Genomic DNA, 57,671 nt, shown 5'->3' on the forward strand with positions numbered 1-57,671 from the left:
AGTGCCACGGGAGCGGACCGGCGGCGTACGGAAGAGGATCTGTTCTTTCCGGGCAAAGCTGCCAGTTTCCGAAGCCGGCCCTCGCGGGGGAAGGCAGCTCCGGGGAAACAGGCGCGCCGATCGGTGCTGCGGGGCGTCGGGCCTCGAGCGCGAAAGGTGCCTAGACTCCGCCTGGTGATCGTGCGGAGGGCCGGCGTCGCGGATGCGGCGGCGCTCGCGGAGCTGCGGGGCATCGGGCCGGAACAACTCGCGGCGTATGCCGGCTGGGTGGCCGGCCATGCCGAGACGCACCTGCCGTTCGTCGCGGAGGCCGACGGGTACGTCGTCGGGTCGGCCTGGCTGCTCGTTGCCGAACGCGTGCCCGGCAACGGGTCGCTGGACCGGCGATACGGCGACGTCCAGTCGGTCATGGTCCGCGAGGAGTGGCGCAACCAGGGCATCGGTGCTGCCCTGATGGCCGCGATCCTGGCCGAGGCCCGCGCCCGGGGTCTGCTGCACGTAACCGTCCACTCCGGCCGCCGGGCGATCGACTTCTACCTGCGCAACGGCTTCAGCCACCACCGCCAGCTCCTGCTCTGGGAGCCGGCCGAGCCCTGATACGCCGCGGCCGGGATCAGGCGCGAGCGAGCCAGGAGTTTGGGTCCTGGCGGACCCGGTCTATCGCGCTCAGGGCGGCGCCGATCACCGCCGCGTCCGGGCCCAGCGGGGCCGGGCGGACCGACACCGGGGCCCAGCTCGCGGTCAGAACGCGCCGGTTCAGCTCGCGTTCGACGCCCTCGATCAGCCAGGAGGCCAGCAGCGAATAGCTGCCGCCCAGCAGGACGGTGTCCACGTCGATGATGTTGACCAGGGCCGAGAGGGCCACGCCCAGCGCCGTGCCGGCTCGCTCCAGGGCGGCGAGGGTCGCGGTGTCGCCCGAGGAGACCAGGGTGTCGATGGCCACGGCCGGTGCCAGCACCGGAACCGAGGCGGTTGCCGGGCCGCCCGCAGGCGCCGCAGAGGCGGGGGACGCGCCGAGGATCTGCTGTAGGCCGGCGTAGTGCTGCAGGCAGCCGGTGGCGCCGCAGGCGCACTCCGGGCCGTCGGCGGTCACCGCCACGTGCCCGAGTGAACCGCTCCAGCCGCGAGCGCCCCGCAGCAGTGAGCCTTCTAGAACTATCCCGGCGCCGATGTCGAACTCTCCGCTGACACATACAAAATTGCGCAGCGCGGGAGCACTCGCATACAGCTCGCCGAGCGCGGCCAGGCCGGCGTCGTGGTCCACCGTTACCTCGCCCAGCGCCGGCCGCAGCGCCGCGCCGGCGTCGACATCCCGCCAGCCCAGCACCGGTGCGAAGCGCACGACGCTGGCGTTCTCGACCGGGCCGGGGGCGGCTAACGTCGTACCCACGACGGTCAGATCTTCGGCGGCGGCCGCCGCCATCGCGGCCCGGCCCATCTCGGCCAGCCGGGCCAGCGCGTCGGCCGCGGCCGGCGGGCGTGCGGCGAAGGCCAGGTGCCGCACGGTTCCGGTCAGGTCGACCACGCAGGCCGACAGGGCGTCGACCCGAATGTCCAGGCCGAGCCCGGCCGGGCCGGTCGGGGCGAGGCTGAGGCCGACCCGGGGGCGGCCGCTGTTGCCGGAGCGGGACGGCGCGGCCTCGACGATCAGGCCGCCGGCCAGCAACTCGTCGACGATCCGGGTGATGGTCGGCCGGGTCAGGCCGGTCGCGACGGCCAGCTCGATCCGGGAGATCGGCGCCGGGGCGCCGACGATCTGCCGGAAGGTCAGGGAGAGGTTGTGGGCGCGCAGGCTTTCCTGCCGTACGGGGGTGTCGGTGGCCGGCGCCACCCGATGCACCGGCCTCGTCATGAAACCAACTGCCCGGCGTACGCGGCGGCGCGCGCCTCGGACAGCGAACCGTCCGCGACCACGGTGACCACCCGCCGGGTCAGCGACGCGCCGGCGCTCAGCACCAGCGGCGCGTCCCAGGCCAGCGCCGAGCCGACGCCCAGGTAGTCGCGGGTGCGCACGAACCAGCGGTCGTTCCGGGTGGCGGCGTCCCCGGCCACGAAGACCAGCGTCCACCCGGCCGACTCGACCGACATCCAAGGCGCGGAGCGGCCGTGCACGTCGCCGGAGACCCGGGACGGCCCGGCCGAGGGGGCCCGCCAGAAGAACCCGCCGTAGCCGGCGCCGGCCCTCCCGTGGGTGGCCGGGCTGCGGATCGGCAGGTCCCGTTCGGCGACGTTGGCCAGGGTGAAGGTGAAGTCGAGGGCCCAGGCGGTGTCGTCGAGCGGCCGGGCCGCGATGGTGCGCCGCTCGGCCAGCAGCGACGCCCCGTCGAAGGTGTCCCAGCGCAGCGCCTCGCGCAGATCGGCGTCGTCGCGCCGCAGCCAGCGCACGTGCCGCTGGGTCCCCTGGTTGTCGAGCCAGGCCGGTCCGTGTTCGGGGGTGAAGGTGCGGCCGCCCCAGAAGTTCCCGCCGTCGACCTCGGCGATCGCCACGCTGACGCCGAGGTGGTGGCGGTGCGACGGCGGCATCAGCTCGGTGACGACCTGCCCGCCGAGCGTGCGCACGGGATGCAGGTAGGGCCGCGGCGAGAGCCCGACGGGCAGGTCGGGCTGCCAGGCGTATTCGGCGACGGTCCGGTCGGCGACACGCAGGACTGCTGGGGCGTCACCGGTCACGCGTGCCTCCGGGCCAGGGAATCCGTACGCCAGCAGGATAGCCACCTACCGCAGGTAGGCCGCGGCGGTGAACGAACTTGCCTGCGCGGCGGTCAGTTGCGGCCGGTCGGGGCCGGTTCCGGCGCCGGGCCCGCGATTGCGGTACTCGGCGAACCGCCCCGGGCCGGCCCAGGGCGCGGCGGCGATCTGCGCGCCGAGCACCGAGTCGCGCACGACGATCTGGCCGGACTCGCCGAGGCGCACGGTTCCGGCCGGCGCGGCCCCGCCGAAGACGCACCGGGTGAACAGGAATCCGTACTTCTGCCGGTCCGGGGTGGCGGCCGAGGCGATCGTGCCGGGCGAGTCGGTCAGCACCGTGCACCGGTCGAAGACCGCTATGGCGGGACCGGCGGCCCGCCCGGCGAGGGTGCATTCGCGCAGGTGGGTGCGGCCGCCGTCGGCTTGGAAGCCGCCGTCGACGCGAACCCGGTCGAGCACGGCCCGGTCCCCGGCGACCCGCACCGCCACGCTGCCGGCGACGGTCAAGCCGCGGATCTTCACGAAGCCGCCGAGCAACCCGAGTGTCGCAGCGCCGTCGACTCCCCAGGTGCCGCCGTAGAACTTCACCCCGTCCGGCGCGAGGTCGTAGGTGAGCACCGTCTCCCCGGTGCCGGTCACGGTCACCGGCACTCGGGTCGGCCACGCTCGCACGATCTCCCGGAAGACGCCCGGCCCGACCGCGATGGTCACCGGACCGTCGGCGTCGCGCACGGCGCCGAGGGCCGCGAGCAGGCTGCCGTAGTCACCGGACCCGTCGAGGGCCACGGTGATCGTCCGGGGAGTGACCGCGGCCCGCCGATGCGGTCCGGCGAACTGCCGCGTGTTCCGCGCCGCGACCTCAGCCGGCTCCGACGCGTACGGGTAGAAGCTCGCCGGATCGAACGCGGCTCCCCGAGTGTCGATGCGACCGGAGGTCGCGCTGAAGCGATTGTGCCGCTCCACCAGTTCCGCCGTCGGCGACAGCACCACCAGCGGGTCGTTGACGTGCTCGAACGTGCTGTCCTCCACCACCACCCGGGCGTAGTTGCGGGCCATCGTCCCGTACTGAGCTACATCGCTCAGGTAATTGTTGTAGAGGTGTGCGGCCAGGGTGTTGTCGAGACTCCAGTTGCGCTGCACGGTGTTGCGGATCCAGTTGTGGTGCGCGGTGAGCCGGGTGACCACGTTGGCGGTCCAGCCGACGCCGAGCGCCTTGTTGATGTCGCTGATGATGTTCCAGGACAGCGTGATGTGGTCGGAGTCCTTGCGGATGTCGATGCCGCCGTCGCCGACCCGCTCGATCAGGTTGTGGTCGATCCAGACGTGGTCAGCGGTGTCGAGGCGAATGCCGTCGTTGTCGTTGTCCGCGTTCTTGCCGTCGAAGTCCCCAGGAATGTAGGAGTCCCGGATCGTCAGGTTCCGGATGATCACGTTATGCGACCCGGGCAGGAACAGCCCGCCGCCGACGAGTTCCGCGCCCGTCCCGTACCCGGCGATGGTCTTGTCCGACCCCACCCGGATCATGTCCCCGAACGGGTCCACCCGGATGCTCCCGGCGACCTGGATGGTCAGCGGTTCGGCGGCCGCCGCATAGTTCCGCAGCTCGGCCAGAGTGGTCGCCCGCACCACCGCTCCCCCGCTCCCGCCGGTGGTTCCGGCGGCGAAGCCAACGGGCTGGCCGGCCCAGACGTCAGAAGCCCGGACGTCAGAAGCCCGGACGCCGGCCGCCGGATGGTGGGCCGGCGCCACAAGACCGGACACGGCGAGGAGAACGGCTAGAAGTTTCATGAGCCCTCCCTGGAACTCAGCGGCAGGAGTTCTACATCGCTGATCCCACTGATGCAGAACGGTGAGAACTCGGCCTGCCCGCCACCGACCCCGGGCCGGGCGGTGGCGAACAGGCCGAGGGTGGCGCCGATCCATCCGCCCACGACGGCGGAGAAGGACGCCTGAACGGACGCGCCCAGCCCAGCGCGCCCGACACGTTCAGCCGGCCCGGCGCGATCAGCCGGCTCGGCAGGCTCAGCTGCGAAATGGGCGACCGCGTCGTCGGTGACGGTCACGGTGAGGCGGACCTCGGCGTCACCGGAGACGGCGACCGGCGGCACCAGGTCGCGTTCGGGCCCGTCGGGGGCGTCGGCAGTCCGGCAGACGAGGAAGGTTCCGCCGGTTTGGTGGTCGAGGCCGATCCAGGCGTAGGCCTTGCCGCGCACCACCACCCCGGCGCGTGAGCCGGCCGGCGCGTCCAGGCGCAGCGTGGTCTCGGCCCGGAAGCGCGGCCCCGGCAGCCGCTGCCCGAGCACGTTGGGCACGTCCCGCAGATCCCCCGACGGCCACGGCACGCAAGCCATCCGAAGCCCGCCGCCCCGCGGCAGCAGCCAGCCCGGCTGGGGGTTGGCCGGCCAGGTCCACTGCGGGCCGGGCACCCCGCCGGTAAACCGGTCGCCGCTCGGTGGGGCGCACACCGGGCCGCCCTGCAGCGGTTTGCGGTGGTGCAAAACTGGGGCACCCCGGTCCCCGATCACCGGCCAGCCGTCGTCGTCCGTGGTCACCGGTTGCAGGTGGACCACCCGGCCGTAGGCGCCTCGGTCCTGGAAGTGCACGAACCAGTCGTCCACCCACGCGCCCTGGTGCGGCCCGTTGATCTCGGTGGCGCCCTGGGCCAGCACGACCCGCGGCTCGTAGCGGCCGAGGACGCTGCGCGAGCGCATCGCGTACTGCCAGCCGTTCGCGACCCCGCCGGCCGGCGCGAAGATCCAGTACCAGCCGTCGCGCCGGTACCACTTCGGCCCTTCGAGGGTGTAGCAGCCGGGGATGGCTTCGCCATCCACCAGGACCATGCCGGTGTCCAGCGGGCGGGTCAGGTCCGGCGTCATCCGGTACGCGGTGAGCCGGTTGTTGAAACCACATCGGCTCTTCGCCCACGCGTGCACAAGGTAGGCGTTCCCGTCGTCGTCCCACAGCGGGCACGGGTCGATCAGTCCCCGCCCGGCCAGGACCAGCCGCGGCGGCGTCCACGGCCCGCGCGGATCGACCGCCGTGGTGACGTAGATGCCGTGATCCGGGTCGGGGTAGACGATCCAGAACCGCCCGGCGTGGTGCCGCAGCGCCGGCGCCCACACCCCGCACCCGTGCCGGGGCGTGGCATAAACGGCCTCCGGCACGAGCCGTTGCAGCGCGTGCCCGACGAGCCGCCAGTTCACCAGGTCGGTGGAGTGCAGAACCGGCAGCCCCGGCACCCGATTGAAGCTGGACGCGATCAGGTAGAAGTCCCGCCCGACCCGCACCACATCGGGGTCCGACCAGTCCCCGAACAACACCGGGTTGCGATAGCCGCCGTCCCCGGTGTCGGCGGTCCACACGCTGGTCACTGGGCGTCCGCCTCGGTGAGGATGCGGTCGGTGGGTGGGCCGTCGGCGACCAGGACGGACAGTCGCCGGGTGAGGACACCCCCTGCCGCGACCGTGACCGGGCGGTCCCAGGCGATCGCCGAGCACACCCCGGCGTAGTCGGAGGCCCGCACGAACCACGGGTCGGCGTGCGCGCCGGTCCGGAAGACCAGGGTCCACGCGGCGGATTCGGATTCCGGGCCGCTGCCGGTAAGTACCACCCACGGTTCGCGGCTGCCGTGCGGGTCGCCGGCCGCACCGTACGCCCGGACCTGCGTGAGGCCCGCCGGAGCGCGCCAGAAGAACCCGCCGTACCCCGCGCCGGCCCGGCCCCGGGCACCGGGGCTGTCGATCACCAGAGCCCGGCCGTCGATCCCGCTGAGTGCGTAGCCCACCCGCAGCAACCACGACGTGTCGCCGACCGCCCGCACCGACAGTGATCGCACCTCGCGGGCCAGTGGCGCACCGTCGCGGCCGACCCAGCAGATCTCCTGGACCAGGCGGTCCCCGGAGCGGTGCAGCCACTGCGCGTGCTGCTGGCGGCCGTGGTTGTCCAGGCGCATCGACCCCTGACCGGCCACATAGGTGCGCCCGCCCCAGAAGTTGGCCTGGTTGAGCACCGGGATCGCCACGCTCGCGCCGAGGTGGTGCTGGTGGTCGGCCGGCATGAAGCCGGTGACGGTGGTGCCGGCCAGGGTCGTCACCGGGTGCAGGTAGGGCCGCGGCGAGACGGCGGGCGGCAGGTCCGGATCCCACACGTAGCGGGCGACCACCCGCCCGGCGCAGGTCAGGTTCACGGACGACATGGTCGGTCAAGCTACCCGCGCCGAGAGAGTTACGTCAATGTCTGTAACAAATTAGCGTTACCTGAATACATCGAGGTGGGAGACCTGTTGACATGGACGGTACTCGATAGATAAAACACTGAAACAAATTGACGAAGGGATCCATCGTGAACACTGTGAACCGGCGCGGGGCGCTGAAGATCGCGGGCCTGGCCGGGCTGGCCGCCACCCTGCCCGCCTGCGGACGCGGGTTCGGCGGCGGCAGCGACAAGAAAGGCGACACGGTCGAGCTGAACATGGTCTGGTGGGGCGACTCGGCCCGGGCCGCGAAGACCCAGGCGGCCCTCGACCTGTTCCAGAGCGCCCACCCGGAGATCCACGTACGCACCGAGTACCAGGACTCGGCGCCGTACAAGGACAAGCTGGTCACCCGCTTCGCGGCCGGCGATCCGCCGGACCTGATGGCGATGCGCGTCGACAGCCTCCGCGAGTACGCGGGCCGCGGCGCACTTCTAGATCTCGCCCAGCAGGGCGGCAAGCTCGACCTGTCCGGCCTCACCGACGCGGCGCGAGCCCTCGGCGTGGTCGGGCAGCAGAACTTCGGGGTGCCCTCCGGGCTGAACACCGTCGGCTACGTCGTCGACAAGGCCCTCACCGACAAGTACGGCGTAAAGATCCCGGACGGTAACACCTGGTCGTGGCCCGACCTGGCCGCGTTCGCCACCCAGGTCACCACGGCCAGCGCCGGCAAGGTGTACGGGACGAACTTCGAGACGTGGACGATCGCCAACCTGATCGTCTTCACCCGCCAGCACGGCGAGGACTTCTACACCGCCGACGGCAAACTGGGCGTCACCGCGGCCACCGTCACCGAGTGGTTCGCGATGGTGCAGAAGATGCGGGCCGACAAGGGCTTCCCGCCGGCCGGGTTCATCGACCCGAACGGTGGCGCCTCCCCCGCCCAGTCCTACCTGGCCAAGAAGTCGATCGCGTCGCAGATCATCCCGACCAACAACTTCCTCAACTACAACAAGGTCTGCGGTGGTCAGCTGCAGCTGCTGCGGATGCCCGGCGAGACCCAGGGCACTCGGCGCGGCCAGTCGATCGACACCCCGGCGCTGTGGTCGGTGGCGGCCAAGTCGAAGCACCCGCAGGAGGCGCTGACCCTGCTGAACTTCCTGGTCAACGACGAGGCCGGGGCGAAGGCGGCGGGCACCACCCGGGGCGTGCCGGCGAGCCAGAAGGTGGCCGCCGCGATCGCGCCAGTTCTAGAACCCGACGACCAGCGAGCTACCACTTACCTGACCGAGTTGCAGAACGAGAAGCTGCCGGCGTCGTACTCGTATCCGATCGGGGCCAGCAAGCTCACCAACATTCTCAAGACGATAAGCACCGAGGTGGAGTTCGGCCGCAAGACCCCGGCCGCCGCCGCCACCCAGTTCGTCGGCGAGGCCACGAAGGCGCTCACGGCGTGACCGTCCTCCTGACCAAGCCACCAGCGCTGCGCACCGCCGTACCGAAAAAGCGGAAGAGGCGGCCGGACCGGGCCGCCTACCTTTTCCTGCTCCCCTGGCTGATCGGCATTGTCTTCACCGTCGGGCCGTTCGCGGTCTCGCTCTACCTCGCCTTCACCGATTACAACCTGCTCACCGCCCCGCGCTGGTCCGGCTGGGACAACATCCGGGAGATGATCGGCGACGCCACGCTGCATCAGTCGCTGCGGGTCACCGCGATCTACACGCTGGTCTCGGTGCCACTGTCGCTCGCTGCGGCCCTCGCGGTCGCGATGGTCCTGCAGCGGGGCGTACGGGGATTGTCCATCTACCGCAGCGTCTACTACCTGCCGTCGCTGCTGGGCAGCAGCGTCGCGATCGTCATGCTGTGGCGTTACCTGTTCGGCTATCAGGGTGTGGTCAACCGGTTCCTCGGCTGGTTCGGCATCCAGGGGCCGGGCTGGACGTCCGATCCGCACTTCGCGCTGAGCACCCTGATCCTGCTGCACGTGTGGACGTTCGGCGCCCCGATGGTGATCTTCCTGGCCGGGCTGAAGCAGATCCCGGTGATGTATTACGAGGCCGCCGCGATGGACGGCGCCTCGGCCTGGCGGCAGTTCCGCTCGGTCACGTTGCCGCTGCTCAGCCCGATCATCTTCTTCAACCTGGTGCAGTCGATGATCGCGTCGTTCCAGACGTTCACCCAGGGCTACGTGATGAGTGGCGGCACCGGCGGGCCGGCCGAATCGACGTTGTTCTCCAACCTCTACCTCTATCAAAAGGGGTTCGGAGAGCTGGACATGGGCTACGCGTCGTCGATGGCGTGGCTGCTGCTGGTGATCATCGGCGGATTCACCGCGGTCAACTTCCTGGCCGCCCGTTATTGGGTCTTCTATGAGAACTAGCCCCCGCTTCCTGCGGCACATCGGGCTGACCGCGATCGGCGCCCTGATGATGTACCCGCTGCTCTGGCTGGTCTCCAGCTCGCTGAAGCCGAGCGACACGGTCTTCACCGACGAGGGACTGTGGCCGCACGCCTGGGCCCTGGACAACTACGCCCGAGGCTGGGTCGCGCTGCCCGAGTCGTTCGAGATCTACCTGATGAACTCGGCGATCATCGTGACGCTGAGCATCCTCGGCAACCTGGTGTCCTGCTCGCTCGCGGCGTACGCCTTCGCCCGTCTTCGGTTTACCGGTCGCAAGCTGTTCTTCGCACTGATGCTCGGCACCATGATGCTGCCCGGCCACGTGCTGGTGATCCCCCGGTACGTGCTGTTCGACAAGCTGGGCTGGCTCAATACGTACTATCCGCTGCTGGTTCCGCACTTTCTGGCCACCAACGGGTTCTACATCTTTCTGATGGTGCAGTTCATGCGGTCGCTGCCGACCGAACTGGACGACGCGGCCCGGATCGACGGCTGCGGACCGTTCCGTACGTTCTGGAAAGTCATCATGCCGTTGTGTCTTCCGGCATTCGCCACCACGGCCATCTTCACTTTCATCGCGGTGTGGAACGAGTTCTTCGAACCGCTGCTCTACCTCACCGATCCGCAGCTCTACACGGTGCCGCTGGCCCTGCGGCAGTTCATGGATTCCGAGGGTCAGAGCCAATGGGGCGAGATGTTCGCGATGTCGTTCGTCTCCCTCGCCCCGGTGATCGGCTTCTTCATCGCCGGCCAGAAATACCTGGTGAAGGGCATCGCCACGACCGGACTCCGGTAACTCATGCGTCGGCCGCCTGCCACCGGGCGGCTCGAACGAAAGGACCCACTCATGGGAAGGAAAGGTCTGCTTCTGGCGATCCTGGCGCTGCTGATACCCAGCGCCGTGATCGCGCTGTCCTCCCCGGCAGCCGCCGCCCCAGCAACGGGTGTCGCCTATCAACTGAAGGTCACCAAGAGCGGTCTCTGCATCGACGTCCCCGGTGCCTCGACCGCCAACGGTGCTCTGCTGCAGCAATGGGGCTGCACCGACAACTCGAAATGGCAGCAGTTCACGCTGACCGCGAGCGGCTCGAACTACCTGCTGGTCAACGTCAACAGCGGTAAATGCGTCGACGTCCCCGACTGGTCCACAACTTCCGGTGCCCAACTGCAGCAGTACACCTGCGTCGCGTCGCAGGCCAACCAGAACTGGTCGCTGGTCGCCAGCGGCTCTGGCACGTACCAGATCGTCAACGTCAACAGCGGGTTGTGCATCTCCGACAAGGACGCTTCGACGTCCTCCGGAACAGCAATCATTCAGGAGACGTGTACGGCGAACTCGAACAAGCAGTGGGCGTTCGTCACCGGGCCGAGCGCGGCCGCGGTCGTCGCGTCCGACGGCACCGGGCAGTACACGACGGTTCAGGCCGCGATCGACGCCGTGCCCACCGGCAACACCACCCGGCGGGTCATCACGATCAAGGCCGGCACCTACCGGGAGATCGTGACGATCCCGTCCACCAAGCCGTACGTCACGCTGCAGGGCCTCGGCTCCTCGGCGTCGCAGACGGTGATCGTGAACAACCACAGCTCGGCCGGCGGTTACGGCACGTCCGGCAGCGCGACGGTCTTCGTCAACGGCCACGACTTCGCCGCCACCAACATCACCCTGTCCAACGACTACGGCGAAGGCAGCCAGGCGGTCGCGGTCAACGTCAACGCCGACAAGTCGGTGTTCAACAACGTCCGCTTCCTCGGCGCCCAGGACACCCTGCTGGTCAACGCCTACCGGTCCTACTACGTCAGCTCCTACGTCGAGGGCACCGTCGACTTCATCTTCGGCGGCGGCACCGCGGTCTTCAACGCTTCCTCGATCTACGAGAAGCGCTCGACCGGCGGCCCGATCACCGCGGCCAAGACGGACGCGGCGGTCACCTACGGCTTCCTGTTCTACAAGTGCACGATCACCGGCGCGACCAGCAACACCACCCAGTTGGGCCGGCCGTGGGGTGCCGACGCACAGGTGCTCTACCGGGAGTCGTCGCTGAGCGCGACGCTCGCGACCGCCCAGCCGTGGATCGACATGTCCAGCAACTCGTGGAAGAACGCCCGCTTCTTCGAATACAAGAACACCGGCTCGGGCGCGACCACCAACAGCAACCGGCCGCAGATGTCCGACTCGACCGCGGCCAGCTACACCCCGCAGAAATACCTCGCCGGCACGGATGGATGGAACCCGCTATGAGGAGACTTCTAGTACTCGTGCTGCTGGCAACCGCCACCCTGGTCGGGAGTTCTACAACTGCGTACGCCGCACCCGCCACCGGCGCGGCCTATCAACTGAAGGTCACCAAGAGCGGGATGTGCGTCGACGTCCCGAGCGCGTCGACCGCCAACGGCGCACTTCTACAACAGTGGGGCTGCACCGACGGTGCGAAGTGGCAGCAGTTCACGCTGACCGCGAGCGGCTCGAACTACCTGCTGGTCAACGTCAACAGTGGTAAATGCGTCGACGTGCCGGACTGGTCCACCACTTCCGGCACACAGTTGCAGCAGTACACCTGCGTCGCCTCGCAGGCCAACCAGAACTGGTCGCTGGTCGCCAGCGGTTCCGGCACCTACCAGATCGTCAACGTCAACAGCGGGCTGTGCATCTCCGACAAGGACGCTTCCACCGCCTCCGGCGCGGCGATCATTCAGGAGACCTGCACCGCCAACACCAACAAGCAGTGGGCATTCACCGCTATCGGCGGACGCACGTGGTCCAACACGGCCGACGGCTTCGCCGCCGGAACCACCGGTGGTGCGGGCGGCACGACGGTCACCGTCACCACTTATGCCGACCTGCTGAAATACGCAACAGCCAGTGCGGCGTACGTCGTGAAAGTCAGCGGAACCATCACCGTCCCGACCTACGGGTACGAAATCCCGGTCACGTCCAACAAAACCATCATCGGGGTCGGCACCACCGGCCGGATCAAGGCCGGCGGCTTCTTCCTGGGCGTGGGCGTCAAGAACGTCATCATCCGGAACCTGACCATCGGCGACACCGCGGTGGCCTCGGACGACCCCGACGACAAGGACTTCGACTACGACGGCATCCAGATGGACACCGCCGACCACGTGTGGATCGACCACAACACGTTCACCAACATCAACGACGGCTATATCGACAGCCGCAAGGACACCAATTACGTGACCGTGTCGTGGAACCAGATGGGCAACCACAACAAGACGTTCGGCATCGGCTGGACCGACAACGTGCTCGCCCGGATGACCATCCACCACAACTGGATCTACAACAGCAACCAGCGAAACCCAAGTGCTGACAATCTGTTGTACGCACATCTGTATAACAACTACTTGCAAAATGTCACGTCATACGGCAACTACTCACGTGGTGCCACCAAGATGGTGATCGAGAACAGCTACTTCGAGAACGTGGTGAACCCCTACTACCCCGACTCGACGGCCCAGCTCAAGCAGTCCGGCAGTGTGCTGGTGGGCTGCAGTGGCAAACAGGAGACGCTCGGTTCCGCGTTCACGCCGAGCAGCTTCTACGCGTACACGCTGGACGCTGCTTCCGCCGTACCGTCATTGGTCCGCACCTATGCCGGACCACAATCGAACATCTCCTGACACACGGACGCCGGCCGGAGCGAAGGCTCCGGCCGGCGTTCTAGAACTCAGCTCGCGCAGCTCTTGTCCAGGTCCTTGCTGAGGGTCTGGAAGTCCTTGGCCAGGAAGGTGTCCGGCTTGGTGGACTTGGCGCCCTCGGCCAGCTCGGCGGCGGTCTTCTCGACGGCCGCCTTCAGCTCCGGGTCGGCCACCTCGGACGCCTGCGCCTGCACCTTCTTGGCCATGTCGCCGAAGCTCGCGCGCAGGTGCTCGTTGACCTGTTTGGTGGTCCACCGCTCATCGATGGACTTCACCGCGTTGTCGGCGATCTGCACACTGCCGTCGATCACGATCTTCGTGACGTTGGTGCAGACCTCGTTCTTGGTCGGCCCGGCCGGCGTGGGCGACGCGGCCGGCGACGCTGCGTCGGCGGTGGCGGCACTGGTGGCCGGGGCGGCGGCCTCCGGCGTGCTCGACGGCTTGTCATTGCAGCCGGCGGCCAGCACGGTGACGGTCATCAAAGCAAGCGGCAGGATGCCGCGAAAACGACGAGACAACTAAACTCCCCCATGAATGGATCTTTCGGCGGGCAGCATAGCCGCACCCATCGATGTCTCGCCGCCCCACGGCCTTGACAGCAGGGCCTCGACGCGGTGACTATGCGTTCACTTGTGAGGAGGATCTCCATGGTCGCGGATCCGTCTACCGTCGTTGCCGGGCTTCACTTCGCCGAGGCCCCACGCTGGCACGAAGATCGTCTCTGGTTCTCCGATTTCTACGCCGGCCTGGTCCGGTCGATCCGCGCGGACGGCTCCGACCTGCGGGTCGAAGCCACCGTCCCGGAACAGCCGTCCGGCCTGGGCTGGCTGCCCGACGGCCGCCTGCTGGTGGTCTCGATGCGCGACCGGAAAATCCTCCGCCGGGAGCCCGACGGCTCCCTCGCGGTCCATGCCGACCTGGGCAACCATGCCACCGGCCACCTGAACGACATGGTGGTCGACGCGTCCGGCCGGGCGTTCGTCGGCAACTTCGGCTTCGACCTGATGGGCGGCGCGCCGCTGGCCGCGGCGTCCCTGCACCGGGTGGACCCGGACGGCACCGTCACCGAGGTAGCCACCGACCTGTGGTTCCCCAACGGCGTGGTCCGCACCGACGACAACGTCCTCCTGGTCAACGAGACCTTCGGCAACCGGGTGACCGCCTTCGACCTGACCCCGGCCGGCGAGCTGACCAACCGCCGGGTGTGGGCCGAGTTCGGCCCGGTGCCGACCGAGCGCGAGTTCGAAAAGGTCATGCCGCAACTGGTAGTGGCCCCCGACGGTTCCGCCCTGGACGCCGACGGCGGCCTGTGGATAGCCGACGCGATCGGCGCCCGCCTACTGCGCCTGGTCGACGGCAAAATCACCGACGAACTAAGCCCCGGAACGCCGGTCTACGCCTGCGCCGTAGGCGGCCCGGGTGGCAACACAGTCTTCGCCTGCGCCGCCCCCGACTTCTTCGAACACGCCCGCCGAGCCGCCACCGAGGGCAGCATCCTCGCCATCCCGGTCTAGGCACATTTCAGGATCAGGGTCCCGAGAAACAAACCCTTTGCCGGTACGGGCGACACCGTCGACAACCGCAATTACCCCCGATCGCCGCCACCGCGCAAGCAGCGTGCAACACCGGCACGTGCCGCGTCTCTCGCGCAACCGGGCACCCACCCCGCGGGGGCTTTGCTTTGCTCACCAATACGCGCTGCTCTGCGCACCTCCGGTAAGCGCGCGAGTTCAGGCCCGTTCCAGACCGGGCGGACCCCACGGGAACCGGGCGGCGGCGACGCCAACGCCGCCGCCGAAACCGGCGACTCCCGCATGACGGCCACCGCGTCAGATCCCCGGGCCGGCGTCCCGTATCGCGGGGGTCCGGTCCCGCCTTGTGGGCAGCGCCGCGAGAGCACGAGACGCGCCCCGCCGGAAAGCCGGACATGCCGGATATATCTACGGCTGCGAGCGAGAGTCGGCGCGATCTTGCAGGGCTCCTGTTGGGTCCCAGCGGTAAGTCTTCAAGGTCTGCGAGCCGGAGTGGGGCCGGGAGACCCGGATGCGGAACCGGCCCGCACGGAAGGGGCAAAACCCGCGAAACGCCCCTGCCGCCTGGAGTGGTCCGTCTGGCGCTTACCCGAGGTACGCAGAGCAGTGCGTATGGGTAAGCAGTGCAAACTGTCGAACAGGCTGGTTTTGTCCTGGCCGGCGGGGTGAGCCGGCGCCCGCCGGCGGAGCGGGTGGGGGTTGAGGTCTTGGGCCGGAACCGCCCGTAGCGGGCGCGCGGAGGGTGAGCTGCACCCGCCGGGACTGAGTGCCACGGGAGCGGTCCGGCGCGTACCGAAAAGGGATCTTTCTTTCCGGCCAGAACCACCGGTTCCGGCGCGAGCCGATCGGTGCGGCGAGTGCGGAACCAAACAAGCGCTGGGGTTCGGGCCCGGCCGCGCGACCGGGCCCGAACCGGTCAGCGGGACGTGCAGGTGATGGTGGGGGTGGTGGCGGTTCCGTTGGCCAGGAAGCCGAACTGGGCGGTGCCACCCGCGGCCAGGGCGCCGTTCCAAGAGACGTTGCGGACCGTTACCGCCGAGCCGGAGGTGGACAGTTCGCCGTTCCACGCCTGGGTGATGGTCTGGCCGCTGGCCAGCGTCCAGGTGGCGGTCCAGCCGGCGATCGCGCTGCTGCCGGCCTTGATCGTGACCTGGCCCTGGAAGCCGCCCGACCACGAACTGGTGGTCTGGTAGGTCGCGGCGCAACCGGCGCCGACCGGCGGGGTGGTCGGAGCGGTGGTCGGCGCCGTCGTCGGCGCGGTGGTGGGAGCGGTGGTCGGCGCCGTCGTCGGGGCCGTCGTCGGGGCCGTGGTGGGGGCCGTCGTGGGCGGGGTGGTGGTCGGCGGGTTCGGGGCTGAGCCGGCCAGGCTGTAGGCCAGGTTGGGCTGGAACGAACCGGCCGCGTAGGCGCAGCCGTCGGCCTCGCCCGGAGGCTTCACCCACAGGTACGCGTCGATGTTGGCGTCGTTGGTCGCGGTCGTCGGATAGGCGCCGATCCGGCGGTCGGTGTTGTCGTCGCCGCACCAGTCGCCGGCCGCGCCGCCGTTGCGGCTCGTGTCGATGACCTGGCGTTTGCCGGAGACGCCCTGGCCGGACAGGGACGACAGGATCGAGCGGCCGTAGTTGGCCTCGCTCGCGGTCGGCTGGAAGTTCGAGACGTTGGTGTAGAAGCCGTCCGCTACGGCCACGCCGGCCGCTACCAGCCGGCCGGCCTGGTCGGCGGCGGTGTTCCAGGCCGAGTGGCCGGCGTCCAGGTAGACCTTCGCGTTCGGGTTGGCGGCCTTGAGCGTCTGGGTGGCGGTGCGCAGTGCCGCGTCGCGGGCGGACTTCTCACTGCTGCTCAGACAGGTCTGCAACGCGATGGAGTCGGGTTCCAGAAGGATCAGCACGGTGGAACCGCCCAGGCCGCGGGCGATGTTGCCGATCCAGGTCTGGTAGGTGGCCAGGTCGGGAGCGCCGCCCGCGCTGGCGCCGCCGCAGTCCCGGTTGGGGATGCCGTAGAGGGTGAGCTGCGGGAGCTGGCCGACCGCGTTGGCCGCGCCGACGTAGCCCGCGACCTCCGCCTGGACGGTGCCGAGGTTGAAGTTCGACAGCCACCGCGAGGCCGGCTGGCTGGCGACCTTGTCGCGGATCACGGCCGTACGGGAGTCGTTGGGGTTGGCCGTCACCCAGCGGGCTACGGCGGTGTCGGGATCGCGGTAGAGGGCACCGCTGATGGTGCCGGCCGAGGCGGTGCCGCCGGCCAGGGCCCAGGCGCCGGCGGCTGCGGTGGCGCAGGCGGCGGCGAGTACGGCGGTGGTCAGCCGCCGTCGGGGGGATGTGGGGGACACGGAATTTCCTTCCGGGGAGAGGGAGAGAGACATCCGTCAATGGGAGCGCTCCCAGAAAGTAACCCGCCGAGAACCGGAGAGCAACACAGGTCCCGTAGGCGAGGGCCGATCGGCCCTAACCCGGCAACCCGCCCAGCGGAAGGCTGGACGTCGAGGAGGCCGAGAATGAAAGCGCTCGTCGTCTACGAATCCATGTTCGGCAACACCGAGAAGCTCGCCCGCGCGATCGCCGACGGGCTGGCCGAGACCGCCGAGGTCACCCTGGCCGAGGTCGCCACCAATCCCCCGGTGACGGGCTACGACCTGCTGATCGTGGGTTCGCCCACGCACGCTTTCGGGCTGAGCCGGCCTACCACCCGGCAGGAGGCCGAACGGCAGGGCGCCAAGCACGCCGACGCCGGTCTGCGCGAATATCTCGACCACTCGCCGCCGCTGCCCGGTCTCGCCGCGGCCGCGTTCTGCAGCCGGATGGACAAGACGATGTCCGGCTCGGCGGCGCGCAAGGCCGACAAGCGGCTGCGCCGGCTGGGCTGCCGCGTCGTCTCGACGCCGGCCGAGTTCCGGGTGGGCGGCATGACCGGCCCGCTGCTCGACGGCGAGCTCGACCGGGCCCGCACCTGGGCAACGTCCCTGCTGGCCACCTCGGCGAAGGACCGGTCATGAGCGTCATCGCCGCTACCGACGGGACCGAATCGGCCAACGTCGCGGTCGCCTGGGCCGCGCAGGAAGCCCGCCGCCGCCGGGCCAGCCTGCGGATCGTCTACGCCTACGACAGCGACTGGCTGGAGTCCCGCTTCGACATCGGCGCCGAATACCTCGACGTCGCCGAGTCCCTGGCCAAGGCCGTGGTCGCGGACGCCCGCGACCGGGCGATGGCTGCGGTGCCGGGCCTGCACATCGAGACCGACATCCTGCCGGGCCACGCCATCCCGCGCCTGCTCGAGGTGGCCGAGGGCGCCGACCTGCTGGTGCTCGGCAGCCGGGGCCGGGGTGGCTTCTCCGGTCTGGTGCTCGGGTCGGTCAGTCAGCGTCTGGCCACGCACGCGCCGTGCCCGGTGGCGGTGGTGCGCGACGAGGCGTCCGGCGACGGCCCGGTGGTGGCCGGGGTCGACGACACACCCTCGGCGGAGTTCGTGCTGCCGACCGCGTTCGCCGCGGCCGCGGAACGCGACACCACGCTGATCGTGATCCGGTCCTACCTGCCGGCGATCCCCCGCTGGCTGGCGACCGTGCCGATGCCGGCCGATCTGAGCAACCCGGCCGATGACCCGGGCGAGCGCGAGCGCCTCGAGGAGCAGCTCGCCCCGTGGCGGGACCGCTATCCGCAGGTGCGGGTGGAAACCGTGCTGACCCACGACGGCGCGGCCGCCGCCCTGGTCGGCGCCACCAAGCGGGCCGCGCTGACCGTCGTGGGCAGCCATGGCCACGGCACGCTGGCCGCGGCCCTACTCGGGTCGACCGTTCTGCAGTTGCTGCACCACGCCGACTGCCCGGTGATGGTCGTCCGTTGAGAGGTGGTGCAAGGCGTTCCGGGCGTTGATCTGCTGCGTCGTGGCGATCCGCTCGGAACGCCCTCGCCCTAGGAAGCTGACCGTCCAGTGCATCAGGGTGGTCACCTTGTTCTTGAACCCGATCAGATAAAAGAGGTGCACGCCGAGCCAGCCGAACCACCCGAGCAACCCGGACAGATGCAGCTTGCCCACGTTGGCGACCGCCGAGAAGCGCGAGATGGTCGCCATGTTGCCCTTGTCGAAGTACTTGAACGGCTTGGTCACCGGCTTGCCGGCCAGCCGCCCCTTGATCACCTGGGCGGCGTACCGGCCGCCCTGCATGGCGACCTGCGCGACGCCGGGCAGGTTCTGCGCGGCCATGTCGCCGACCACGAAGATCTCCGGGTGGCCGGGCACGGTGCAGTCGGGTTCGACGACGATCCGGCCGGCCCGGTCGGTGGGCGCGCCGGTCGCCTCGGCGAGACGCTGCGCCAGACCGGGAGCCATTACCCCGGCGGCCCAGATCTTGGTGTACGCCTCGACGCGCTCGCCACCCGCAACGGTGACTCCCTTGGCGTCGACATCCACGACACGCGTTCCCAGCCGTACGTCGACGTGCAGTTTCTTCAGGGTTTTCAAGGCACTCACCGACAGCGCCTCGTCGAACGCGGGCAGCACCCGGTCGACCGCGTCCATCAGCACGATGCGGGTCTGGGTCAGGTCGGCGTGGTGGTACTGGCCCTTGAGCGAGCGCTGCGCCAGCTCGGCGATCTGCCCGGCCAGTTCCACCCCGGTCGGCCCGGCACCGACGATCGCGAAGGTCAGCCACCGGCGCTGCTCGTCCGGGTCCTCGGCGAGTTCGGCCATCTCGAAGGCGTGGAAGATCCGGCTGCGGACCTCGAGCGCGTCGTCGATGTTCTTCAGCGAGGGCGCGTGCTCGGCGAACGCCTCGTTGCCGAAGTACGAGTTCTGCGCGCCGGCCGCCACGATCAGCGAGTCGTACGGCACCCGCCGCACCCGCCCGTCGGCACCGTCGACGACCACCTCGTGCGCCTCGACATCGACGTCGGAGACCCAGCCGAGCTGGATGTCGAGGTTACGGCGGCCCTTGAAGATCTCCCGGATCGGCGGCGCGACCTCGCCCTCGGAGAGGATGCCGGTGGCGACCTGGTAGAGCAGCGGCTCGAACAGGTGGTACGTGGTTCCGTTGATGAGGGTCACTTTGGCGGGCACGTGGCGCAGCGTCTTGGTGGCGAAGAGCCCACCGAAACCGGCGCCGACGACCACGACACGATGCTCAGTCATGCAATGAGGACAGGCCAGCCGGGCGGTTCGTGACAACTACGTCCCGACTTGTGACACAGCACTCAAGGTATTGCTTGTGGCCGCGCACCGACGCTGGTAGACATCCGATGTATGAGGCTCCCCCAGGCACTCGCGAAACAAAAAGCCGCGAAGAACAACAGAGACATCCGATCATGACCGGCTGGTCCCGCATCACGGCGGTCGACACCTACGACATCCGGTTCCCCACCTCGCAGCAGCTGGACGGGTCGGACGCGATGAACCCCGACCCGGACTACTCGGCCGCCTACCTGGTGATCCGCACCGACGACCCGGACGGTCACGAGGGGCACGGCTTCGCGTTCACCATCGGGCGCGGCAACGACGTGCAGACCGCCGCGATCGGAGCGCTTCGCCCGTACCTGATCGGCCGGCCGGTCTCGGCGACCCTCGCCGACCTGGGCGGCATGTGGCGCGAGCTGGTGCACGACTCGCAGCTGCGCTGGCTCGGGCCGGAAAAAGGCGTCATGCACATGGCGATCGGCGCGGTGATCAACGCGCTGTGGGACCTGGCGGCGAAACGGGCCGGCCTGCCGCTGTGGCGACTGCTGTCCCGGATGACCCCGGAGGAGCTGGTCGACCTGGTCGACTTCCGATACCTGACCGACGCGCTGACCCGCGACGAGGCCCTGGAGATCCTGCGGCGCGGCGCCGACGGGCGGGCGGAACGCGAGGCGGAGATCCTCCGCGGCGGCTACCCGGCCTACACCACCTCGCCGGGCTGGCTCGGTTACGACGACGACAAGCTGCGGCGGCTCTGCCGGGAGGCGGTCGACGACGGCTTCGACCTGATCAAACTGAAGGTCGGGGCCGACCTCGACGACGACCGGCGGCGGCTGCGGATCGCCCGCGAGGAGTGCGGCCCGGACATCCGCATCGCGATCGACGCCAACCAGCGGTGGGACGTGCCCGACGCGATCGAGTGGATCGGGGCGCTCAGCCCGTACCAGATCTGGTGGGTGGAGGAACCGACCAGCCCGGACGATGTCCTCGGGCATGCGGCGATCGCGAAAGCGATCGCGCCGATTCCGGTCGCCACCGGCGAACACGTGCAGAATCGCATCGTCTTCAAGCAACTTCTACAACTCGGTGGGCTCTCGTTCCTGCAGATCGACGCGGCGCGGGTGGCCGGGGTCAACGAGAACATCGCCATCCTGCTGCTGGCGGCGAAGTTCGGGGTGCCGGTCTGCCCGCACGCCGGCGGGGTCGGGCTGTGCGAGCTCGTCCAGCATCTGTCCATGTTCGACTTCGTCGCCATTTCCCAAACACAGCAGGACCGCACCATCGAGTACGTCGATCACCTGCACGAACATTTCGCCGATCCGGTGGTCGTCCGGGGCGGGCGGTACCAGGCGCCGACCGCTCCCGGGTTCAGCTCCACCATGCTGCCGGCGTCGCTGGCCGCCTACTCCCACATCGATCTGCCATGACGCTCGACTTCGGCCGGCTCGGACTCGGCTGCGCGCAGCTCGGCAACCTCTACCAGGCCATCGATGACGATGGGGCCGCCGCGACGGTCGAGGCCGCCTGGGCGGCCGGGGTCCGATACTTCGACACCGCGCCGCACTACGGCCTCGGGCTCTCCGAGCGGCGGCTGGGCGCAGCCCTTCACAAACATCACCGCGACGAGTACGTCGTAAGCACCAAGGTGGGCCGCCTGCTGGTGCCGAACCCCTCCCCCACCGGGCACGACGAGGAGCTCTTCGACGTGCCGGACACCTACCGGCGGGTGTGGGACTTCAGCGCCGACGGGGTGCGCCGGTCACTCGCCGACAGCCTGGAGCGGCTCGGCCTGGACCGGGTCGACCTGGTGCTGATCCACGATCCGGAGGGGCGCGCGGACGAGGCGCTGGACACCGGCTATCCGGCGCTGGAACAGCTGCGGGCCGAGGGGGTGGTGCGGGCGATCGGGGTCGGCTCGATGGATGCCGACGTGCTGACCCGGTTCGCCACCGGCACCGACGTCGACGTGATCATGACGGCGGGCCGGTACACCCTTCTGGAACAGCCGGCCCTCGATAGCCTGCTACCACTGTGTTCGCGGCGCGGCATCACCGTGCTGAACGCGGCGGTGTTCAACGGCGGACTGCTCGCCGAGGACCGCCCGCATAGAAGTCTTCTCTACAACTATCGGAACTCTCCGGACGCAGTTCTAGAACTCGCGTCGGCGATAGCTGCCCTCTGCGAGCGGCACGGCACCACTCTGCCGGCCGCCGCTCTACATTTCGCCGGCGGTCATCCGGTCATCAGCGCGGTCGTAGCCGGCGCCCAGGGTGCCGAGCAGTCGAGCCGGAACGCCGCCCTGGCCTTCGGCCCGCCACCGCCGGCCGCCCTCTGGGCCGACCTGAAGGACAACGGCCTGCTGCGCCCGGACGCCCCGACCCCGGGCGACGCCGCGTGAGCGGGCCGGTCATCGACGCCCATCAGCACCTGTGGCGGGTGGAGGACGGGTACACCTGGCTCGACGATCCGGCCCTAAAACCGATCCGGCGCACCTTCACGCCGGCCGACCTGCGCGCGCAGCTGGCGGCCAACGGCGTCGACCGGTCGATCCTGGTCGAGGGCGGCCGCTGCGACCCGGACGAGGCGGCCGTGCTGCTGGGTTACGCCGCCGCGACACCGGAGATCGCCGGGGTGGTGGCCTGGGCCGATCCCGAGGATCCCGGGCTGGCCGAGACCATCGCGGGTTATCGGCGGCTGCCGGGCGGGCACCGGCTGGTCGGGATCCGCTCCCAGGTCCAGGCCGAGCCGGATCCGTTCTATCTGGACCGGGCGTCGGTGCGGGAGGGCCTGCGGGTCATCGGGTCGCTCGGGCTGGCCTTCGACCTGGTCATCCGGGCCGATCAGTTGCCGGCCGCGGCCCGCTGCGCGCGGGCGCTGCCGTCGGTCCGGTTCGCGCTCGATCACCTGGGCAAGCCGCCGATCCGGGCCGGCGAGATCGAGCAGTGGGCGGCCGACCTGGCCGGGCTGGCGGCCTGCGACAACGTGACCGCCAAGCTGTCCGGGCTGGTCACCGAGGCCGACTGGGAGTCGTGGACGGCCGGCGTGCTCACGCCGTACATCAGCACGGCCGTTGATCTTTTTGGGGTTGATCGGTTGATGTTCGGGTCGGACTGGCCGGTCTGCGAGCTGGCCGGCGGCTACCGGCGGTGGGTGACCGCGCTGCGCGAGGTGCTGCCGGAGCGGGCGGTGTTCGGGCCGGTGGCGGCTCGCACCTACGATCTGGGCCGGGAGTAGGGAGACCGCGTGGCCGTCACCGACGAGGCGATCGAGAAGATCAAGGCGATGATCGTCGCGGGTGAGCTGCGGCCCGGCGACCGCCTTCCGCGCGAGGCCGACCTGGCCGAACGCCTCGGACTCTCCCGTAACTCACTGCGCGAGGCGGTGAAGGCGCTGTCGCTGATCAGAGTTCTAGATGTCCGGCAGGGCGATGGCACCTTCGTGACCAGCCTCGCGCCACAACTGTTGCTGGACGCGCTGAACTTCATCGTCGACTTCCACCGCGACGACACCGTGCTGGAGTTCTTCGAGGTCCGCCGCATTCTGGAACCGGCCGCGACCGCGCTGGCCGCCGAGCGCATGCCCGACGACCAGATCGAGGAACTGCGCAAGGTCCTGACCAGCCTGCCCGCCGACGCCACCATCGACGAGCTGGTCGCCAACGACCTGGAGTTCCACCACCGCATCGCCGACGGCGCCGGCAACGGCCTGCTGTGCTCCCTGATCGACAGTCTCTCCGGCCCGACCACCCGGGCCCGCATCTGGCGCGGCCTGACCCAGTCCGGCGCGGTCGAGAAAACCCGCGAACAGCACGCCGCCATCCTCGACGCGATCGCCACCCGCCGCCCGGACCTGGCCCGCTCCTGGGCAACCGTGCACATCGCCGGCGTCGAGGACTGGCTGCGCCTGGCACTGCACGAGCTCTGAATCGCCGGGGTGGGATGATGCGGGCCACCTGATGGAGGAGGGGAACGAGGGTGCCGCCGTCGCTGTATGTGGCCCACGACGACAAGCTGGTCATCGTGTCCCGGCTTCCGCTCAAGGTGATCGGCGGGCGGGGGCTCTCGTTCCGCTGGGGCAGCGTCCTCGAGGTCACCCCGGCGGAACGGCCCGCCGGTCCATCGCCGCTGGCCGGTGTGCTCTACGGCCTCGGGTTCATGTTCGGCCTGGTCGGTGTGCTGGGGGTGTCGGGCGGTGCGCCCTGGGGCGGCCTGCTCGTCCTGGCCGGGGTGGCCACCGCGGGTTGGCCGGCGCTGCACCGCTGGCGACAGCGGCCGGGCGTGGTCTCGGCGCCGCGCCTGTCCAGCGACCGCGAGCAGCACCACGTGCTCGTCAAGAAGCGCGACCGGAAGGCCTTCTCCGACGCCATCGACGTGTGCCAGCGAGCGTCGGAGACGTGGCCGTCACTCGGAGCCCTCATCGACGTCCCGCGCGCCGAGCGACAGCTGGCGCAGGCCCTGTTCGACCTGGCCGGAGCCCTGGAGCGGCGGCAGGAGCTACGGGAGCTGCACGCCGAGCTGACCGAGCACGACGGCGCGTTCGAACTGGCGGCGCAGACGACGCGGGCCACCGTGGCGCTGTCCGAGCTGGACGACGAGGTGACCACCCGCCTGGCGGCGCTGGAGGCGGTGGCGGTGGCCGGCGAGGAACTGATCCGCAATCAGCAGATCACCGAGCTGGCCCGGGAAGCCGACGAGACCCTGGCCCGGCTGACCTCGACCGGCCCGGCGATCGAGACCGACGCCGGGTCCGAGCTCGCCGAGCGCACCGAGGCCGTGCTGCGGGCCTACCGCGAGCTGACCTGATCGGCGCCTAGGCTCGGCGGATGGCGCTGCGACTGGTTCAGGTGAATTTCAAGGCTCGGGACGACGAGGCGCTCGGCCGGTTCTGGGCGAAGGCGCTCGGCTGGGATATTTCGAGCGAAGGGCCCGGGGTGACCAACGTCGAGCCCGCGGGTCCCGCTGACATCGGCATCGACGTGGTCATCGTTCCGGACCCGGAAACGGTGAAGTACCGGGTGCACCTCGACCTCGCCACCACCTCGCTTGCCCACCAGGCGGAGCTGGTCGCACGCCTGCGCGAACTCGGGGCGACCCCGGCCGACGTGGGCCAGGGTGACGGCGTCCCATGGACGGTCCTGGCCGACCCGGAGGGCAACGTGTTCTGCGTGCTGGAGCCGAGGGAGGTCTACCGGGACACCGGGCCGATCGCCGGAGTGGTGGTCGACTGCGCGGATCCGCGGGCGCTGGCCCGGTTCTGGTCCGAGGCGACGGACTGGAAACTGCTGGAAGTGACCGACGACTACGCGCGGCTGCGGTCGGCCGGACCTTTTCTGGAGTTCCTCCGCGCCCCCGACGAGCGGCGCTGGTGGAGCCGGGTCCACCTCGACGTGGCGCCGTACCCCGACGACGATCAGGACGCCGAGGTGAGCCGGCTGCTGGCGCTGGGCGCGACCACCGCCGATGTCGGCCAGGGCGACGCTGCTTGGAAGGTCCTGGCCGACCCGGAGGGCAACGAGTTCTGCGTCCTCACCCGACGCTGACCGGATCTCCAGATCCTCGAGACGAGCGGCCCATGGTAGGGCAGAAGACACCGTCGGTAGCGTGAGGCAGTTTCGTGCCCGCACTTCGAGGAGCAGACGGTGGAAAACGAGATCCAGCTGATCAGTGACGGCGATGGTCTGGCGGTCATCGGGCATCCGGCGGCTGTCGATCGTTTCCTCACCTCCGAGCGACTCCCGTCGAAAGACCTCGGACTGAAGCGGCTCAGCTCAAACCTCCGCACCGGCTCTACGATCGCCAAGGCCGGCTCCGAGATCGCCGAACACTCCGGTCGCTGGGTCCAGTTGACCGCAGAGTCCGCCCAGGCGATGAAGAAGTACAACCTGATGAAAGGCTCGGAGAGCGGTGTCAGCCGGGCGGTGCTGACCGATCACGGCAAGATCACCGGCCTGCTGGAAGTGGTGCGGACGCCCAGCGCGCTGCTGACCAACCCGGCGATCCTGACCGGCGCCGCCGGTCTCATGGCGCAGCTCGCGATGCAACAGACGATGGACGAGATCACCGACTACCTCGCCGTGATCGACGCGAAGGTCGACGCTGTGCTCCGCGCCCAGACCGACGCCGTGGTAGCCGACATGATCGGGGTAGAGCTCGTCATCGAGGAGGCCCTGACGATCCGGGCGCAGGTGGGCCGGGTCTCCGAGGTCACCTGGTCGAAGGTGCAGGGAACGCCGGTGTCACTGGCCCGCACCCAGGCGTATGCGCTACGACAGCTCGACGCCATCGCCGAGCGGCTGGAGACCCAGACCAAGGTCGCTGACCTGGCCAAGACTTCCAAGGAAGCCGAGGTCAAGGTTCAGGAGTGGCTCGCCGTCCTGGCCCGCTGCTTCCAACTCCAGGACGCGGTCGCCGTACTCGAACTCGACCGGGTGCTGGACGCGTCTCCGGACGAGCTGGAGGAACACCGCGTCGCCATCCGGATCTCCCGGCAGAACCGGCTCGAACTCATCTCCCGCAGCACCGAGCACCTGTTGGCCCGCATGGACGCGGCCGCCGGCACAGCCAACGCGAAGGTGCTGCTGAACCCGACCACCTCTCGCGCCGTGGTGCACTCGACCAACCACGTGGCGATCACCGTCGTTGATTTCCACGGCCGGCTTGGCATCGAGCGCGCTGGCCAGTCGCGGGATGCCAGACGATGGCTGGACGCGGCCGTGGAAGTGCGGGACAAGGTCCTCGACACCGGAACCGGGGTGAAGGACAAAGTTCTGGAGACCGGGGCGGAGGGCGTCGGTGCCGCCAGCCGTTTCGGCGTGGGAGCCTTCGGCCGGGCGAAGTCGATGATGGGCAAGGTCTCCGGCGAGGTCACCGAGCGGGCCCAGCGTCAGCTCGGAAGCAAAGAGGAATCCTGATCAAACGGCCTGCGTCGTCAGACGACCGGAACGGGAGCGGGGTCGAGGAGGGTGCGGTCGCCGTCGGCGCCGTGGGTCAGGGCGGCTGCCACGTCCTCGTGTGGGGTGCCCAGCTGGGGCGCGCTTACCTCGGCCAGGTGGCGGTAGTGCTGCTCGCTGAGTTCCAGGTCCAGCGACCTCAGGTATTCGGCCAGCTGGGCCGGGGTGCGGGGGCCGACGATCGGGACCAGGGCGGTGGGGGCCAGGGCGGCTCGGTGCCGCAGCCAGGCCAGGGAGACCTGGACCGCGCTGACGCCCAGCTCGCCGGCGACGGCCAGGACGGCGTCGACGACGGCGGTGCGCTGGGTGGTGCCCTCGATCGCGTCGCCTCGGGCGGTCAGGCGGCCCGGTTCGCCCTGCCGATATTTGCCGGTCAGCAGGCCCCCGGCCAGCGGCGAATACAGGACCACGCCCAGGCCGTGGGCCTGCGCCATCGGCAGTAACTCCCGCTCGGCGGATCGCTCGGCCAGGCTGTACTCGGTCTGGATGCCGGCCAGCGGGGCCAGACCGCGCAGGTCGGCCCGGACCGCCGCGCCGGCGACCCGCCAGGCCGGGAAGTTGGACAGGCCGGCGTGCAGCACCTTGCCGGCGCGGATCAGGTCGTCGAAGCCGGCCAGGATCTCCTCGATCGGCGTGATGCCGTCCGGGAAGTGCGGCATGAAGACGTCGACGTAGTCGGTGTTCAGGCGGCGCAGGCTCGCCTCCAGGGAGCGAACCATGATCTTGCGGCCGTTGCCGGTGGTGCCGGGGCGGGGCTGGGCCTGCCTGGTCCCGCTGTACTTGGTGATGACCACGAAGTCGTCCCGCTGCGACCCGAGCAGCCCGCCGAGGACGGTTTCGGCCTGGCCGTCCTGGTAGAGGTTGGACGTGTCGAACGTGGTGCCACCGGCGGCGACGAAGGCCTCGAAGATCTCCCGGGCGGCATCCGTGTTCGCGGTGTTGAAGCTGGCCGTGCCGAGCGCGTACTCCGACACCCGCAGTCCGGTCCGGCGACCGAAGGTCTGGTAGCGCATGGCAGCTCCTCAAGATCGGGGTAGGCTGCCGACAGTAACACGCAAAAGGAGAGGTCACTCTTTTATGCCGAGGGTCAGCCAAGCCCATCTCGACGCTCGCCGGCAGCAGATCGTGGACGCCGCCCGCGCCCGGTTCGCCAGCCACGGCTTCGCGCACACGTCGATGGCCGACATCATCACCGAGTCCGGGCTCTCCAACGGAGCGATCTACCGGTACTTCACCAGCAAGGAAGACATCGTCATCGCCGTCTGCGAGCAGGGCACCGAAGCCCTGCCCCGGGCGCTCACCGCCGAGGCGGTGGCGGGCTTCCTCGACCACGTGCGGGCCCGGGCCCGGGACACCAACCACGCCCAGCTGGTCGCCCAGATCTACGCCGAGGCGGCGGTGTCCCCCCGGCTGGCGGCGGTGGTGCAGCGACAACTCGCCGCCATGCGGGCCGCGATCGCCGAGCTGGTGCCCGACTCCCGGCGCCCGCAGGCCGGATCGATCGCCGAGGCGTTCGTGGCGCTCTGCGCCAGCTACAACCAGCAGCTGGCGATCCGCGGCGACCTGGACCCCGCACCCTTCACCGCCGCACTGATGGCGATCATCAAAGAGCAATCCCTCTCTTAGGTACGGCGTGACGGCACCCGGCAGTCCACGGCGGAGCGCTGGGGTAAATTAGCTCGGCCGATGCCGCCGTCCGACCGGGGAGTATTCACGGATGTCAGGTTCCGTCCGTGATCGAGCCGTCCGGTTCGACATTCAGGCGTTGCGGGCGTTCGCCGTGGTCGCGGTGGTCATCGCGCACCTGTGGCCGCACGGATGGGTGCCGGGCGGGTACGTCGGGGTCGACATCTTCTTCGCCATCTCCGGGTTCCTGATCACCTCGCACCTGATGGAGCGGGTCCGGCCGAACTTCCGCGGGGTGCTGGACTTCTGGGCCCGGCGGGTGCGCCGGCTACTGCCGGCGTCGCTGGCCGTGCTGGCGGTCACCGCGGTGGCGGGGTGGTTCTGGCTCCCGGAATCGCAGTGGGCGCAGGCCGCCCGGCAGATCCGGGCGGCGGCCACCTACTGGATCAACTGGCAGCTCGCCGGTGACTCGGTCGACTATTTCGCCACCGGCACCGCCGAGTCCCCGGTGGAGCATTACTGGTCGCTCGCCGTGGAGGAGCAGTTCTACCTGGTGTGGCCGCTGTTTCTGCTCGCGCTGACCGGGCTCGGGTGGCGGCTGCGGGACCGGCGATGGCTCTACTTCGGCGGCCTTTTCGTGGTGGCCGGCGCCTCGCTGTGGTGGTCGATCCAGTACACCAGCACCACTCCGGCGGCGGCCTACTTCGTGTCCACCACCCGGATCTGGGAGCTGGCCGCCGGCAGTCTGCTGGCCGTCGCCTATCCGGAGCTGGTGCGGGCCCGGGCACGATCGCGGACCAGGGGCAAGAGGATCAGAATCTGCACGGCGTACGCCGGCTGGGTGTTGATGCTTTTCTCGGTCTTGCTCTTCACCGTCGACACCCCGATCCCTGGTTGGCACGCGCTCCTCCCGGTCGTCGGCGCGTTGCTGGTGATCGGGACGAACGCGCACCTCGCCTGGTATCCCGCCCGGGTGCTGCAATGGCTCGGCGACCACTCGTACTCGATCTATCTCTGGCACTGGCCGTTGCTGCTGATCGAGCCGGCCGCCTTCGACACGTCGCGGGGATGGCTGGACAACGCGGGGATCATCGTGGTCACGCTGGGACTGGCGGCCCTGACCAAGCGCTACCTCGAAGATCCGGTGCGGACGCTCGCGTGGTGGCGCCCGCTGGTCCGGACGTACGCGCTGGGCGCGGCCGGGATGGTGATCGTGATCGCGCTCGCCGCCACCTGGAGCAGCGCGGAAAGCCGCCGGCAGGACGTCTACCAGCGACACCTCACCGAGGCGGTGGCCCGCGGGGACCGCTGCTTCGGGGCCGGCGCGCTCGATCCCGGGGTGGACTGCGGACGGTCCCTCAAGGGTGCGTTCTACCCGCAGACCTCCACCTGGCAGGTCGGCGCCATCTACTCCGATCAACCGGGGCTCGACAGCCAGAAGTGCAACAGCATCGGCGACCAGTGGCCGGTCACCCGCTGCGACGCCGGCGATCAGTCGTCACCGACGAAGGTCGTGCTGGCCGGCAATTCGCACGCGTTTCAATGGCTCGAAGCGCTGGCCGATCTGGCCGAGACCGAGCACTGGCACCTGATCACCTATTACGCCAGCGGCTGCCCGCTCACCGACATTCCCCGGGAGTTGTTCCAGCCGGCCACGGTCCACTGCGCAGACTGGCAGCAGAACGTGCTGAACACCATCATCCAACTGAAGCCGACCCTGATGGTCACCTCCAACCTCAGCTACGAGAACCGGTACGCCAGCTGGTTCACCACCAGCCTCGGCCGCCCGCAGCTGGCCGACGCCTACACCAGCGCTTACCAGCGGTTGCGCGACGCCGGCATCCGGACCGTCGTCATCAACGACACCCCCTCGCCGTCCGGCGGGAACAAGCTCCAACCCTCCGATTATCCGAACGCCGACCCGATCGGCTGCCTCAACGACAACCCCGACAACTACCAGGTGTGCTCGGCGCCGCGGTCCGATTGGGAGTACCACGACCCCGCCCTGGACGCGGTGAGCCGGATCGGCTCCCCGCTGATCACGTCGGTGGACCTCAATAACCACATCTGCGGCCCCGAGGTGTGCGACGCCGTGGTGGGCGGGGTCCGGGTGCGCCAGGACGAGTCACATCTGACCGCGACGTACGTGCACACCCTGATCCCGTACCTGCGCCCGGCGCTGATGGCCGCGATAGCCGGCCAGTGACCTCAGGCCGGGGCGGCGACCCGGTCTCAGGCCGGGGCGGCGACCCGGTCGAACAGCGGGCTTCTCGCCCAGCCGGACAACGCCTCGGGGTCCGGGCCGTCCGGGGCGAAGTCCGGCCAGAACTCGCCGAACCAGCGCTTCTCGGCGTCGTACAGGTTGTCCCAGTGCTCCCGGATCAGCGTGGTCACCGACTCACGCCGCCCGGGAACCGCGAGATGCCGGCCCAGATAACAGACGATCGGCAGGACCTCGGACTGCAGCGCCAAGGTCTTCCACTGCAGGCCGAACGGCGGGACGGGAACCTGCTCGGCGATCGCCGTGCGGAGAATCTCCAGCGCCTCGGCCCAGGAACCGTCGTCGCCGACGACCGCCAGGCCGAACATCGCGTACTTCCGCACCGCCGGGTCGCGGTCGGCGAGACAGCGGTGCAGGAGCCCGGACGCGGCCGGCCCGGTCCGCTTCGTGACGGCGACGATCGCGGCGCAGCGCCGGTCGGCCGGTGCGCCCCGATCGCTCGCCACCGCCTGCAGCAGCCGGACCCCGAAATCGCCGGCCGGGCTCTCGCCGAGCCCGGCCACGATTTCGTGCTTGTCGGACTCCGAGACCAGGTCGAACAGCCGGCGCAGGTCGTCCTCGCCGGCCGCGCCGTTGCCCGCCATACGCGCGAGGGCAGCCCGCAGGTCACTGTCCGATGCGGTCATCGCCACCTCGCAATGGAGTCAATAAAGCATATTGTCGAGGTCATCGTACACGTAGGCGATATTCACGCCGGTGCCCCGCAGATAGGCATCCTTCTTTGCCTGGACTTTCTTCTGACCTTCCTTGCCGGATTTCACTTCGACATAACCGAGAAGGTTGTGGTTCTTGTCGTAGACGACCATATCGAGAATGCGATCGCCATCCGGGGTCGCCAGGGTGAGCAGCTTCCGGTTCTGCGCATCGGTAACTACAATTCGGCCCTTTTGCCGCAGGAAGTCCGCGATATGGTCCCGATAGGCGTTGCCGACCACTTCATTGATGGCCCGCTGCTCGGCCTTGGTGATTTTCAAGCCCTTCGCCAGCTTCGCGAAGATCTTGCCGACCGGCAGCACCGAGGCGGCGCTCAAGGCGGCGCCGACCGGATGGCCGTTGTCCAGATCGTCCTTGACCAGGTAGGCGGTGGCCGGAACGCCGACGTACGGGAACCAGCTCAGGTCCTCGGCGAGATGTCGCTGGTCGGCTTCCGCGCAGAGGTCGACCAGAATCGGGTTCGAGCACATCTCGTAGCCGCGCCGCGCGTAGTCCTGCATGTACTCCGGTTCGTCGCCCCAGGTGGTCGGCTCCGGGGTGGGCTGCGCCTCGGGCGAGGAGCTGGTGGAGCCGCCGCGGGGCGGGGAAGGATTGGGGCTCGGGCTGACGCTCGGCTTGCTCTTCTGGTATTCGGCGTAGTAGTCGGCGGCGTTCTTCTCGATTTTCGCGGCACCGACCGGGCCGTAGTACTGGTCGTCGGTGCGCAGGCCGGTGGGATCCTTGAAGGTGACGGGATTGCCACCGGCGTACGCGTAGGCGTTCCACTGTTGTGGATCGGCCAGGTCGTGAACGGGGTCCGCCGAGATGAAGCGGCCCACGGAAGCGTCGTACTCGCGGGCGCCCAGATGGGTCAGGCCGGTGTTGTCGACGGTGCCACCGACGAAACCCTTGGTGTTCGGCCAGGTGACGCCGGTGCCGCGGGAACCGCCGAACGGGGTCTGCCGACGGACGGTCGAGGCCTGGGTGTCCCGGTCGACGGCCACCGTGGCGGTGCCCTGATAGTCGCTGGACAGCCAGGTCACGCCGGCCGCGGTGCGGGAGGCGATCATGGCGTTGTCGAAGCTGTAGAAGCGGGTGCAGGTCGTCGTGGCGGTCGCGGTGGTGTAGCGGACCTCCTGGCCCGGCAGGTAGAGGGTGGAGCCGGTCGGGTCGCGGCGGATCAGCCGGTTGCCATCGGCGTCGTACAGGTAACTGGTGGTTCCGGTGTTGTCCGCGCTGGTCGCCAGGTGACCCTCCGCGTCCCAGGTCATGGTCTGGGTGCTGCCGGAGGCGGTGGGGCGGGTCAGCATGTTGCCGGTGGTGTCGTAGGTGTACGCGCCGGTCACGGTCGTCCCGCCGGTCACGGCCGTGGTGCCGGTCAGGGCGTGCGGGCGGGCGGAACCGGCCGCCGGGTAGGCGTACGACGTGGTGGTGTTGGTGGTGGCGTGGTCGACCTGGCCCGACCGGTTGCCGGTGACGTCGTAGGTCCACGACTGCCAGTACGGCGCGGGACCGCCCAGCCCGGAGGTGGTCGGAGCGGCACCGCAGTCACCGCTGGACGGGGACCACGCCTGGCTGAGCCGGCGCTGGTAGTCGTACTGATAGCACTGGTTGTCGCCGGTGGCCGCGTCGGCGGCCTTGGTGATGTTGCCCGCGTTGTCGTAGGTGTAGGTGGTGTTGGACAGCGTGTACGGCGCGACCGAGTCGCGGTCGGTACGCACACTGCTGACCCGGCCGGTCTCCAGCTCGTAGTTGTAGGTCTGATAGACCCGCTTGCCGAGACCGTCGTAGAGACCCGGGTAGAGCAGCCGCTCACTGGTCCGGCCGAGCGCGTCGTAGGTGGTGCGGGCGACGTAGCTGATCGCCCGCCCGTTGTACGAACTGCCCGAGGTGGCGGCCAGCCCGGTCGTGGCGTCGTACTTGTAGGAGACGGACTCGAGCGGCAGGTCCCCGGCGGCCGGGTAGTCGAGCGTGTTGATACTGCCGTCGGCGTTGTAGTAGGTGCTGATGGCGTACGTGCCGGCCAGGCCGGTCTCCGTCGACGGGATGATGAACGCCTGGCTGGTGGGCCGGTAGGCGTCGTCGTACGCGGAGACCCGGTAGGTGTAGTTGGCGCTGTTGACCCCGAATCGGACGGCCTGGTAGAGGTAGCCCTTGGCGACGGTGTCGTAGGTCCATCGGGCCCGGGTGCCGGCCCCGGTCTCGAGTAAGGCGGTGCGCCGATCCAGGGCGTCGTAGGTGTACTGCAGTTTGACGCCGCGCACGTCGAGGTCCGAGGTGACCCGGCCGTCGAGGTCGTACGTGCTGGTAGTGGTGCCCTTGTCCGGGTCGGCGGCGGTGAGCTGGCGACCGCGCAGGTCGTAGGTGTAGTCCCAGTGGTTGCCGGCCGCGTCAGTGACCGTGGTCAGCTGACCCTTGCGGTCGTAGGTGTAGGCGGCCGAGTCGTAGGCGCCGGTGGGCGTCGCGGCCTGGTACTGGCGAACGGCGGTGGTCCGGCCGAGCGCGTCGGTCACCGTGGCGGACGCGGTGCCACCGGCCGGCGGCGTCACATCGACCCGATCCCCGCCGTACGCCGTGGTGGTCCGCGACCGCTCGGTGGTGTACGGCTGGAAGATCGCCGCGGTGACCCGCCCGGCACCGTCGTAGACCGTACGGGTCTGGTTGGGCACGTCCTGCCGGTCGGTGGCGGTGGTCAGGGTCGAGCTCGGCGCCCCGGCGGCGTAGTAGGAGCCGTGGTCGCGCACCTTCCGGCCGGCGGTGTCGTAGAAGGCCTCGGTGAGCAGCCGGCCACCGGACGGTGACGGCGACTGGGACTGCCGTTCGCGGCTCAACCCGTCGTACAGGGTGTACTTCGTGTCGTAGCCGCCGACGGCGTTCAGCGTGGCGGTGCCGATCGCGCTGGGCACGGTGTTGCTGACCAGGTAGCTGAAGGTGCTGCCGGCGCTCTGGCTGCTGCGGTCCCGGCCCGGCTGCCACACCCCGGTCAGCCGGCCCAGCCCGTCGTACGCGGACTCGGTCTTCTTGCCGTTCGGGTCGAGCACCGTCGTGGGCAAGCCCCACGACGGGTCGAACGTCGTGGTGGTGGCATGGCCGAGCGCGTTGGTCACCACGGTCTGGGTGATCAGCCCGCCGGCGGCCGGCGTGTACGCGGTGGTGGTCTGATGATCCAGGGCGTCCCACAGGCTCGTCGCCCGCCCGGTCGTGTCGTACGCGGCCCGGGAGACCTGGTCGTAGGTGGGACTGCCGGCGTTCCAGGCGCTGGCCTGCTCGGTCCGGGTGTTCAGGCCGCGCGTCGGAGCGGTGCCGAAGGTGGTGGCGCCGTCGAAGAAGGTCCGGGTGTCGGACACGATGTCGGCGTCGGTGAGCGCGGCCGGATTCGCCCCGGACGCGCAGGGAACCGCGAGCACCAGCGTGCGGTGCGTGGCGGTGAGCAGCCAGTTGGTGGTGTTGCGCGGCTCGTACGTGCTCTTGGTGCAGCTCTCGTCGCCGCTGACGGCGGTGTCACCGCTGTCGTCGACCGCGACCGACATGCCGTACGCGTCGAAGGTGTTACGCACCGAGCGGACCCGCTCGGCGCGACCGCCGTCGCGAACCGTCCGGTCGTGGGTGGCCGCCACCCGGGTGTAGCGGGCCGGCACCGTGTCGCCGTTGATCGTCCGGCTGGCGGTCGCCGCGGACTGCCAGGGCTCAGCGACCTGGCGGGACACGACGGCCCCGCCGGGCCCGTTGTAGACGGTGGTCTCGCGGGTCATCCCGGCGTACGCGTCCTCGTCGTTGACCGTCGGCACGCCGGTGCCGGTCACCGTGACCGTGCGGGTGCCGGAGGAGGCCTTGTCCCCGTGCATGCCGCGGAAGTATTTGGTCTCGGTGTACGTCTGCTCGCCGGTGTCGCCGACGGTGACCCCCACCCGAGCGTAGCCGCGCCACCCCGACCAGGTCTTGTCCTTGGCCTCGATCAGGCCGTCGTCATCGCTGTAATGCCAGGCCGGCCCATCGAGGTAGCTGTACTTGTAGACCACCCGCGGGCTGCCCTTCGGGGCGATGCCGCCGGTGTTGTCCGCCTCGTAGACGGTGGTGACGACGTACTTGTGGAAGTAGTCGGTGACCGGATCGGTGTATCCCTCGGGGGTCCACCGCACCGGGTAGCACCGCTTGGTGTTGTTGGCCGCGTCGGTCGGCACGTTGGTCTTGGCGACGCACTCCGGGTCGGAGTACAGGACGCTGACGGTGCCACCGGTCTCGTAGCGGATCTGCGAGATCCGCCACCAGTTCATCGCGGCAGCGAAGTCGATGGTGTCCACCCGGTTGCTCAGCTGAACGCCAGTGAACTCGACGTCGGGCACGCTGACCGTGCTGCCGGCCAGGCCGGCGTGGGACACCTTGGACAGCCACAGGCCGGCCCGGGTGCCGTCGCCCGGGTCCGGGAAGGTGTGGTTCAGCGTCCACCGGTCCACGCTGACGTACGCCGTCCCGCTCCACTTCTTGGTGGTGATCGTGGACAGCCGGGTGCTGGACCAGAACGACGGGTTGTACGTCTCGCAAGTCGTCCCGGTGCACTCCTGGTCCCAGGGGGTGTCCGGCCAGTGCGGCTCGTCGTGGGTGCCACAGCTGGACAGGCAGCGGTCGGTGACACCGAAGTCGACCCGGGCCGGGGCGCTGGCGCTGAACCGGCTGTCGGCGTCGTTGTCCCGCCGGGTGCCGTACTCGATGTGGTCCAGGTGCCCGTCCCGGACGTAGCTGACCACGTTGGAGCTGGTCACGTTGCGGGCGTACTTGTTGGTGTCGGTGGCGTACCAGTAGGAGGCCGAGTTGCCGTTCAGGTCGACGACGTAGTCGAGGTTCCACCGCCACGCCTGGGTGCAGCTGGAGTCGGCGAAGGCGGTGGCGTGGCAGGGCTCGCCGGTGTTGTTGCCGTAGACCGGCACGGTCCAGGTGGAGTTGGTGACCGAACCGCCGGTGGTCCAGCCGGGCAGGCGGTGCGCGCCGAACCAGTACTGGATGCCGTCGGTGGCGGTGACCACCCAGTACTCGCCGTTGTTGTCACCGTTGCTCGCGCCGGTCTTGCGCTCGACCCGGGAACCGTCGTCGTTGCGCAGGTGCCAGCGTCCCTCGGCCGCGTTGTAGATCAGCTCGCCGGAGTGGCCGGCCAGCGACAGGACGGCGTTGTCGGTGGCCCAGCACAGGTCGCCGGTCTTCTCCGAGTTGTTGCCGCCATCCATGTCGTCGGCACACTGCTGGTAGCGCCGCTCGACGAACCCGCCCACGGTGCCGTCGAAACCCTCGCCGACCCAGGACGGCTGATTGTTGGACGCCGCCTGCATGCCGTCGACCGACTGCGCCGAGTACGCCAGGTTCAGCGCGGGCGCCACCGCACCGCTCGCCGGCGGCACCCGCATCGGGTACGCCCAGGAGAAGTCGCCCGAGTTCCCGCCGGCCGACCAGGTCGACGACGGCTGCAGCTTGGTGGCCTCGAAGCTGCCCGCCTCGCCGGAGCTGGCCGCGGCCACCGCCACCAGCGTGCCGGCCCCAGCCGTGGCGGCATCGGCCGTTGCGGCACCGGGGACGTCCACCGTGGCGGTCACGGTCGACGCCTTCGGATCGTTGCGGGACCGCAGCGGGGTTCCCGCGCAGTCGCTGCGGTCCGGGGTGGTCAGCGCGCAGGCGGGCAGGGCGACCAGGCGCAGCCGGGAGGCCCAGTCACCGCCGAAGGCCGTGCGGAAGGAGCCGTAGTCGACGGTCAGGTCGACCGCGCCCGCGTCCCGGACCTGGTCGGTGCGACCCACCCGCAGCAGCATCCCGCGCACGCCGGCCCGGTCGGTGGTGGCCCGGTCGAGCACGCTGACCCCGACCCGGGCCGGCGCCTGCTTCCGGGTGGCCGGCCTCGCCACCCGGATCGGCAGGTCGCCGGCCTTGGCGGCCACGGTGGCCGGTACCGCGACCTCACCGGTACCGGCCTTCGGCCAGGACGGCGCGGCCTTCCTCGTGCCGTCCGGCATGGCCGGGCTCTTCGTCGCCGCGGCCGGTGCGACCGCGGTGACCGGCACCTTCTCGACGTTCGGGGTGGCCGGCGGCGTGAACGGTTTGGCCGGCTGCGCCCAGGCGGGCGCCGGCAGCAGGCTCCCGGCCACGGCCGCCGCGGCCAGCACGGCGACCATCCGGCGGGCGCGGCCAGGACGGGTACGGCGAGTCAACGTTGAGATGAGGGCGCGTTGATCCTTCACCGGATCTCCTTCGTCGGAAAGCGGCGGGCGGGAAGCAGAGGTCACTGCGGGGCGTCGAAGCGCAGGCCGATACCCGGCCGGAGAACCGGTTGGCGGTACGTGTACTGCAGCGCCCAGGTGCCGTCGGCGTTCTCGATGCCGATGGTGGCGCCGCCGCCCTTGGTCAGGAACGTGCCGTCGATGGCGGGGTAGGCGAACGAGTAGCCGCCGGCCTCGTCGAAGATGACCTGGAACGTGCTGCGGGTGGTCGGATCCTCGTAGGAGGAGACGTTGCGCCACTCGACCACGTACTGCCGGTTCGGGGCGGTGCCGCGGGTCGTGGTGCGGACGCTGGCGCTGCTGTCGACCACCCAGTCGTGCCAGAACGGGTAGACCGCGGCGTTGGGTTCCTCCGGGAAGCGCGGCGACGGGATCGGCCACGCATCCGAGTTGGGTGTACCCGGGTCCTCGAAGGTGACCAGGCCGTTGCTGTCGACGTACCCGACGTTGTAGGTCTGGCCGTAGAGGGTGACCGGGAACGGCAGGGTGACCGGTTTGTACGACTCGTCACCGGTGACCGGCAGAACCGTGGTGTCGGCCGGGGTGTAGGTGACCGGTTGCTCGGTCAGCCGGTAGCCGGCCCCGGCCGGGGTGGTGACCCCGGCGAAGTCAGCGGTCACGACCGTCCCGGTCCCGACCGTCACGTCATCCACCGTGGAACCGACACAGGTGCCGTCCCGGGTCGCGATCACCGCGTAGGTGCCGGCCGGGACGTTGTCGACCCGGTACGTCCCGTCCGCGCCGGAGACCGTGCTCTGACCGGCCACCGCCACCGTGGCCCCGGACACCGTCACGCCCTGACACGACACCGTGCCGGTGATGCTGCCCGCACCCGGCGGGGACGGCGTGAACGTCACACCCTTACCGGTCTCCAGCAGCGCCTCGTCGTACAGGTACTGGAAACCGATCGTGCCGGACGCGTTCTCGATACCGACCGTGGCACTGGACCCCCGCGCCGGCAGGCTCGCGGACGGGATCGACCCGTACGCGAAGGTGATCGTGCCGTCCTCGGCGAAAATAGTCTCGAAGGTCGCCCGGGTGGCGGTGTCCCCGGAGCGGTAGACGTTGCGCCACTCGACGACCCACTTGCGGTTCGGTGCGGTGCCGGTCGTCGTGGTGGCGATGTGTGAGCTGCTGTCGAGGGCCCAGTCGTACCAGTGCGGGTAGACCGCGGCGTCCGGCTGGCCCTCGGCCGTCGGGGTGGGCAGCTCGTTGTTGTTCGGGCTGATCCACCCGAAGTACATCGGGTCCTTGAACGCGAGCAGGCCGTTGGAGTTGATCCACGCCGACGTGTACGCCTCGCCGTACAGCTTGATCGGGAAGGGTGGGTTCTTCTGCCAGGTCGCCTCGTCGCCGGTCCAGTCCTCGGTGACCGTGCCCGGGACGAACGTCGTGGTGCCGGCGGTGCAGTTGTAGCCGAACTCGTCACCGGCCGTCATCACCGACAGGTCCACGTCCATGGTGCTGCCCGGGAAGTTGACGATCTGCTTGGCGTAGCGCCCGGGACAACTGCTGCTGCCGGTGGCGACCTGCACCGTATACTCGCCGATCGGCACGCCGGTGAACGCGTAGTTGCCACTCGAGTCGGTCACCGTGGTGCGGCCGCCCGGATTGAGGGTGACCGTCAGCCCCGCCGCTGCGGCCCCGGTGACCGCCACACTGCTGCTGCCACTGATCGTGCCGGCCGCGCGCGGGGTGAAGGTGATCGTGCCGGCCGAGTTGACCCGCGCCTCCTGGAAGGAGAACAACGTGGCCACCGTGCCGGACGCGTTCTCGATGCCGATCGTCGCGCCCGCGCCCTGCTGCAGCGTGGTGCTCAGGGTGCCGTAGTTGAAGGCGATCTGGTTGGTCGTCTCGCTGAACACCGCCTCGAACGTGATCCGGTCCGGGCCGCTCGGGCGGAACAGGGCGTTGCGCCACTCGATGATGTATTTGCGGTTGGGTGCGGCGCCGATGGTGTCGGTCCGCACGCTCGCCGAGGCGTCGATCTGCAGGTCGTCCCAGAACGGCGCGACCACCGCGTTGGGTGCGGCCGCCGTCGGCATCGCCGGGTTGACGTAGTTGTCGGTGCCCAGCGCGGTGCCGAAGGTAAGGAAGCCGTTGGTGCTGACCGTGGCCGAGGTGTACGCCTGGCCGTGGAACTGGAACGCGAACGGGAAGGTGACCCCGGCCGTGGCCTCGTCGCCGGTCAGCGCCAGCACGTTGGCGGCCGCCGTGAAGGTGCCAGTGACCTGGGCACAGGCGTACCCCATGCCGCCGTAGTCCAAGCCCCGCTGGAGATTGCGCACCGTGTCCGCGGTCAGTTCGACGATCTCCTGCGCCACCTGCGGGCACTTCTGGTTCTGCGCCGAGTAGACCGTGTACGTGTCGGCCACCAGCCCGTCGAAGCGGTAGGTGCCGTCGGACGACGTGGTGGCCGTCAACGTGCCCGGGTCCAGCGTCACCTTGGCCCCGGAGATGCCGTTGCCCGACGTGTCGAGGACCTTGCCGGACAGCGAGTGCACCTCCAGCGCACCGCTGCCCTCCGGGTAGGTGAAGACGACCGCCTGCCCGTTGGCCAGCGAAGCCGTGTTGCGTGAGTAGGTCAGGCCGACCTCGGCGGCCGGGGCGGCGATGCCGACCGCGGCCGCGGCGCCCTTCTCCGCGGTGGTGTCCAGCCCGGAGTAGTTGGTGGTCACCGTGCCGTCCGCGGTGAACACGGCCGAGAACGTCACCCGCTGCGAGGTGTCCGCCTTGCGCTGCACGTTGCGCCACTCGATCGCGAACGTCGCGGTGCTGCCGCTGCCGGCCGAGGCGGTCCGGACGCTGGCCGACGAGTCGACCACCAGGTTGTCCCAGTACGGCGCGACCATCGCGTTCGGGTTGGTGGCCGACGGCAGGGTGGTGCCGTCGTAGGCGTGCGAGCCGCCCGGATCGGTGAACGAGACGATGCCGTTGGTGTCCACCCAGGCCGACCGGTACGCCTGCCCGTAGAACGGGAACGCGAACGGCAGCGTCACCGTGGCCACCGCGTCATCGCCGGTCAGCGCCACCACACTCTGGTCGGCCGGGCTGAACGTCTGCGCCGCGGTGCCACAGGTGTAGCCGAGTCCGTCGGCGACCGGCGTCAGCACCAGGTCGAGGTAGGAGTCGCCGACGATCTCCTGGTTCCCGGCGACCGACGTCAGTCCGCACGGCCCGCCGTACGTTCCGGTGACGGTGTACGTGCCGGAAGCGAACCCGGCCACCGTGTACGCCCCGTCGGCATTCGTCGTCGTGCTCGCGCCGCCGGGGGTAAGGGTGACGACCGCCCCGGACAGCGGGGTGAAGTCGGCGTCCGTCACGTAACCGGTGAGCGTGGCCGGCTGCGTCACCGACAGCTGGACCTGGCCCTTCTCCGGCGAGACCCGGCCGGCCGAGTCGACCGCGACCGCGTACACGGTGACCGTGCCGGCCGTGGCGGTGTTCAGCGTGATGGTGACCGAGCCACCGGCCGCCGATGGGGTCGCGGTCAGGTTCAGCGCGACCGAGTTGACGCTGTACTTGTAGGACACGACGTTGGTGTCGCTACCGGAGCCGATCACCGCGGTGGCGGCCGCGCCGACCAGCACCGAGCCGCCACCCGGCAGGGTCACCAGGGGCGTCACCGGCGTCGCCAGCGCGGTGAACTCGGCGGCGGCCGGGACGAAGCTGTAGAACCGGACGTCGTCCACCGCGCCGTTGAGGAAACCGTCGTCCACGCCGTTCCAGCGCCGCTTGCCCACCGCGAAGCCGGTGGTCGCGTTGAAGCCGCCGGTCAGCGTGGCGGTGGCGGTCTGGGCCACACCGTCGACGTACAGCGTCAGCTTCTTGGTGGCGGCGTCGTAGACGCCGGCCAGCGACGTCCATTTGCCGGCCGTCGGCGCGGAGTTGGACAGCACCGCGTAGGCCGTCGGGTTGTCGGCGTCGGAGCCGGCCATCGCGAACCGCCACTTGTTGTCGGTGGCGGAGTAGCCCAGCGTGTAGGCGCTGCTGCGGGTGCCGAAGGCGGACACCGCGGTGGGCACGCCGGAACCGCCGGTCGCGGTGAGCCGAACCCGGGCCGAGACGGTGAAGCTGGTGGTGGTGTTCACCGGGGTGGCGACGCCGGTGGTCGGGTGCGGGGCGGTGAGCGCACCGCTCAGCGTGGCGGCCCCCGACGAGCCGTTGAGGGCAAGCGCCGAGCCGGTTCCGCCGCGGCCGGTGGTCCGGGTGGCGCCGGTCGAGAGAGTGAGCGTGTTGCTGTGGCCGGAGTCGTCGGCACTGGTGCTGCCGGTGTCGTCGAACGCCCACTGCGCGGCCGGGCCGGTGCCGCCCTTCACCGTGAAGGAGTACGAGGACGGGGCCGCGGAGTACCAGCCCGCCTTGTCCTTGGTCCACACCCGCATCGTGTAGACGCCGTCCCGCAGCGGGACGTACGGAACACTCACGCTCTGCCCGGGGCTCGCGGCGACCTGGGTGGCGGCCGAACCCTGCAGGCCCCCGTCCAGGGTCCAGGCGTAACCGGCCAGGTCGGCGGCGCCGCTCGACGGCGGTACGAAGGTGAACTGGCCGGACAGACCGACCCCGCCGGACGGGGTGGCCGCCGGGTAGTCGGTGGAGGTCACCGATGGGGCGGTGGGCGCGGTCACGTCGACGGTGAACTCACACGACGCGGAGAACGCGCCGGTGGCGTGTGCGTCGTTGGTGCGCGCCTGCCACCCGTACGTCTTGCCGTCGGTCAGCTTGCCAGCCGGAACGGGCTTGGACACGATGGTCTTGTTGCCGGCCGACTGGGACACCTTGTTCGATTCGCTGCGCGCACCGCCCGACTCCCACCAGTAGAACGAGGTGGTCAGGCCCTGGTCGTTGTCCGGGTCGGTCTGCTTGGCAGCCAGCGTCGGGGTCAGCGTCCGCACGTACGGCCGGGCGGAGTTGATCGCGCACCCCTTGGCGTCGGAGTTCCGCTCGCTCGGCGCCGACGGCGCGGTGTTGTAGGTGATGGCCAGCTTCGGCGACGCGTGGTTGAACCGCTTCCACTGGTTCTTCGTGCTCTCGTCGATCGCCCGCAGCCCCAGGGTGAGCGAGGACCAGTTGCTGGCCGCCGCGTGCGCCACCATCGCGGTCGCGTTGAACTCGATCGTGCCGGTACCGGCACACCCGTGGACCGCGCCGATCTTGCGGTTGGCCGCGGTCTGCGCCGTGTACCCGCTGTACCAGGTCGGCTGGTTGTTCCACGTCACGCTGGCCGAGATGCCGCTGGTCATCCAGATCTTGGCGTTGGACTTCGGGCTGCACGTCCAGGCATGCCGCTGCTCGATCCGGAACGTCGCGGAGAGAATCTGCTTGGACTTGACCTTGCTGACGTCCATCGAGAAGAACGATCGGATGATGTAGTCCGAGCAACCCGAGCAGTCCTCGGTGCGGCCCGCACCGGCCGACCCGTAGGTCGATCCGTTGTTCAGCGCCGACGCGTTCTTCCAGAACGAGCTGGTCTTGTACTTGCTCCAGACGGTCGTCCAGGCGCCGCCGGAGATCGCGCCGGTGACCGACGGGTCGATGTAGACCGGGAACTTGGTGCCCGGGTCGGCCAGCAGCTTGGCGTCCGGGCGCAGGCTCAGGGTGCCGTTGGCGACGGTCACCGGCATGACCGAGCGCTTGCCGGTCGCCGCGACCGCGTCGGTCGTCTTCGACGGCTTCGCCTTCTTCGCCGGCGCCGGGGTGGCCTTGCCGTCGTCGCCGTTGTCCTCCAGCGAGGCGTCCCACATCAGTGGTGCGGCCGAGGTGAACACCGGCTTGCCGGCCCGGTCCCGGGCGATCAGGCCGCCCTGGGCGGTGGCCTTGACGGTCACGCCCTTGGTCGCGAGGCCGAACTTCACCGTCTTGAGCCGGGGATCGGCGGCCGCGGTGCGGTCGCGCACGATGAGCAGCTCGGAGAAGCCGAGCGAGTCGGCGGTCACCTGCAGGTCCACGCCCGGGTACACGTCCTGGTAGAGCGCGATGCTGCCGCGCAGCACCGGCTTCGGCAGGGTGCCCGGCCAGGAGAAGCTGATCTCGTTGGAGCCGTCCCGCAACCGGGCCAGCGGACCGGCGCCACCGGCCGAGAGGGTCATCGGCAGCGCCGAGGCCCGCGGTTCGATCCCGGCCGCGCTCTTCGTCAGGGTGGTGTCGATCGGCACCCAGCCGGCGCCATGCTTGACCCGGACCGGCTCGATCGACTGCTCGACGGTGCGGGTGCCGTCCGGGTTGACGTAGGTCTCGGAGACCTCCGACCGTTCGGCGAGGTTCTCCACCCGCGCCCCGCAGGTCCGGGTCATCGCCGTCGCGGCGGCCTCGTTGGACTGCTCGGCGACGCAGGCGGGTTTGGCGGGCGGTGCCGCCGCGGCCGGGCCGGACGGCAGACCGACCAATGTGGACAGTAGAAGGAGCGCAGGCAGCAGCGCACGACGGTAAGCAGACATCACATTCTCCCCGTGTAACTACATGTGACGGCCAAATCACATCGAACGGAGAGGCGCTTGTCAATATCGATGCTTGCTTATGCAGGTGCCGGCGGCATTCGGACCGTACGGGCGCTCAGCGGTTGACGGTGAACGACAGCCAGGCGCCGTCGGCGGCCGTGTTCGTGCTGTCGGCGATGAACGACGCCCGGATCCGGTTCGTCCCGGCCGGGCCGGTGACCGTGGTGCCGGCCTGGCTGTTGCCGTCGAGCCGCACCGTGCGGGTCGCGACCGTGTTCCACTTTCCGCGCACCAGGGCCTGCGTGGTGAACTGCACCTTCGCGCCGGGCCGGTAGGGCTGGACGACGACCGTGAACGTGCGCCCCCGCAACGACTCCTGCAGCTGCGCGGAGGTGGTGACCGACACCCGCGTCGACGCCGGGGCGTAGGTGCCGTTGCCGGCGAACGACGCGGTGAAGATCGTGTTCTGCTCCATCGGGTCGTACGTCAGGTGGGCGACCCCGGCCCTGTTCGTCTCGGTGCAGGTGGACTGGCCGAGGTTGCCGGCCAGGCAGACCGTGCCCGAGGTGTGCTCCACCCGGATGGTCGCCCGGGCGGTGTCACCGTAGGCGTAGTTCTTTCGGTCCAGATCCAGCCGTACGGCGGTGGACTTGCGGGAGACCACCACGGTCGCGCCGGCCCGGGCCAGGCCGGAGGTGAACCGTGTAGGCGTGCGAGAGGTGCGAGACGGCGTACGCCGTGGTGCCGTCCCCGCTGACCGCGACACCCCGGAAGTCGATGGTCTCACCGGCCGGCAGCGGGTGGTTGCGCAACGCCGAGCCGTAGGCCGCGTCGACCCAGACGGTCGGCGCGTAGTTGGTGGTGGTCGCGACCGCCACGGTCGAGCCTTCGGCACTGCCCGCGATGCCGACCGGCGGCTGGTCGTTCGAGCCGAACGTGCCGGTGACGCTGAGGTCGGTCGCCGACAGCGCGAGGCCGTGGTTGGGCGCCTGGCAGGCGGCGAGGATCCGGCCGCTGTTGAAGGCCAGCGTGCTCGGCGCGGTGCACGGCGAGGCCGAGGTGAGCAGGACCGGCACCACCAGCCAGGCCGCGCCCGCGACCCCGGCGACACCCGCCAGAATGAACCTGTTTCGTACGCGCGCTGAAGGTTCCTCCCCGTTGAGGCCCCCGGTGCTCGTACGGGGTAATCGCCGCGGCCATCGGCCGGATGACCGACCCCCGGTCAGTCGGCAGGAGTCTCGGCAGTGGGCACTATGGTGACTCGGGCCAGGGTGTGGCCGGTCATCGTGAAATCGAGGAAGGCCGGGGTGCCCTCGGCCGGCACGCCGATGTCCTCGACGTCGAGGGCGTACACGGTGATGAAATAGCGGTGCCGGCCGTGGCCGGCCGGCGGGGCCGCGCCGATGTACTGCGGCAGGCGGGCGTCGTTCGGCAGCTGGATCGCTCCGGCCGGCAGCCCGGATCCGGATCCGGCCCCCGCGGGCAGCCCGGTCGCGGTGGCCGGGATGTTGGCGACGGCCCAGTGCCAGAAGCCCGACATCGTCGGCGCGTCGGCGTCGAAGACGGTCACCGCGAAGCTCTTGGTGCCCTCCGGCGCGCCGGACCAGGTCAGATCCGGGGAGACGTCCTGGCCACCCGGGATCCCGAAGGCCCCGGACATCTGGGCCAGGGGCAGCGGCTCGCCGTCGGCGGCCGCGGCACTGGTGACCTGGAAGCTGTTGTCGTTGTCAGTCATGGTGACAACCCTGCGACCTACGGCAACGGGCAGGGAGATCCTCGGCATCCTGGGGCCCGCAGTACCACCCTCAGCCGTCGACGCACCGCCCTGCGCCGGAGCAGACTGGGGTAGTGCCAGCGCCCCGAGCCACCAACCGGCCCGAGCTGTCCGCGTTCCTGCGTGCGATGCGGGCCCGCGTGCAGCCGGACGACGTCGGCCTGCCCGAGATGAGCCGGCGCCGGACCCCGGGCCTGCGGCGCCAGGAGGTCGCGCAACTCGCCGCGGTCAGCATCGACTGGTACATCCGGCTGGAGCAGGGCCGGGTCGGCGTACCGGGGGCGGCCGTTCTTGATTCGGTGGCCGAGGCCTTGAAGCTGACCGAGGCGGAGCGCCACCACCTGCACCTGATCGCCCGGGGCGAGGCCCCGCCGCGCCAGCACGTGCCGGCGCCGGCCAGCCCATCCTTGCGCACCCTGCTGCACAGCATGCCGACAACGCCGGCTTGGATCCTGGACTTCCGGTTCGACGTCCTCGCGCACAACGCGGCCGCGGTGGCCCTGTTCGGCCCCGGCTTCGCGATCGGGACAAACACCGCGGAACCGCTGTTCCTCGATCCCGGCGCCCGCGCGTTTCAGCTGGACTGGACCAGGATCGCCCGCGAGCACGTCGGCAACCTGCGCGCCAACCTGACCCGGCACCCCGACGATCCCCGCCTGAAAACCTTGATCGCCGGCCTGCGCCGGCAGAGCACCGACTTCGCCGCCTGGTGGGACGACCAAACCGTGCAGGAGCGTACGAACGGAACCAAGCGCCTCCTGCACCCGACCGCCGGAGTGCTGACCCTGCGTTACGACGTGCTGGCCGTGCAGGACGGCTCCGAACAGCGCCTCTCGGTGATCACCCCGGCCGGCGCCGACACTGAGAACGCACTGCGCTCGCTCGTCTTCCCGCCGCTCGGGCTGCGCGCGGTGAACTGAGATGCGGCATTACACGGCAGATCTGTGGTCCCCGTCGGGCGCCCGCGGCTCGGTGGCCGTCTACGGGCACTACGGGCGCCCGGTTCTGGTGTTCCCCACCGAAGGCGGTTACCCGGGCGAGTTCGCCGACCAGGGCATGGTGGCCGCCGTTGCCGACCTGATCGAGGCCGGCCAGGTCAAGCTCTACTGCGCCGACTCGTTCGACGCCGGGACCTGGTCGGCCGCCGACCTTCCCCTCGAGGAACGCGCGCTCCGGCACGGGGCGTACGAGTCGTGGATCCTCGACGCCGTGGTCCCGCACGTCCGCGAGGACAGCGGCGGCACCGCCGAGATCGCGACCGCCGGCTGCTCAATGGGCGCGTTCCACGCCCTCAACTTCGCCTTCAAACGGGCCGACATCTTCCCGCTGGCACTGTGCTTCTCCGGCAACTACGACCCCACCACCTGGCGCGGCTGGGGCGAACAGGGCAACAATCTTTACTTCAACAACCCCATGGCGTACGTCGGAAACCTGCACGGCGATCACCTGGACTGGCTGCGGTCCCGGCTGTCGTTGCTGCTCGTCTGCGGGCAGGGTCAGTGGGAGGACACCACCGGTTCCCTGGCCTCGACCCGCCGGATGGCGGACCTCCTGGCCGCCAAGGACATCCGCCACGAACTAGATCTCTGGGGCCACGACGTCCCGCACGATTGGCCGTCCTGGCAGGCCCAGTTCGCCCACCACCTGCCGCGCTTCTGCTAACGGAGGGCCGGCAGCACCTTGGCGCCGAAGGTCTCGATGAACGGCATCAGATCCTGCCCGACGTGATGCAGATAGATCCGGTCGAAACCGAGCGACGCATACCCCCGCAGCCACTCGGTGTGCGCCTCGAGGTCGGCCGAAACGTTGACCACCTTGCGCACCTGGTCGACCGTCACGTCCTCGCTGATGACGTCGAACTGCTCCACCGTCTCCAGGTCCCAGCAGACCGGCGGCCGGAAGACGTTGCTGCGCCACTGGTCGTGGGCGATCGCCGCGGCCCCGTCCTCGGTCGGCGCCCAGCTCAGATGCACCTGCAGGCAGACCGGCCCCCGGCCACCCGCGTCCCGGTAGGAAGCGATCATCGCCCGCAACTGCTCGGTCGGCGCGTTGACGGTGACCAGCCCATCGGCCCACCCCGCACACCAGGCCGCGGTCTTGGTGCTGACCGCCGCCCCGATCAGCGGCGGCGGCTCAGCCGGCCGGGTCCACAACCGGGCCCGATCCACCGTGACCAGCCCGTCCCGGGTGACCTCGTCACCGGCCAGCAGCGCCCGGATCACCTCCACCGACTCGAGCAGCCGCGCCTCCCGCACCTCCTTGCGCGGCCACGGTCCCCCGGTGATGTGCTCGTTGCTGTATTCGCCGCTGCCCAGCGCCGCCCAGAACCGCCCCGGGAACATGGCACCGAGGGTCCCGATCGCCTGCGCGACGATCGCCGGGTGGTAGCGCTGCCCCGGAGCGTTGACCACCCCGAACGAGAGGTTGGTGGCCTGCAGCGCCGCCCCCAGCCAGGACCAGGCAAACGCGGACTCCCCCTGCCGGCTGCTCCACGGCGAGAAGTGGTCCGAACACATGGCCGCCTCAAAGCCATGCCGTTCAGCCGCAACCACCGCGGCAAGAAGGTCGGCGGGCGGGATCTGCTCGTGCGAGGCATGGATTCCGTACTCCGTCATACGGAAAGCGTTACCCCGGGTTCAAGCGCCGCAACCACCGGGCCGGGCATGATGACGGCTATGCCGACGCCCGAACGCAGCGTGATCGAAGGCTTCGACGAGGCGCTTCGGGCCGGCGCCGCAGGCGACGAGGAACGCCGGTGGGAGCTGATCTCGCACCTGCACGTCCACGGCGGGCAGGAGGCTCTCGAGGTGGCCGCCCGGTGGTCCGATCACCCCGAGCCCGCACGCCGCAGACTGGCCGCCGACGTGGTCAGCCAGCTCGGGGCCGCACCGGGCCAGGTCGCGGCCGCCGGTCCGTACCGGGAGGGCTCCCTGGCCCTGCTCCTCACCATGGTGCGGGAAGAATCCCATCCGGACGTGCTCTACTCGATCACCACCGGCTTCGGACACATCGGCGATGAGCGCAGCCTCGCACCTCTGGTCAGCCTGCGTGCCCACCCCGACGCCGAGGTTCGGTACGGCGTGGCGTTCGCCCTGCTCGGCCGCCCGGAAGCAGCCGCCCTCGACACCCTCATCACGCTCTCCGCCGACCAGGACGCCCAGGTCCGCGACTGGGCCACGTTCGGCCTCGCACGCCAGACCGACGAGGACTCCCCCCGGCTGCGCGACGCGCTCGCCGACCGGCTCAACGACGACGACGTCGACACCCGCGTCGAGGCCATCCACGGGCTGGCCACCCGCGGTGACGAACGGGTGGTGCAGCCACTGCTCGACATCCTGGAGTCACCGCCGGAATCGGCCGACTCCGGGCTGATCGCCGAGGCGCTGTGCGCTCTCGCGACCGCGGATCCTCGCCTGCTCCCCCATCTGCCGGCCGCGATCAGTTCGCGAGGCGCCGAAGAGCGCTGACGTAACGGTCGGTCGCGTACTGCTGGATCATGCGGCTGACCGGTCCGCCGAGCCGCGCCAGCAGCGACGCGGGGCGGCTGAACGCCCGGATCTGGATTCGCACGTCGCCCGTGTCGCTCTTCACGACCACAAAGGCTTCCTCGCCCCGTTCCGGGTGGCCGGGCAGGGTCCCGTAGGCGAATCCGCGCCGATCCGGCTCGTCGACGGTGTAGACCACCCGGCACGGGATGGTGAGATGCACGGGACCCAAGCCGGCCCGAAGGACCACGACGATCCCCGGTGCAGCCTTCCCGCCGGACCTGACCACGGTGAGCCCGGCCTCCTGGTGCATGCGCCAGTCGAACAGCGCGGCGACCGCACGCTCGAAGACGTCCAGCCCGGTTCCCAGGCTGACGTCACGGTGCACGTGGCCGTAGCCCGCGGGCAACGACTCGGCACGGGTGGCGCCCACCTCCGCGTATGTCAGGCGGGAGGCGTTCGTGGCATCAGGCCGCATCAGATCACGGTAGCCAGGCACCCACCTGGCCGACCGGCAGAGGCTGCGGCCACGTCGCGTCGGTTAGCCTGCCGGGATGGGGAGCGCTGAGCTGGATGAGTTGATCGTCGCGGACGCCGAGGCGCTGCGCGCGTGGTTGTCGGACAACCACACCACGTCACCCGGCGTCTGGCTGGCCCTGACCAGGAAAGGCGGCACCGTCACCACGCTGACCTGGCAGCAGGCGGTCGACGAGGCTCTGTGCTGCGGCTGGATCGACGGGCAGGCCCGGAAGCGGGATCTGGAGAGCTCGTGGATCCGGTTCACCCCGCGCCGAGCCCGCAGCAGCTGGTCACAACGCAACATCGGCCACGTGGCCCGGCTGGAAACCGAGGGCCGGATGCAGCCCATGGGCCGCGCCGCAGTGGACGCCGCCAAAGCGGACGGGCGGTGGGCTGCCGCGTACGCCCCGTCGTCCGAGGCCGAGGCACCGGCCGACCTGCTCGCCGCGATCGCCGCCGTCCCGGCCGCCCAGGCCATGTTCGACGTCCTCACCAAGGCCAACCTGTTCTCGCTCATCGTCCGGGTAAACGGCGTCAAACGAGCGGAGACCCGAGAACGAAAAATCACCGAGTTCGTCGCCATGCTGGCCCGCCACGAGACGATCCACCCGCAGAAGGCCAAGCCGTAGACGTGGGTATCTCCGCACACTTGGCTCGGCTGCGGGCTTTGATCGGGCACGAGTTGATCCAACTACCGTCCGTCTCGGTGGTCGTGGTCGACGATCGCGCGCGGCTGCTGCTGGTGCGTCACGTCGGGGACCAGGATGAGTGGGCGGTGCCCGGCGGCGCGGTCGACCTCGGGGAATCCCCGGCTCAGGCGGCCGTGCGGGAGATCCGGGAGGAGACCGGCCTCCACATCGGCCGGCTGCGGCTGCTTGACGTGCTCGGCGGCGCCGACTACGAGGTGACCTACCCCAACGGCGACCGGGTCGCCTATGTCACCGCCGTCTACCAGGCCGTTGTCCTCGGCGGATCGCCGCGCCCGGACCTGACGGAGATCGGCGAACTGGGCTGGTTCACCCGGCCGGAACTGCCCACTGCCGGTCTCAACCGGTTCACCCGGGCGCTGCTGCGGGCCACCGGACAGCTCTCCTAGCGCGTGTACTGGTTCTTTGGTCCCCCGGCACCCGCAGCGTCAGGAAGCCGGTGCCACGCAGCCGGTCGACCACGTCGTGCGGCCGCTCGGCCGCGGACTCGCGCTCGGCGGAGCCGGCCTCCAGCTCGCTCAGCACATCAGTCAGGTCGGTCTGCTGAGTCACGTCACTCCCCTTCAAGCAGTCATTTGCGTGGTGCAAATGAAAGCTACCAGCATTTCCTACAAGTTCAATAGGCGGGCTAGGTTGGATTTCCGGTTGGCCTCCCGGTCGGGCACGATGGGGGCATGGGAACCTCGCCGTCGGTCGACTCCGAGCTCGCCCGCATCCAGGAGTCGATCGCCTGGCTCATCCGGCTCGGCGAGTTCCACCGCTTCCACCGCGGCGAGGCCGGCGACGGCCCGATGCTCGACCGCACGGCCTTCCTGCTCCTGTCCCGCCTGTCCGACGGCACCCCGCTGACGATGGGCGAGATAGCCGAACAGCTGGACATCACGCCGTCCACCGCCACCCGCCGGGTAGCCCCGCTGGCCGACGCCGGCCTGGTACGCCGAGACCGCCACCCCGACGAACACCGCACCGTGCACATCACCATCACCGACGCCGGCCGCACCCGGGTGGAGGCCGTCCGCCAGGCCCGGGTCGAAACCCTGCGCCAGACCTTCCGCGACTGGTCACCGCAGGACCTGAGCACCCTCGCGACCACCATCGACCGGCTCACCCGGACTCTCTCGGTGGAGCTCACCCAGGACGACGACTTCGCGGGCCGCCACCTGCGTCAGAGCTGAGGAGCCCGGCCGGTCTACTGTCGGCCGGTGACCGACAACATGGATCGCGGGAAGCAGGTCAGGCAGCTCCGGCTCGTTGTCGAGGCGGAGGACTTCGCCGAGGCGGTGGCGTTCTATCGAGATGTGCTCGGGCTCCCCGAACAGGCCGCTTTCGCGGGCGACGGCGACGCGGAAGTCGTGATCCTCGACGCCGGACGCGCGACTCTGGAGATCGCCAACCCGGCGCAGAAGCGGATGATCGACGAGGTGGAAGTCGGCCGCCAGGTGGCACCGCGGATCCGTGTCGCGTTCGAGGTCGACGACGCCGTCGCGCGTACCGCGGAGGCCACGGCAGCCGGCGCCGCGCAGCTGGCGCCCCCGACCCGCACGCCATGGGGCTCGCTCAACGCCCGGCTGGAGGCACCCGCCGGGCTTCAGATCACGTTGTTCCAGGAGCCGCCGCCGTCCGCATAGCCGCCGCCCGGCGGTGCCGGAAATACGTTTCTCCGATGGCGTGCGCTCCCTAGGATCTTCGGTGATCAAGGGGGATGACACGGTGGGCGATTTCGAGAAGTTCGTGGCGGACGTGACTACCCGTCTGTCCGCGATGTCCAAGGGCGAGTTGTTCGTCGTCGGCGACGGTCTCGACCGGGATTCACTCTGGCTCACCTTTCTCGATTCCTTTCCGGCCGGCACCAATCTCCGGTTCCGTGAGCGGTCCGAGTACGACTGCTCGACCTGCCGCGTGTTCATCAAGCACTTCGGTAACGTCGTCGAGATTCACAACGCTCAGATCCGTACGCTCTGGTCCGGGGTTTCGGCCTCTGACCCGGTCTTTTCCGTTGTCGCCGCCGCGATGGACGAATTCGTCGGCACGCTGCCGCTGTCCGGCATCTTCCGGTCCGCCGAGGCGCAGTACGGGGCGAAGACGACCCGCGCACTGCGTGACGGCCAGGTCGAGGTGTGGAACCACCTGTACGGCCGGGTGGAGAAGCAGCATCGCAGCACGGACGCCGGTGCGGCCCGGGGCACCTTCGACGCCGCGGTGCAGGTGTTCCAGCGTGGCCTGGCCGAGCTGAGCCGGCCCGCTCTGGACACCGTCGCCGACCTCATCGACGACAACGCCCTCTACCGCGGCGCAGAGCACAGCCGGGCGGTGACCGAGTTCCGGTCGCTGCAGAACCGGTGGACGCAGGCGACCGACGGACGGGCCTTCGTGTTCGCCAACGCGATGAACCCGGCGGCCCGGCTCCGTAACACGGTGATCGGCACCCTCGTCCAGGATCTCTCCGCGGGCGTCGATCTGGAGCAGGCGGTCCGGTCGTTCGAGACGAAGGTGGCACCGCAGAACTACCAGCGCCCCACCGCGCTGATCACCCCGGCCATGGTCAAGGCCGCCATGAAGACCATCGACGAGCTGGGCATCGAGGAGTCGCTGCAGCGACGGTTCGCCCGGCTGTCCGACGTGTCGGTCAACAACGTGCTGTGGGTCGACAACGACACCCAGTCGCGGATGAAGGACGGCATCGAGGGGCTGCTCATGCAGGCGGCGAGTGCGCGCCTTCCTGACCCGAAGCCGCAGGAGATCCCCGTGGTCGCCTTCTTGAAAGACATCCTGCCCGGCGCCGAGAGCATCGACCTGTGGGTCGCCAACCGCCACGAACCGCACTTCGTCAGCCTCACCACCGGCCGGCACCCGGCCGCACCGCGGCTGTTCACCTGGGACAACGATTTCGCCTGGTCGTACGGCGGCAACGTCACCGACTCGATCAAGGAGAGGGTCAAGCGGGCCGGCGGCAACGTTACCGGCAAGCTGCGGGTGAGCCTGTCCTGGTTCAACCACGACGACCTCGACCTGCACGTGTTCGAACCCAACGGCGACCACATCTGGTACCGGGACAAGCGCAACAAGCTGGACGTCGACATGAACGCGAGCGGGCCGTTCTCCCGCGAGCCGGTGGAGAACGTCACCTGGACCCGCAACATCGCCGACGGCGAGTACCGGATCGAGGTGAACCAGTACCACAAGCGGGACAGCAGCCCGGTCGGCTTCGTGATCGAGACCGAGAGCGACGGGAAGATCGAGCATTACAGCCACGAGCGGGCGGTCGGCCACAAGGAGACCGTCGAGGTGGGCCGGATGACGATCGCCGGCGAGGTGATCACCGCTTTCCGGCCCGGTAAGGACATGCAGGCGGGCAGCGCCGGCAAGGACCTGTGGGGCATCACCACCGAACAGTTCGTGCCGGTGTCCACCGTCATGTACTCGCCGAGCTACTTCGACGACAGCGAGGTCGGCAACCGCCACTACTTCTTCATGCTGAAGGGGTGCGTGAACGACCAGCCGGCCCGGGGGATCTACAACGAGTTCCTCCGCCGCGACCTGCAACCGCATCGCAAGGTGTTCGAGGTCCTCGGCGACCGCACCAAGTGCGAGCCGTCCCCGGATCAGCTGTCCGGCCTCGGCTTCAGCTCCACGGTCCGCAGCTCGGTGGTCGCCAAGGTGACCATGACCGGCGGCCGGCGCCGCCTGCTCAGCATCCAGTTCTGATGTCCCGACCCAGATCCCAGATACCCGAGAGAGGCCACCGTGACCATTTTTGAAACGGCCACGCGGGAGAAGTTCCGCTACCCGTCGACCAAGGGCCAGCTGACCACGGAACAGCTGTGGGAGCTTCCGCTGACCGCCAAGTCCGGCTTCAGCCTCGATGACGTGGCCAAGGCCGTCAACGCCGAGCTCAAGGCCATCGACACCGAGTCGTTCGTGGCCACCGAGACCAACCCGGCCAAGGCAACCTTGGAGACCAAGCTGGAGGTCGTCAAGCACGTCATCGCCATCCGCCTCGCGGAGGACCAGGCGGCGAAGGCAGTGGCGGCCAAGAAGCTGGAGAAGGAAAAGCTGATCGCGGTCCTGGGCCGTAAGCAGGACGCGGTCCTGGAAAACCTGACCGAGGCAGAGCTGCTGGCCCGGATCAACAACCTGTAGCCCGCCGTCGCACTCTCCTGCTGGCCAGGGCGGTGGCCAGCAGGAGGGCGGCGGCGATGGCCAGGCTTGCCCGCGCGCCGGGCAGGAAGGCCGGCGAACCGGCGATCAAGGAACCGAAGACGGCGATCGCGACCGCCCCACCGACCTGGCGGAACGTGTTGAAAACAGCGCTGGCCGTGCCGGCCTGATCCGGGTCGACGCCGTCGAGGACCACTCCGGTGACGGCGGGCATGGCCAGTGAACCGCCGGCCCCGATCGGGATGACGCACAGCACGACGAGCGGCACCGACCTCAGGTGGATGGTCGCGACGAGGGTGGCCAGGCCGATCACCATCATCTGCTGGCCGGCGACGATCGGCAGCCGGGGACCGAACCGGTTGGTGAGCGGGCCGCTGACGAGGTTGCCGGTGATGGCGAAGAGCGCCGACGGGATGTAGACGAGCCCGGCGTGCAGCGGGGACAGGCCGAGGTATTGCTGCAGGAAGAGGCTGGTGACGAAGACGTTGCCGTAGTTGCCGACCATGAAGGCGAACCCGACGCCGAGCGCGAGCCGGAAGCCCGCCGACCGGAACAGGCGCAGCGGCATCATCGGGTGGGCGACGCGGGCCTGGACGGCGACGAACGCGACGATCGCGGCGGCGGCGATGACCAGGGTGGCGGCGACAGCGGGCGAGGTGAAGCCGAGGTGGCCGCCCTCGATCAGGCCGTAGACGAGTCCGGCCAGGGCGACGACGGCGAGGATCTGCCCGGCCCAGTCGAAGCGGGCCGGGCGGACCGGCGAACGGGCCACGGTGAGCAGGAACAGCGTCATGCCGATGCCGACCGGCAGGTTGATGACGAACACGAGCCGCCAGTCGAGAGTGGTGAGCAGTCCACCCAGGGGTTGGCCGACCAGCGCGGCGACCGCGCCGCCGACGGCCCACACGCCGAGCGCCCGCGCGCGGCGGCCGCTGTCCGGGAAGGCTTCGCGGATCAGTGCCATCGAGGCGGGCAGCATGACCGCGGCGCCGGCCCCCTGGACGCACCGGGCCGCGACGAGCGCGCCGATGCCCGGGGCGGCCGCGCACGCGGCCGATGCCAGGGTGAACACGGCGATGCCCAGGATCAGGGCTTTTTTCGCACCGACCCGATCGGCGAGATTGCCGGCGAACAGCAGCAGCGAGGCGAACAGCAGGGTGTAGCCGTCGATGGTCCACTGCTGGCCGGAGACGCCGCCACCAAGGTCCCGGGTGATGTTGGGCAGCGCGACGTTGACGATAGAGATGTCGAGCGTGATGAGAAAAAACCCCAAAGACCCAACCGCCAGCACGGTACGGGTCGTCTTCATGAGCACCATGCAACACGGCCGCAGGTGAACGCGGCAGGGTGAGCTTTCGGGGGTACTGACTCAACCCCTCACCGAACCCGGGCACTCACGTAGCGTCGACCGTATGGACAACCGAGCCGAGATCCGCGAGTTTCTCGCCACGCGGCGCGCCAAGATCACGCCGGACCAGGTGGGCCTGCCCGCCGGCACCGGCCTGCGCCGGGTCCCGGGGTTGCGGCGCGAGGAGGTCGCCGTACTCGCCGGGGTCTCCACCGACTGGTATGTCCGCCTGGAGAAAGGCCACATCGACGGCGTCTCCGACGACGTCCTCGACGCGGTCGCCCGGGCCCTGCAGCTTGACGACGCCGAGCGGCTGCACCTGTTCAACCTCGCCCGGACCGCGAAACCCCAGCGCACGGCCCGGCGCCGCAAGACGCAGCCGGCGGTACGCGACAGCGTGCGCCGAGTCGTCGACTCGATGAGCACCCCGGCGTTCGTACGCAACGGACGCCTGGACGTTTTGGCCATCAACGCGCTCGGCCGGGCGCTCTACGCACCCGCTTTCGAGGACCCCGGCCAGCCGGTGAACATGGCCCGGTTCTGCTTCCTCGACCCGGCCTCCCAGGTGTTCTATCCCGACTGGGAACAGGTCGCCCGCGCCACCGTCGCCGTGCTGCGCAGCACCGCCGGCCGCGACCCGCACGACCGGGAGCTCACCGACCTGGTCGGCGAGCTGGCCACCCGCAACGACTTCTTCCGCACCGAGTGGGCGTCCCACAACGTCACCCTGCACCAGCACGGCAGCAAACACTTCCAGCACCCGCTGGTCGGACTCATCGACGTCACCTTCGACTCGATGGAACTACCCGCCGACCCCGGCCTGACGCTCACCGCCTACAGCACCGAACCCGGCTCACCGTCCGAGGACGCGCTCAAGCTGCTCGCCAGCTGGACCGCCGCCCCGGCCTCGGCCCCGGCCTCGGCCCCGGTCGAGAAGCACTGAAGGAGACCACCCATGCAGAAACGCGTTCTCGGCCGCAGCGGCCTCGAAGTGTCCGCCCTCGGCCTCGGCTGCATGACGATGACCGGCGGCTACAGCGGAACCCCCGACCGCAAAGACATGATCACCCTGCTGCGCCAGGCCGTCGACCTCGGCGTCACCCTCTTCGACACCGCCGAGATCTACGGGCCGCACGCCAACGAGGAACTCGTCGGCGAAGCCCTGGCGCCGTACGCCGACCGGGTCGTCATTGCCACCAAGTTCGCCCAGGACATCGACCCGCAGACCCGTACGCCGCGCGACCGCATGCTGGGCCCGCAGGACCTCCCGGCCGCCGTCGACGGATCGCTCCGGCGCCTAGGGCTCGACGTGATCGACCTGTACTACCAGCATCGGGTAAACCCGGACGTGCCGATCGAGGAGATGGCCGGCGCGGTGCGCGACCTGATCGCGGCGGGCAAGGTCAAGCACTACGGCATGTCCGAAGCATCCGAGGAGACCATCCGCCGCGCCCACGCCGTGCAGCCGGTGACCGCGATCCAGAGCGAATACAACCTGTGGTGGCGCCGCCCCGAACAGGGTGTGCTCAGCGCCTGCGCCGAACTCGGCATCGGCTTCGTGCCGTTCAGTCCGCTCGGCAAGGGCTTCCTCACCGGCACCGTCGACACCTCGACCACCTTCGCCGCCAACGACCTGCGCGCCCAGATCCCCCGTTTCGCCGGCGAAGCGCTGAAGCACAACCTGGCGCTGGTCGACGCGGTCAAGGCCATCGCCGCGGACATGGGCGTCACGCCCGGCCAGATCGCCCTGGCCTGGCTGCTCGCGCAACAGCCATGGATCGTCCCGATCCCCGGCACCACC

General features: G+C 69.7%; 48 protein-coding genes (1 of these 48 running past the window's edge). 29 read left to right on the forward strand and 19 right to left on the reverse strand.

All coding sequences use genetic code 11. The features are described 5' to 3' along the window. Positions 1-174: 174 nt before the first annotated feature. On the forward strand, positions 175-597 hold the full coding sequence (locus tag Ate02nite_RS17880; RefSeq protein ID WP_203806890.1) for a GNAT family N-acetyltransferase: 423 nt from the start codon (positions 175-177) through the stop codon (positions 595-597). A gap of 16 nt (positions 598-613) precedes the next feature. Here Ate02nite_RS17880 and Ate02nite_RS17885 read toward each other — a convergent pair whose 3' ends face one another. The 5 genes from Ate02nite_RS17885 to Ate02nite_RS17905 are packed head-to-tail and all read right to left on the reverse strand — an operon-like array spanning position 614 to position 6,883. Beyond that, on the reverse strand, positions 614-1,852 hold the full coding sequence (locus Ate02nite_RS17885; protein WP_203806892.1) for an ROK family transcriptional regulator: 1,239 nt from the start codon (positions 1,850-1,852) through the stop codon (positions 614-616). Beyond that, complete coding sequence (locus tag Ate02nite_RS17890; RefSeq protein ID WP_203806894.1) at positions 1,849-2,670, reverse strand: DUF6807 domain-containing protein; 822 nt, start codon at positions 2,668-2,670, stop codon at positions 1,849-1,851. The genes Ate02nite_RS17885 and Ate02nite_RS17890 overlap by 4 nt, the downstream gene beginning before the upstream one ends. A 45-nt stretch (positions 2,671-2,715) precedes the next feature. Then, the gene (locus Ate02nite_RS17895; RefSeq protein ID WP_203806896.1) at positions 2,716-4,476 is read right to left on the reverse strand and encodes a pectinesterase family protein; all 1,761 of its coding nucleotides are present in this window, start codon (positions 4,474-4,476) and stop codon (positions 2,716-2,718) included. After that, positions 4,473-6,059: a glycoside hydrolase family 43 protein gene (locus tag Ate02nite_RS17900; protein ID WP_203806898.1), complete on the reverse strand. Its 1,587-nt coding sequence runs from the start codon at positions 6,057-6,059 to the stop codon at positions 4,473-4,475. The genes Ate02nite_RS17895 and Ate02nite_RS17900 overlap by 4 nt, the downstream gene beginning before the upstream one ends. Continuing rightward, positions 6,056-6,883, reverse strand: a complete 828-nt coding sequence (locus Ate02nite_RS17905) for a DUF6807 domain-containing protein (RefSeq protein WP_203806900.1) — start codon at positions 6,881-6,883, stop codon at positions 6,056-6,058. Before Ate02nite_RS17905 ends, Ate02nite_RS17900 begins: the two co-directional genes overlap by 4 nt. A gap of 146 nt (positions 6,884-7,029) precedes the next feature. On the opposite strand from Ate02nite_RS17905, the gene Ate02nite_RS17910 reads away from it, so the two are divergent. The 5 genes from Ate02nite_RS17910 to Ate02nite_RS17930 are packed head-to-tail and all read left to right on the forward strand — an operon-like array spanning position 7,030 to position 12,917. Next, on the forward strand, positions 7,030-8,337 hold the full coding sequence (locus Ate02nite_RS17910) for an ABC transporter substrate-binding protein (RefSeq protein WP_203806902.1): 1,308 nt from the start codon (positions 7,030-7,032) through the stop codon (positions 8,335-8,337). Continuing rightward, on the forward strand, positions 8,334-9,260 hold the full coding sequence (locus Ate02nite_RS17915) for a carbohydrate ABC transporter permease (RefSeq protein ID WP_203806904.1): 927 nt from the start codon (positions 8,334-8,336) through the stop codon (positions 9,258-9,260). The genes Ate02nite_RS17910 and Ate02nite_RS17915 overlap by 4 nt, the downstream gene beginning before the upstream one ends. Further along, positions 9,250-10,077, forward strand: coding sequence for a carbohydrate ABC transporter permease (locus Ate02nite_RS17920; RefSeq protein WP_203806906.1), 828 nt, complete (start codon positions 9,250-9,252; stop codon positions 10,075-10,077). The genes Ate02nite_RS17915 and Ate02nite_RS17920 overlap by 11 nt, the downstream gene beginning before the upstream one ends. Before the next feature lie 51 nt (positions 10,078-10,128). After that, a complete protein-coding gene (locus Ate02nite_RS17925; RefSeq protein ID WP_239147496.1) occupies positions 10,129-11,523 on the forward strand; it encodes a pectinesterase family protein in 1,395 nt (464 codons plus the stop codon). Next, complete coding sequence (locus tag Ate02nite_RS17930) at positions 11,520-12,917, forward strand: ricin-type beta-trefoil lectin domain protein (RefSeq protein WP_203806910.1); 1,398 nt, start codon at positions 11,520-11,522, stop codon at positions 12,915-12,917. The genes Ate02nite_RS17925 and Ate02nite_RS17930 overlap by 4 nt, the downstream gene beginning before the upstream one ends. A 47-nt stretch (positions 12,918-12,964) precedes the next feature. Here the strand turns inward: Ate02nite_RS17930 and Ate02nite_RS17935 are convergent, their stop codons facing one another. Continuing rightward, on the reverse strand, positions 12,965-13,453 hold the full coding sequence (locus Ate02nite_RS17935) for a hypothetical protein (RefSeq protein ID WP_203806912.1): 489 nt from the start codon (positions 13,451-13,453) through the stop codon (positions 12,965-12,967). Positions 13,454-13,582: 129 nt separating this feature from the next. On the opposite strand from Ate02nite_RS17935, the gene Ate02nite_RS17940 reads away from it, so the two are divergent. Beyond that, positions 13,583-14,449: an SMP-30/gluconolactonase/LRE family protein gene (locus Ate02nite_RS17940; protein WP_203806914.1), complete on the forward strand. Its 867-nt coding sequence runs from the start codon at positions 13,583-13,585 to the stop codon at positions 14,447-14,449. A 934-nt stretch (positions 14,450-15,383) separates the two neighbouring features. Here the strand turns inward: Ate02nite_RS17940 and Ate02nite_RS17945 are convergent. Next, positions 15,384-16,796 (reverse strand): glycoside hydrolase family 6 protein, encoded by a 1,413-nt coding sequence (locus Ate02nite_RS17945; protein ID WP_438871219.1) that lies wholly within the window; start codon positions 16,794-16,796, stop codon positions 15,384-15,386. A 165-nt stretch (positions 16,797-16,961) separates the two neighbouring features. Between Ate02nite_RS17945 and Ate02nite_RS17950 the strand changes: the two genes are divergently transcribed. Together Ate02nite_RS17950 and Ate02nite_RS17955 are read left to right on the forward strand one after the other, a co-directional pair. Then, positions 16,962-17,459 carry a flavodoxin family protein gene (locus tag Ate02nite_RS17950; RefSeq protein ID WP_203806918.1) on the forward strand — a complete coding sequence of 166 codons (498 nt, stop codon included), beginning with the start codon at positions 16,962-16,964 and terminating at the stop codon, positions 17,457-17,459. Next, complete coding sequence (locus Ate02nite_RS17955) at positions 17,456-18,307, forward strand: universal stress protein (RefSeq protein ID WP_203806920.1); 852 nt, start codon at positions 17,456-17,458, stop codon at positions 18,305-18,307. The genes Ate02nite_RS17950 and Ate02nite_RS17955 overlap by 4 nt, the downstream gene beginning before the upstream one ends. On the opposite strand, the gene Ate02nite_RS17960 is transcribed toward Ate02nite_RS17955, so the two are convergent. Then, on the reverse strand, positions 18,242-19,591 hold the full coding sequence (locus Ate02nite_RS17960) for an NAD(P)/FAD-dependent oxidoreductase (RefSeq protein WP_203806922.1): 1,350 nt from the start codon (positions 19,589-19,591) through the stop codon (positions 18,242-18,244). The genes Ate02nite_RS17955 and Ate02nite_RS17960 overlap by 66 nt on opposite strands. A gap of 173 nt (positions 19,592-19,764) precedes the next feature. Between Ate02nite_RS17960 and Ate02nite_RS17965 the strand changes: the two genes are divergently transcribed. The 7 genes from Ate02nite_RS17965 to Ate02nite_RS17995 all read left to right on the forward strand — a co-directional run bounded on the left by Ate02nite_RS17965 (position 19,765) and on the right by Ate02nite_RS17995 (position 26,543). Next, complete coding sequence (locus tag Ate02nite_RS17965; RefSeq protein WP_203806924.1) at positions 19,765-21,060, forward strand: enolase C-terminal domain-like protein; 1,296 nt, start codon at positions 19,765-19,767, stop codon at positions 21,058-21,060. Continuing rightward, complete coding sequence (locus Ate02nite_RS17970) at positions 21,057-22,031, forward strand: aldo/keto reductase (RefSeq protein ID WP_203806926.1); 975 nt, start codon at positions 21,057-21,059, stop codon at positions 22,029-22,031. The genes Ate02nite_RS17965 and Ate02nite_RS17970 overlap by 4 nt, the downstream gene beginning before the upstream one ends. Then, positions 22,028-22,867, forward strand: a complete 840-nt coding sequence (locus Ate02nite_RS17975) for an amidohydrolase family protein (protein ID WP_203806928.1) — start codon at positions 22,028-22,030, stop codon at positions 22,865-22,867. The genes Ate02nite_RS17970 and Ate02nite_RS17975 overlap by 4 nt, the downstream gene beginning before the upstream one ends. A gap of 9 nt (positions 22,868-22,876) precedes the next feature. Continuing rightward, positions 22,877-23,557 carry a FadR/GntR family transcriptional regulator gene (locus Ate02nite_RS17980; protein ID WP_203806930.1) on the forward strand — a complete coding sequence of 227 codons (681 nt, stop codon included), beginning with the start codon at positions 22,877-22,879 and terminating at the stop codon, positions 23,555-23,557. A gap of 50 nt (positions 23,558-23,607) precedes the next feature. Further along, positions 23,608-24,435: a hypothetical protein gene (locus Ate02nite_RS17985; protein WP_203806932.1), complete on the forward strand. Its 828-nt coding sequence runs from the start codon at positions 23,608-23,610 to the stop codon at positions 24,433-24,435. A 20-nt stretch (positions 24,436-24,455) separates the two neighbouring features. Continuing rightward, entirely contained in the window at positions 24,456-25,172 is a 717-nt protein-coding gene (locus Ate02nite_RS17990; RefSeq protein ID WP_203806934.1) for a VOC family protein, read from the forward strand. A gap of 99 nt (positions 25,173-25,271) precedes the next feature. Next, positions 25,272-26,543, forward strand: a complete 1,272-nt coding sequence (locus Ate02nite_RS17995; RefSeq protein WP_203806936.1) for a hypothetical protein — start codon at positions 25,272-25,274, stop codon at positions 26,541-26,543. Positions 26,544-26,560: 17 nt separating this feature from the next. Here the strand turns inward: Ate02nite_RS17995 and Ate02nite_RS18000 are convergent, their stop codons facing one another. Further along, positions 26,561-27,595 (reverse strand): aldo/keto reductase, encoded by a 1,035-nt coding sequence (locus Ate02nite_RS18000; RefSeq protein ID WP_203806938.1) that lies wholly within the window; start codon positions 27,593-27,595, stop codon positions 26,561-26,563. A 64-nt stretch (positions 27,596-27,659) separates the two neighbouring features. Between Ate02nite_RS18000 and Ate02nite_RS18005 the strand changes: the two genes are divergently transcribed. Continuing rightward, positions 27,660-28,208: a TetR/AcrR family transcriptional regulator gene (locus Ate02nite_RS18005; protein ID WP_203806940.1), complete on the forward strand. Its 549-nt coding sequence runs from the start codon at positions 27,660-27,662 to the stop codon at positions 28,206-28,208. A 91-nt stretch (positions 28,209-28,299) separates the two neighbouring features. Continuing rightward, entirely contained in the window at positions 28,300-30,414 is a 2,115-nt protein-coding gene (locus Ate02nite_RS18010; protein WP_203806942.1) for an acyltransferase family protein, read from the forward strand. 26 nt (positions 30,415-30,440) lie between these two features. Here Ate02nite_RS18010 and Ate02nite_RS18015 read toward each other — a convergent pair whose 3' ends face one another. From Ate02nite_RS18015 to Ate02nite_RS18040, 6 genes are all read right to left on the reverse strand, one after another. Continuing rightward, positions 30,441-31,115: a hypothetical protein gene (locus Ate02nite_RS18015; protein WP_203806944.1), complete on the reverse strand. Its 675-nt coding sequence runs from the start codon at positions 31,113-31,115 to the stop codon at positions 30,441-30,443. Positions 31,116-31,133: 18 nt separating this feature from the next. After that, positions 31,134-37,403: an RHS repeat-associated core domain-containing protein gene (locus tag Ate02nite_RS18020; protein WP_203806946.1), complete on the reverse strand. Its 6,270-nt coding sequence runs from the start codon at positions 37,401-37,403 to the stop codon at positions 31,134-31,136. A gap of 41 nt (positions 37,404-37,444) precedes the next feature. Further along, positions 37,445-43,879 (reverse strand): NIDO-like domain-containing protein, encoded by a 6,435-nt coding sequence (locus tag Ate02nite_RS18025; RefSeq protein ID WP_203806948.1) that lies wholly within the window; start codon positions 43,877-43,879, stop codon positions 37,445-37,447. Between the two features lie 115 nt (positions 43,880-43,994). After that, a complete protein-coding gene (locus tag Ate02nite_RS18030) occupies positions 43,995-44,546 on the reverse strand; it encodes a hypothetical protein (protein WP_203806950.1) in 552 nt (183 codons plus the stop codon). Then, positions 44,479-44,958 (reverse strand): hypothetical protein, encoded by a 480-nt coding sequence (locus tag Ate02nite_RS18035; RefSeq protein ID WP_203806952.1) that lies wholly within the window; start codon positions 44,956-44,958, stop codon positions 44,479-44,481. Before Ate02nite_RS18035 ends, Ate02nite_RS18030 begins: the two co-directional genes overlap by 68 nt. A 143-nt stretch (positions 44,959-45,101) precedes the next feature. Then, positions 45,102-45,614 (reverse strand): YbhB/YbcL family Raf kinase inhibitor-like protein, encoded by a 513-nt coding sequence (locus Ate02nite_RS18040; RefSeq protein WP_203806954.1) that lies wholly within the window; start codon positions 45,612-45,614, stop codon positions 45,102-45,104. Positions 45,615-45,727: 113 nt separating this feature from the next. Here Ate02nite_RS18040 and Ate02nite_RS18045 point away from each other — a divergent pair, with 113 nt between their 5' ends. Together Ate02nite_RS18045 and Ate02nite_RS18050 are read left to right on the forward strand one after the other, a co-directional pair. Further along, complete coding sequence (locus Ate02nite_RS18045) at positions 45,728-46,573, forward strand: helix-turn-helix transcriptional regulator (protein ID WP_203806956.1); 846 nt, start codon at positions 45,728-45,730, stop codon at positions 46,571-46,573. Position 46,574: 1 nt separating this feature from the next. Further along, positions 46,575-47,315, forward strand: coding sequence for an esterase family protein (locus tag Ate02nite_RS18050; protein WP_203806958.1), 741 nt, complete (start codon positions 46,575-46,577; stop codon positions 47,313-47,315). Here the strand turns inward: Ate02nite_RS18050 and Ate02nite_RS18055 are convergent. Beyond that, entirely contained in the window at positions 47,312-48,268 is a 957-nt protein-coding gene (locus tag Ate02nite_RS18055; protein ID WP_203806960.1) for a TIGR03885 family FMN-dependent LLM class oxidoreductase, read from the reverse strand. The two genes, Ate02nite_RS18050 and Ate02nite_RS18055, sit on opposite strands and share 4 nt — an antisense overlap. Positions 48,269-48,328: 60 nt before the next feature. Here Ate02nite_RS18055 and Ate02nite_RS18060 point away from each other — a divergent pair, with 60 nt between their 5' ends. After that, on the forward strand, positions 48,329-49,120 hold the full coding sequence (locus Ate02nite_RS18060; RefSeq protein WP_203806962.1) for a HEAT repeat domain-containing protein: 792 nt from the start codon (positions 48,329-48,331) through the stop codon (positions 49,118-49,120). On the opposite strand, the gene Ate02nite_RS18065 is transcribed toward Ate02nite_RS18060, so the two are convergent. After that, positions 49,092-49,616 carry a DUF1990 domain-containing protein gene (locus tag Ate02nite_RS18065; RefSeq protein ID WP_203806964.1) on the reverse strand — a complete coding sequence of 175 codons (525 nt, stop codon included), beginning with the start codon at positions 49,614-49,616 and terminating at the stop codon, positions 49,092-49,094. The two genes, Ate02nite_RS18060 and Ate02nite_RS18065, sit on opposite strands and share 29 nt — an antisense overlap. Positions 49,617-49,692: 76 nt before the next feature. On the opposite strand from Ate02nite_RS18065, the gene Ate02nite_RS18070 reads away from it, so the two are divergent. Next, positions 49,693-50,286, forward strand: a complete 594-nt coding sequence (locus tag Ate02nite_RS18070) for a YdeI/OmpD-associated family protein (protein WP_203806966.1) — start codon at positions 49,693-49,695, stop codon at positions 50,284-50,286. Positions 50,287-50,288: 2 nt separating this feature from the next. Continuing rightward, positions 50,289-50,753, forward strand: a complete 465-nt coding sequence (locus tag Ate02nite_RS18075) for an NUDIX domain-containing protein (protein WP_203806968.1) — start codon at positions 50,289-50,291, stop codon at positions 50,751-50,753. Here the strand turns inward: Ate02nite_RS18075 and Ate02nite_RS18080 are convergent. Beyond that, a complete protein-coding gene (locus Ate02nite_RS18080) occupies positions 50,713-50,916 on the reverse strand; it encodes a hypothetical protein (protein WP_203806970.1) in 204 nt (67 codons plus the stop codon). The genes Ate02nite_RS18075 and Ate02nite_RS18080 overlap by 41 nt on opposite strands. A 122-nt stretch (positions 50,917-51,038) precedes the next feature. Between Ate02nite_RS18080 and Ate02nite_RS18085 the strand changes: the two genes are divergently transcribed. The 4 genes from Ate02nite_RS18085 (at position 51,039) to Ate02nite_RS18100 (ending at position 54,504) form a co-directional block, all read left to right on the forward strand. Further along, the gene (locus tag Ate02nite_RS18085; protein ID WP_203806972.1) at positions 51,039-51,539 is read left to right on the forward strand and encodes a MarR family winged helix-turn-helix transcriptional regulator; all 501 of its coding nucleotides are present in this window, start codon (positions 51,039-51,041) and stop codon (positions 51,537-51,539) included. Positions 51,540-51,566: 27 nt separating this feature from the next. Beyond that, a complete protein-coding gene (locus Ate02nite_RS18090) occupies positions 51,567-51,992 on the forward strand; it encodes a VOC family protein (protein ID WP_239147497.1) in 426 nt (141 codons plus the stop codon). A gap of 82 nt (positions 51,993-52,074) precedes the next feature. Continuing rightward, positions 52,075-54,069, forward strand: a complete 1,995-nt coding sequence (locus Ate02nite_RS18095) for a DUF8224 domain-containing phage-derived protein (protein ID WP_203807088.1) — start codon at positions 52,075-52,077, stop codon at positions 54,067-54,069. Positions 54,070-54,108: 39 nt separating this feature from the next. Beyond that, a complete protein-coding gene (locus Ate02nite_RS18100; RefSeq protein WP_203806974.1) occupies positions 54,109-54,504 on the forward strand; it encodes a hypothetical protein in 396 nt (131 codons plus the stop codon). Here Ate02nite_RS18100 and Ate02nite_RS18105 read toward each other — a convergent pair. Beyond that, positions 54,491-55,831: an MFS transporter gene (locus Ate02nite_RS18105; RefSeq protein WP_239147498.1), complete on the reverse strand. Its 1,341-nt coding sequence runs from the start codon at positions 55,829-55,831 to the stop codon at positions 54,491-54,493. The two genes, Ate02nite_RS18100 and Ate02nite_RS18105, sit on opposite strands and share 14 nt — an antisense overlap. A 103-nt stretch (positions 55,832-55,934) precedes the next feature. On the opposite strand from Ate02nite_RS18105, the gene Ate02nite_RS18110 reads away from it, so the two are divergent. Beyond that, positions 55,935-56,813 carry a helix-turn-helix transcriptional regulator gene (locus tag Ate02nite_RS18110; RefSeq protein ID WP_203806979.1) on the forward strand — a complete coding sequence of 293 codons (879 nt, stop codon included), beginning with the start codon at positions 55,935-55,937 and terminating at the stop codon, positions 56,811-56,813. A 12-nt stretch (positions 56,814-56,825) separates the two neighbouring features. Further along, positions 56,826-57,671, forward strand: the 5' portion of a protein-coding gene (locus tag Ate02nite_RS18115) for an aldo/keto reductase (RefSeq protein WP_203806981.1). Its footprint extends 147 nt past the window's final position; 846 of the gene's 993 nt are visible here — the first part of the coding sequence; its start codon is at positions 56,826-56,828; its stop codon lies beyond the right edge, outside the window.

This window comes from Paractinoplanes tereljensis (genome assembly GCF_016862435.1).
Classification (GTDB): domain Bacteria; phylum Actinomycetota; class Actinomycetes; order Mycobacteriales; family Micromonosporaceae; genus Actinoplanes; species Actinoplanes tereljensis.

Excerpts from the sequence above, each read along its gene's own strand:
- Ate02nite_RS18000 (WP_203806938.1), bottom strand. The coding sequence starts at position 27,595 with ATGCGCTACCAGACCTTCGGTCGCCGGACCGGACTGCGGGTGTCGGAG.
- Ate02nite_RS18010 (WP_203806942.1), top strand. The coding sequence starts at position 28,300 with ATGTCAGGTTCCGTCCGTGATCGAGCCGTCCGGTTCGACATTCAGGCG.
- Ate02nite_RS17970 (WP_203806926.1), top strand. The coding sequence starts at position 21,057 with ATGACGCTCGACTTCGGCCGGCTCGGACTCGGCTGCGCGCAGCTCGGC.
- Ate02nite_RS17965 (WP_203806924.1), top strand. The coding sequence starts at position 19,765 with ATGACCGGCTGGTCCCGCATCACGGCGGTCGACACCTACGACATCCGG.
- Ate02nite_RS18085 (WP_203806972.1), top strand. The coding sequence starts at position 51,039 with ATGGGAACCTCGCCGTCGGTCGACTCCGAGCTCGCCCGCATCCAGGAG.
- Ate02nite_RS17895 (WP_203806896.1), bottom strand. The coding sequence starts at position 4,476 with ATGAAACTTCTAGCCGTTCTCCTCGCCGTGTCCGGTCTTGTGGCGCCG.
- Ate02nite_RS18065 (WP_203806964.1), bottom strand. The coding sequence starts at position 49,616 with ATGCGGCCTGATGCCACGAACGCCTCCCGCCTGACATACGCGGAGGTG.
- Ate02nite_RS17955 (WP_203806920.1), top strand. The coding sequence starts at position 17,456 with ATGAGCGTCATCGCCGCTACCGACGGGACCGAATCGGCCAACGTCGCG.
- Ate02nite_RS17925 (WP_239147496.1), top strand. The coding sequence starts at position 10,129 with ATGGGAAGGAAAGGTCTGCTTCTGGCGATCCTGGCGCTGCTGATACCC.
- Ate02nite_RS17950 (WP_203806918.1), top strand. The coding sequence starts at position 16,962 with ATGAAAGCGCTCGTCGTCTACGAATCCATGTTCGGCAACACCGAGAAG.
- Ate02nite_RS17960 (WP_203806922.1), bottom strand. The coding sequence starts at position 19,591 with ATGACTGAGCATCGTGTCGTGGTCGTCGGCGCCGGTTTCGGTGGGCTC.
- Ate02nite_RS17990 (WP_203806934.1), top strand. The coding sequence starts at position 24,456 with ATGGCGCTGCGACTGGTTCAGGTGAATTTCAAGGCTCGGGACGACGAG.
- Ate02nite_RS18025 (WP_203806948.1), bottom strand. The coding sequence starts at position 43,879 with ATGTCTGCTTACCGTCGTGCGCTGCTGCCTGCGCTCCTTCTACTGTCC.
- Ate02nite_RS18050 (WP_203806958.1), top strand. The coding sequence starts at position 46,575 with ATGCGGCATTACACGGCAGATCTGTGGTCCCCGTCGGGCGCCCGCGGC.
- Ate02nite_RS18110 (WP_203806979.1), top strand. The coding sequence starts at position 55,935 with ATGGACAACCGAGCCGAGATCCGCGAGTTTCTCGCCACGCGGCGCGCC.
- Ate02nite_RS18005 (WP_203806940.1), top strand. The coding sequence starts at position 27,660 with ATGCCGAGGGTCAGCCAAGCCCATCTCGACGCTCGCCGGCAGCAGATC.
- Ate02nite_RS17885 (WP_203806892.1), bottom strand. The coding sequence starts at position 1,852 with ATGACGAGGCCGGTGCATCGGGTGGCGCCGGCCACCGACACCCCCGTA.
- Ate02nite_RS18015 (WP_203806944.1), bottom strand. The coding sequence starts at position 31,115 with ATGACCGCATCGGACAGTGACCTGCGGGCTGCCCTCGCGCGTATGGCG.
- Ate02nite_RS17905 (WP_203806900.1), bottom strand. The coding sequence starts at position 6,883 with ATGTCGTCCGTGAACCTGACCTGCGCCGGGCGGGTGGTCGCCCGCTAC.
- Ate02nite_RS18070 (WP_203806966.1), top strand. The coding sequence starts at position 49,693 with ATGGGGAGCGCTGAGCTGGATGAGTTGATCGTCGCGGACGCCGAGGCG.
- Ate02nite_RS18060 (WP_203806962.1), top strand. The coding sequence starts at position 48,329 with ATGCCGACGCCCGAACGCAGCGTGATCGAAGGCTTCGACGAGGCGCTT.
- Ate02nite_RS18105 (WP_239147498.1), bottom strand. The coding sequence starts at position 55,831 with ATGAAGACGACCCGTACCGTGCTGGCGGTTGGGTCTTTGGGGTTTTTT.
- Ate02nite_RS17930 (WP_203806910.1), top strand. The coding sequence starts at position 11,520 with ATGAGGAGACTTCTAGTACTCGTGCTGCTGGCAACCGCCACCCTGGTC.
- Ate02nite_RS17920 (WP_203806906.1), top strand. The coding sequence starts at position 9,250 with ATGAGAACTAGCCCCCGCTTCCTGCGGCACATCGGGCTGACCGCGATC.
- Ate02nite_RS18040 (WP_203806954.1), bottom strand. The coding sequence starts at position 45,614 with ATGACTGACAACGACAACAGCTTCCAGGTCACCAGTGCCGCGGCCGCC.
- Ate02nite_RS17940 (WP_203806914.1), top strand. The coding sequence starts at position 13,583 with ATGGTCGCGGATCCGTCTACCGTCGTTGCCGGGCTTCACTTCGCCGAG.
- Ate02nite_RS18055 (WP_203806960.1), bottom strand. The coding sequence starts at position 48,268 with ATGACGGAGTACGGAATCCATGCCTCGCACGAGCAGATCCCGCCCGCC.